The following is a 57,671-nucleotide window of genomic DNA, read 5'->3' on the forward strand; positions in this document are numbered from 1 at the left end:
TTCACGATATACTTTATCCTTATAATTCTCGCATAAACGCTCACCGTCCTTTAAAGGACGCCGAAGGCGTTTTAGCTTGCAGCATCCAGAGCAAGGAGGAATTACAATCAGAATATTAGCGATTAGCGACATTCACGGAAGCTATTCCGAATTCAACGCATTATTAAAAAAAATAAACTATCGGCCATCCGAGGACAAGCTCATTCTGATGGGGGATTATGTGGATAGAGGTCTCAATAGTAAAGGAATTGTGGACCAAGTTATGGCCCTAAAGCGGGAATGGGACGTCACAGTTCTAAAAGGCAATCATGATAAAATGGCCTATGATGCGCTCACCAGCGAGGATGATAAACTGGATACGCATTGGCTAAACAACGGTGGTTTGTATACATTGATGAGCTATTGTGAGGCGGATTCTGATTTTTTTAAAGCGGATTTTGGCTGGCATGATTATATGCTGCTGAAAGAAGAAATTAGACAGAAATACAAACATCATTTGGACTTTCTAAGTTCATTGCCACTTTATCATGAGACGGAAGACCATATCTTTGTCCATGCAGGCATTAATCCATTAATAGCGGATTGGAAGCAGCAGGATCCATATGATTTTATCTGGATCAGAAAGCCATTTTATACGAATCCTGTAGTTAGCACTGACAAAACGGTTATTTTCGGTCATACCTCGACGATGGATCTACATGATTCGGAAGACATCTGGTTTAGTCCGCTGGGCGATAAGATTGGTGTGGATGGTGGATGTGCCTATGGTCAACGTCTGAACTGTTTGGAGATTTCTGGAGGGGCATACAGCACACATTTTGTTCGGAATGGGGAGAAGCCTTGAGCTGTCTCTCTTTTTTTAAAATAATAGAAAGTATAAGTTTTTCACCTATCCTTTGTAGAATAGCACTGTATTTAACGCCAACTATGTATAAAATAAAGAATAGGGGGTGTAATAGATGAATGCAAACAACAAATATCATATCCTCATGCAAGGGACTATCAGCAACAATGTGAGCGAAACCTGCAAGGAGTTTGGCATATCCCGGACGATCTATTATCAGTGGTGTAAAGCTTACCAAGAGCAGGGGATGGATGGACTGGCAGAGAAGGAACGAAAGCCGGTAATGCCTAATAAAGTGGATAAGCGAACGGAAAGATTGATCTTACAATACGTTGCCAAATTCCCTGAAGATGGACCCAAGCGAATCTTTTACGAACTGCAGGATGAGGGTGTGAACATAGGGGAGTCAGGTATTTATAATGTGCTGCGTCGAAATGGACTTAGTAAGAGAATAGAACGGGAGGCTTACGCCAAAGAAGTTAAAGCAAAGAAGCGGGACGGCGCGCAAGCGGCTAACAGCAGAGGGTGTAAAGAGAAATCCAAACCTCTGGACTATAGGATGAAAAATCCGGAAAATGCTCATCCCGGGTATATGTGCCAACAGAGTATTAGCTATATGGGAGTGTTCCCGAGGGTAGGAAAGGTGTATCAATACGTGGTCTACGATGCCTATTCCAGATTAGGCTTAGTTAAGCTATATAATCGGAAGTCCGCCATTCATTTTATCGATTTTATGGATTTGAAAGTCATCCCATTGATGAAGACCTTAGAATTCCAAATTAATAATCTGGTTACGAACAAGAGTCGTGAATTTACTACGAACTGGGATAGAGGTAAACATAAATACAGCGATTTTTTACATAAGAACAACATAAATCAAGTAGCTATTACTGCAGATCAGACAGAAGTATTTCAGCCCTTACAGCAATTTGCAGCAGTGTTGACGAAAGAGTTCTATCAGCAGGCTTGGTTGGATGATACGATTGATTCCTTTGAGACTTTAGAAAAGCGCTTACACGAATATTTGAGGATCTATAACTTCAGCAGGGTGATCACAGACGGACCTAATCAAGGTAAAATACCATCGGATGTCGCACTTGAGTATGCAGGTCAGCGTGAGACCTTGCCATTATGGTTATTTACAAGGAGATAACGGATGATGACTAATATGAAGTATGAAGACAGGATAGGGATCATCGGTGCAGGGATTTCTGGGGTTACAGCTGCCTACCAACTAGCGAAAAAAGGATATACTCATATTACTCTCCTTGAGAAGTCGGACCGAGTAGGTGGCAAGTGCCACTCCATCGAATACAAAGGGAAAACTTATGAAATGGGAACTCTAATCGGCTTGCCAACTTATAAACATACGATAGAACTCATGAGGGAGTTTGATCTTATGGACAAGGGGCCACTCTTGGAACGGGGATTTTTTGATACAAATGGGCGAAAAACTACTCAGATTCCTATGGACCAAATTCAGATGTTTACCCAAGAATTCAAACGGTTGCCGGAAATTTTGAAACGTTATAAGTCACTACAAGAACCGGGTTTTCTACACTTACCGGCAGATCTATGTCAGCCCTTTTCAGATTGGTGTACGGAGAATGAGCTATCTGTAATTGGGCAGGTGTATATGCATTACTTCAATACCTTTGGTTTTGGGAGTATTCAGGATGTGCCGGCCGCCTATGTATTGAAATTTCTTACTTATGATAATTTATTATCCTTTATTGAGATCACTCACATGATAACCTGGCCTAAGGGAGTCACTGAACTCATTAGAAGAATGGCCGACCAAGTAGAGGATCTGCGTCTGACTTGTGAAGTGCTACATATGGAGCAAGAGGAAAATGGTCAAGTTCGGGTGGAAACAAACCAGGATATCTTTTATTTTGACAAGGTTATTTATACAGCTTCCTTAGAGCATCTGGGCGATATGATTCACTTATCTTCGGAAGATAGAGCATTGTTTGAGTGTATAATCTATGAACGGTTTCGGGTATATGCTTACAGAGTGAAGGGGTTGCCGGAGCTTTCTGGATATATCCCCTGCAATATGAATCCTGAACGCAAGGGACATATGATGGCATGGTATTACAGGTGGGCAGATATGGGAACAACGGATCTAGTTACGGTGTATGTAGCGGAGAATGATGAGATGACAGATCTCGAGATGAGGGAAAAGGTAGAAAATAAACTTCGCGAGCTTGGCGGCGAGAATATACGTCTGTATATGATGAAGCGCTGGAAGCAGTTTCCCCATGTAGATTCTAAAGCGATCCGTGAAGGCTTCTATGAACGGCTTGATCAGATGCAAGGAAGAGATAAGATCTATTATGCAGGAGAAATCATGAATTTTCCTACACTGGAGAACTGTATCGTATATTCGAAATACTTAGTTGAAAGATTTTTTTAAAAATGCGTGAGTAGTAAGCCTTGTCCACAAAGAAATTTGTCGGCAAGGTTTTTTTATATTGCATAAAGTATATATTTTGGGCCTCTCACAAAGTAACTGAGTAAGCATTAAAGCAAAACTTCACTTTGTGGGGGTTATTTTACGTTCGAGTTAGGTTTACAGTTTGTAGTTCTGTAGGCATGGTTTCTATTAGATTCCCTTACTTGGGGTAGGACCTTGGATGAATTCCAGTCCTATTGATGTGTAAACTCAACTCGAAATGAGACTATGAAAACCTTGATAAATCAACGTTTTGAGCGGTTTGATCGTTCGAAGGAGGATGGGATATATTGGACTCAAGACATAGCTTATATACAAAATATGCGAATGCTTACGAAGCTAGTTTTGCACGAAGACAATCAGTGATGTTTATGCTCACAAAACTTTTAGGAGGAATGCATTATGTTTTTATTCGAATCGATTCCTTGGTACTCTGCTCTAATGTGGTTAGTGGTACTTGCAGGATTAATGATTTTCAACGAAATAGCTCGAAGAAGCAAGTGGTTTTCAATCATTCTGTTTATCGTTGTCCCAATTGTTCTTACCATAGCGGTCTGGCCGAATACGGCAGGCGAAGGCTCCAGTACTGGAACATGGTTTCACTGGGTAAAAGTATATTCTGCCTTGGCAGGATGTATAGGGTTTATGGCTATCCGTTATGTTAAAGGATGGGACAAAAATAAATATATATTAATGTTCCCGGCTATTATCCTTGCAGTTAACATTCTTGAAGCAGTTATCCGTGATTTCCAAGTGTACAGCTTGCAAGGCATGGTGGATGGCGTAATGATGGTAGGTGGTCCTTGGAACATTATGAACGGGATCGCAGGTATTCTGAACATTATTACGATTTCTGGTTGGATGGGTATTGTTATTAGTAAAGACAAGAGTAAGGATATGTTGTGGCCGGACCAGCTGTGGTTCTGGATCATTGCTTATGACATTTGGAACTTTGCCTATGTATATAACGCAGTTTCTGACCATTCCTTCTATGCAGGTGCAGCTCTTCTGATCTCTTGTACAATTCCAGCATTCTTCTTCAAAAAAGGAGCATGGCTACAGCACCGTGCACAAACCTTGGCGATTTGGATGATGTTTACAATGTCGTTCCCGGCGTTTGTTGGCGATTCAAAGTTCTCCGTACAATCTTCTCACAGCGAAACGGCGCTTTGGGTTGTGAGTGCATTATCTTTAGCAGCTAATATTGCAGTGTTTGTCTATCACTTCTATAAAATTACCAAACATAAACGCAATCCGCTTAAGGTGGAAGTGTATACAGATTTAGCGGCTTATAAGACGATTGCCGAAAGTGCAAAATAATAGAAGGCTTAATAGCTTCTTTAAGAATCCGCGCCTAGCGCGGGTTTTTTTTATGGAATAGAATTTATAAAATTTCGAGATAGCTGAGAAATGTGAAAAGAATTTATAGGATGGCCTATATTCAACTGGTGGCCATGGGGAGCCCTGTTTTTAATTGAGCACACCCCTCTTTGGGATGTATAACGGGCCGAACGGACCTTATATCCTTCGAAATGCATGTTTTAGTCGAGCTTACGGACGAATGTATGCGAAAAATCGAATACAATGTGCCGACGGTAACGTAAGCGAGCCAAATGTATGCGAAAAACCAAATACAATGTGCCGACGGTAACGAAAACGAGCCAAATGTATGCGGAAAACCGAATACAATGTGCTAATGGTAACGTAAACGAGCCAAATGTATGCGAAAAATCGAATACAATGTGCCGACGGTAACGTAAACGAGCCGAATGTATGCGAAAAACCAAATACAATGTGCTGATGGTAACGTAAACGAGCCAAATGTATGCGAAAAACCAAATACAATGTGCTGATGGTAACGTAAACGAGCTAAATGTATGCGAAAAACCGAATACAATGTGCCGACGGTAACGTAAACGAGCCGAATGTATGTGAAAAACCGAATACAATGTGCCGACGGTAACGTAAGTGAGCCAAATGTATGCGAAAAACCGAATACAATGTGCTAATGGTAACGTAAACGAGCCAAATGTATGCGAAAAATCGAATACAATGTGCCGACGGTAACGTAAACGAGCCGAATGTATGCGAAAAACCGAATACAATGTGCCGCCAGTAACGTAAACGAGCCAGCACCGTTATCCGCCCCAAATCACCCGGGAATGGGCTTGTTTTAGAGAATAAGTGCAATATGGTCCGTCTCTCGGAACCTCACTACGAAGGTGTATATGGATACGATTATGGAATTACGGATGTACTCAGCTTGTAACTCTACTCTACCTCCAAGGAAGCCGTCAGGCGTTTTTCTTGCGTAAATGCAAAGATCGATCATAATCATCAAGCATAACGCAATCCGCTTAAAGACTTTTGCCAATACTTTTGATGAACGAATGATTCTATGGTCTGATGGTCTGAAGCTGTATAATTCTGATGAAGTTTATGTTCTCCAAATATCTGAAGGAGAGTTGCTGTTTTTTGACTCCTGATTAAAGACTTAAAAGTGTATCTATAGTAAACTGAATGTAAAGTGCCCACGGTATAATGGGTATAATTTGTTGAAAAGCTCTTCGGATGAAGAGTTTTTTCCATTTTACAGAAAAGAATGTGATATGTTATGCAGCTTCGCGCGAGTCTTCAGAAGAAAAGATTGCTGGAGAAATATCTTTCTGGGGAGGGGATGGATTATCGGCAAATTATAGCTTTATTTATTCCAATTCTGATTGACCAGGCCTTCATTATTGGACTTAATCTGGTAAATACCGCAATGATTAGCTCGTCCGGGATGGCGGCGGTCAGTGCAGTGAATATGGTGGATTCGCTGAATATTTTTCTGATCAATGTGTTCGTGGCGGTTGCAACCGGGGGGACAGTGGTAGTCGCGCAGTATAAAGGGAGCGGAAACGACCGGATGGTGTCCCAGGCTACGGCGGCTTCGGTCGCTTCGGTGTCGCTGATCGCTTTGGGAATCGGTCTGCTGCTGATGGGCTTACATACTCCTATATTGAACCTTTTGTTCGGAACCGCCTCACCCGAAGTGCTGGACAATGCCCGCATCTACCTGATCGGCAGTAGCATCTCATATCTGGGCATCGCGGTGGTTCAGGCGGTATGCGGAGCTCTGCGAGGAGTGGGCAAGACACGGGCTTCTTTGATGCTGTCGCTCATCATGAACCTGCTGTATGTTATCCTGAACGTGGTCTTCATTAACCTGTTGCACATGGGTGTGCTGGGGATGACGCTAGCGATTAATATCGCGCGGTATGCTGGTATGGTTTGTGCCCTGGTGTATCTGTTCAAGGTGGATACGGCCCTCCGGGTGCGTGTTCGTGACCTATTCCGAATCCCTCTGACCATGCTGCGGAGAATCATGTTCATCGGCGTGCCGTTCGCGGCAGAGCAGATGTTCTTCAACGGGGGGAAACTGCTCACTCAGGTGTTTATTGTCAGCCTAGGCACTTATGCCATTGCGACCAATGCCATTGCCGGCTCGCTGGCTCTGGTGTTTCAAATTCCAGCCAGCGCGCTGTCGCTAACTATTGTAACGGTGGTCGGCCAATGTATCGGGCGGGGGAATGTCTCTGAAGCCAGAAAGTTCATCAAGTCCTTTCTCTGGATCGGGTCTGGCTCTTTGGCGTTGATCGCCTTGATTCTGATGCCGCTATTCCACCCGCTGGTATCCATCTTTTCCCCACCTTCCGAGATCATTGATGATCTGTTTGTGGTGCTGTTGGTGAATTCCATTGCCCAAGTTCCGCTGTGGGCCGTCAGCTTTATTTTGCCGTCCGCACTGCGGGCAGCGGGAGATTCCCGCTTCACCTCAATTACCTCAATGCTGACGATGTGGCTGTTTCGGGTAATTTTTGGATACATCCTTGGGATCGTACTGGGCTACGGTGTCATGGGTGTCTGGCTGGCGATGAACTGCGAGTGGGCCGTTCGCGGGGGCATTTTTCTTTGGCGCTTCAGGGGCGAAAAGTGGTTTGCACACAAGCTGATTTAGAATTGTTATTAAGGAAACGTACTGCCTGCGCCAGCTGACGGAAACGTAGCTCTTTTATATTAAAAACGTAAAAATACAGCACAGGGCAGCGATTCTCATATTTACTTGAGAATTGCTGCCCTCCGTTTTGGTTATCGACTGCTTGCTTTAGGTGATTATGTTTACAATTGGGTCAGTCGCGATTCTAGAAAATTCTCCGATTCCATTTATTCAGCTTGGCACTGCCTCCTCTGATTTCTGCGCTCGGAATTCCTTCCTTTTGAAACAAATTAAAAGACAAGTCAGTAACAACACACAGATTAACGTTGCTGTATGAGTAAAACTACTATTCCAAAACATAATCTGAACATTCATTAAGGAATGGACGCCAATCACGAAAAATAGATTCTTGGTTAAGACATAGAGTAATGAGAATATGACCCCTAGAATTACTAGTACGATAAAATCATAAACAAAATCCATTCCGACTAATCCTGAATAGATCCGATTTGGGATATGTATAGCGGCAAAGATCGATTGTGAGAAAAGCATTGCATAACCAATGCGTGAAGTATTGTTATTGACTTTTTTTAATAAGAGATAGATTTGAACTAGCAGAAAGCCCCGAAACAAGACTTCTTCCAGTAAAGCATTTCCGAAAATCTGACCCAGGAATGCACCAAAGACGACGTTCGAATTCGTAAATATATCATTATTGAATGTTAAACTTGAGTGAGTCAGTAATGTCATACCTAAATCAACAATGTTAATTGCGAGCCAAAATAGAAAAGTGCCGATAAGTCCTGCTAATAATGTATTCCTTTTTAACCCCAAATCCCTCAGCGATAATTTAGCTATTATACATAAGAAAATAACCACTTCTAACACAAGACCGAACAGATTTGCAGCTAACGTTTCGTTGATCCATCCGTTTGTGCTTTTGGCAATAACGCTTAAAGTTCCATTTGCAAAAAGTACAAGGTTAACCGTTAGAGTGAAGAGAATATGAATAAAAATGAGACTGACGATAAAGCGTATTGATGTAGGCTGAACTTTAACAATCGATAGCTCCTCAGTTACTTTATTGCGCAGCATGATTTGTAATCCTCCTTTGGTTTTACCCGAGCATTGCGTATTCTAGAGCACTATTTATAATACATAATTTTCCAAATGTTATCTGAGATTTACTATATTCTTTAAGTGCCCGAGTTCACCATTACAAAAATCATATATTCTCACGTTATTCTTAACTCCTACTCAGATTGACAGATGAAGGGGCACTGGCTATACTTGAAATGTTAAAATGTAAATCGGATAAAACGTTGATGAAAATGAAGTACGCCGGAGGATGGCTTGATCAGAGAACAGGTTCCTTTACGAAAACATTTCGTAATGGCTGGGAGAACCTTGAAGACAGGCCGGTGGAAAGCTAATTTCGGAGTGTGAGATCACAAACTCACCGGGGGCACCCGTTATCAGCCGCGACAAGGCGATCGCCCTTTAACTTTCCCGTAAATTGGGTCAAGGCGATAACCAGGGTGGTACCGCGATATTAATCGTCCCTGAATTATTCAGGGGCGTTTTTTTGTTTTTATTTTTTAGAAAATTTGTACAATCTGGCGCATGAGCCGAATTAAAAAGATGAGACGGGAGCTGTAAACAATGAAAGCAAGTGAAATTCGTTCCAAATGGCTTAAGTTTTTTGAAAGTAAAGGTCACAAGATTGAACCTAGTGCATCTCTCGTACCGCATAACGATCCTTCGCTGTTGTGGATCAACGCAGGTATGGCACCGCTGAAAGCATACTTCGATGGCCGTGAGATTCCTGAGAATCCGCGCCTGACGAACTCGCAGAAATGTATTCGTACCAATGATATCGAGAATGTAGGGAAGACACGCCGTCACCATACATTCTTCGAAATGTTAGGTAACTTCTCTATCGGCGATTATTTCAAAGAAGAAGCTATCACATGGGCTTGGGAATTCTTGACTGGCAAGGAGTGGATCGGCTTCGATCCAGAACGTATTTCCGTAACTGTGTATGCTGAGGATGAAGAGGCATTCAAGCTGTGGAATGAAAAAGTGGGCTTGCCAGCAGAACGCATCATTAAGCTGGGAGATGAGAACTTCTGGGATATCGGCGAAGGCCCTTGTGGTCCTTGTTCGGAAATCTTTTATGACCGCGGCGAAGCTTATGGCAGCGACATGAGCGATCCAGAAATGTATCCAGGTGGAGAAAACGAACGTTGGCTCGAAGTATGGAACCTTGTGTTCTCACAATTCAACCATAACAAGGATGGCAGCTATACGCCGCTTCCGAACAAGAACATTGATACCGGTGCTGGACTGGAGCGTTTTGCATCCATTCTTCAAGATGTAGATTCCAACTTCGATACCGATTTGTTCCAACCGATTATTCAAAAAACAGCTGAGCTTGCTGGTGTAACTTATAAAGATAATGTTGAGCAGGATATCGCGCTTAAAGTTATCGCTGACCATGTGCGTACCGTTACTTTTGCCGTAGGGGATGGAGTACTTCCTTCTAATGAAGGTCGTGGTTATATTATCCGCCGTTTGCTGCGCCGTGCTGTTCGTTACGGAAAGACCCTGGGTCTGGATCGTCCGTTCCTGCATGAGTTGACGGAAACCGTTGGTGAGATTATGGGTGTGTATTATCCATCCGTTGTCGAGAATCGGGAATATATCGCCAAGATTATCCGTACAGAAGAAGAACGTTTCCATGAGACATTGTCTGATGGATTGGCTATCTTGGGTGAGATCAGCGCTAAAGCAAAAGCAGATGGGCACAGCACGATTGCTGGCGCTGATGCATTTAAGCTATATGACACTTACGGATTCCCATTTGACCTGACTGAAGATTTCGCAGCAGAGCAAGGATTAACTGTAGACCGTGAAGGCTTCGATGTCGCTATGCAAGAACAGCGTGATCGTGCAAGAGCTGCACGTCATGACGGTGGCAGCATGAAGATCCAAGGTGGCGCATTAGCGGATCTGACGGTTAAAAGTGAATTTGTTGGATATAATGACTCGGTAACAGAGTCGAAAATCATGGCTATTGTTGTGGGTGATGAATTGGTCGATACCGCTGGCGAAGGCGTAGAGTGCCAAGTAATTCTTGAGGCAACACCGTTCTATGCTGAAAGTGGTGGACAAGTGAGTGACACAGGTCTGCTTACTGGCGGTTCAGTTACAGCTAAGGTAAAAGGATTGTTCAAGGCCCCACATGGTCAACATGTACATTTGGTAACTGTCGAAGCTGGAGAATTGAAAGTAGGCGAATCGGTTCGCGCTGAAGTGGATCGTGCACAGCGTGAAGATATCGTGAAGAACCATACAGCTACTCATCTACTGCATAAAGCGCTCAAAGAGGTTCTTGGCGGTCATGTCAACCAAGCAGGATCTTTAGTAGAAGGTGCACGTTTACGGTTTGACTTCTCCCACTTCGGAGCGATTACACCGGAAGAACTAAGCGATATCGAGCATCGTGTGAATGCACAAATTTGGCGTGGCCTTGATGTGGTCATTGAGAATAAGCCAATTGACGAAGCTAAGGCTATGGGCGCCATGGCATTATTTGGTGAAAAATATGGCAATATTGTCCGTGTCGTTCAAGTCGGCGATTACAGCCTTGAGCTTTGTGGTGGATGCCATGTATCCAACACGTCTCAAATTGGAATTTTCAAGCTGCTTAGCGAAAGTGGTATTGGTTCCGGAGTGCGCCGTATCGAAGCAGTGACTGGACGTTACGCTTATCAGTTCACTGAGAGCCAACTGGATCTGCTCAAGCAATCTGCGGGTCTACTGAAGTCTTCTCTGAACGACGTTCCAAAACGGATTGAAGCATTGCATAACCAAGTGCGTGAGCTTTCGCGGGAGAATGAATCCTTGCAAGCTAAGCTTAGCGCAACATTTGCTGCTGAACTAACAAGCAGTGTGAAGACGGTTGGTGCAGGTACACAGCTTCTTGCTGTTGCTGTTCAAGCAGGAAATATGGACGCTCTGCGTTCTACTGCAGATGAATTGAAATCCAAGCTCCCGGATGCTGTACTTGTTCTGGGTGCTGCCATGGACGATAAGGTGAACTTTGTTGTAGCTGTACCACAGGATCTGGTGAAGAAGGGCTTCCACGCTGGTAAGATCGTTAAAGAAGTTGCAGCAGTATGCGGTGGCGGCGGTGGCGGACGTCCAGATATGGCACAAGCTGGTGGTAAAGATGCCTCCAAGCTTGGCGAGGCACTGGCTAAAGCAGAAGAATTAGTGGCTTCCCTAGCATAAATAAAAATTACGAAACTATTTCTTAATTTAAACGTATTACGAAAAAACATAGCGGTACTGAGAGTTTGACATCAGTACCGCTACTCTTTATTAACAGGTGGTTAGATTTTCATGAATAGTTGTGCTTGACAATAGCTTAAAAGCCAAAAATATCATTATTTTTGTAGAGGAAATGCCAAAAAAAGCGTTATTCCACGCGCAGGATTTCCTCGTTGGGCTATGAATATGTTATGATAAAGGAAGCAAGTGAGCTGCACAGTAGCAACTTTGCGAAGCCGCCCTTTTAGGGTGATTTTGCAGAAGGAGAGTGTCACAAATGGACTCCATGGACAAAACGGTCAAATTCAATGTGAAGGGCGACGAAAAGGAAGCTTCTCCCCAGGAAATATTGCTCGCTGTATACGATGCACTGGTGGAGAAAGAGTATCATCCGATCAATCAGATCGTAGGGTATCTACTTTCCGGAGACCCAGCTTACATTCCGCGTCATAACAATGCGAGAAGTTTGGTCCGGAGAAAAGAACGTGATGAGCTGATTGAAGAGCTGGTTAGATTCTACCTCGTCAATCACAAGGTGGATAATCCCAGATGATGAAGAAGTTAGGATTGGATTACGGCGACCGTAGAATCGGTGTAGCCACAAGCGATGTTTTTGGATGGACGGCACAAGCTCTTGAAACGATTGAGCGCCGCGGTACTGGTAATGAGTTCGAACGTATTCGTGAACTTGTTACGGAGCACGAAATTGGAGAGATTGTAGTTGGTCTACCGAAGAATATGAACGGCTCAGTAGGACCCCGGGGCGAAATCTGCATAGAGTTCGCTGACAAGCTACGGGAGCAATTTGCAATGCCCGTACACCTTTGGGATGAGCGTCTGACGACGGTATCCGCAGAGCGGGTGCTGATTGAAGGGGACGTCAGCCGGAAGAAACGCAAAGGGATTGTGGACAAAATGGCTGCAGCCCTGATTTTGCAAAATTTTTTGGATGCTAACAGTAAAAGGTGAGGGGTGCGAGGATATGACAAACGAACAGATTGGCCAAGAGGAAGAACCGGAAATTATCTATATTCCTGATGAGGAAGGTAATGAAGAGGAATTCGAGGTCATTATGAAGTTTGAGGTTGATGGCTCGGACGCTAAGTACATGATGGTGGTTCCGCTTGATTCCGAGGACGAGGAAACCGATGAGGTTTATGCGTTCCGTTATGTGGAAGAAGGCGACGATCTTCAATTGTTCATGATCGATAATGACGAGGAGTGGGCGATTGTCGAAGAGACTTTCAACACACTGGTTGACGAGTTGGACGGAGGATCTGAGAATGACTGATGTATCCGCTGATCAAGCGGTATGGACTTCGCGGCTTAAGGAAGCCTATGGAGAAACAGTAGAACTGGAAGATGAGCAGGGCAAGTCTTCCATTTACGATATTATCGCCGAATTTGAAGTCGGTGGTATTGGCTATGCGGTGCTGAAAGGCACCGGTAAAGACGTGGAATATGAAATTCTGCGTATCGTTGTCTCTCCTGACGGACTTCCGGAACTAGAGAACATCGTGGACGATGAAGAGTGGGAAGACATCTCTGAGCTATATGATGAGATGACTTTTCCAGTGGACGATGCAGAATAAACTTTAAACATGTACGTTACATTTATGATGAGTACGGAAGAGGGCGGAGAATTCCGCGCTCTTTTTGCTTGGAATACGATCAATATAATTAAAACAACAATCATGATCATGAAATATCTATTGAATTTTAAGTAGTACACTTTTATACTTTATAGTCGGAAAGTGAGGAACCTGACTTGAAATCCGCAATCCGTACTGTGCTTATTGTTATTCTTTTGCTGGTAGCAGCAGGAGGCGGAGGCGCTTGGTACATTTGGAACGGGATGCAACCGGTAGAACCTGCAGGACCCGCCGTAACATTTACGATAGAGAAGGGCATGGGCAGCGCTGAAATTGCTGATCTGCTCGAACAAAATGGCATTATTCGGAACAGTCTTTTTTTTAAGGGATATTTGAAATGGACCAAAGAAGGTTCCAGCTTCAAAGCTGGTACTTATGTTGCTAGTCCAGGAGACACCTATGACGAGCTCATCGAGAGGTTAAACGCGGGTGATGTTGTTAAGGAAGAGACCGTAACTTTTACGATTCCGGAAGGATATACTGCTGAGCAGATTGCCAAGAAGCTTGCTGAGGCATGGAATCAGGATGCTGCTATTTTTCTCGAAATAATGGATACCGGTACGGGCTTGAAGGGAATTGATGTTCTAGGTATCCCGCAGAATAAGAACCTTCGTCATCGGCTTGAAGGGTATTTGTTCCCTGAAACGTATGAACTAGCCAAGGATAGTACGCCGCAGGAAGTTGTAGAAGCATTATTGGATCAGTTCCAGAAGAAACTGGACACGATTCCGAATTGGAAGCAAAAGCTAGAAGCACGTGGAATGACACTTCATGAGCTGTTGACAGTGGCCTCGTTAGTCGAGCGTGAGGTTGTGGTAGATAGTGAACGACCATTAGTTGCTGGCGTGATATATAACCGCTTAAAGAAAGAGCAGAAGCTGGAGATTGATGCTACGGTTCAATATTTGCTCGACAAACAGAAGGAAAGACTGTTATATAAAGATTTGGAAGTTGACAGTCCTTATAATACGTATAGAAATATTGGGCTTCCTCCGGGACCTATTAGTAACCCAGGGCTGGCCTCCATTCAGGCGGCACTTGAACCTGAGGCATCTGAGTACTACTTCTATGTGACTAAGAAAGATGGTACACAGGGCCATTTGTTTGCTAAGACCTACAAGGAACATTTAGCCAATATCGAAAAAAGTAAGCAAGAATCGAAATAAAATATTAAAATGAAGAGTGGTGCGGTTGAAATAACTGTACAAGTAGGAGGTACAACATGATTAACAAACCGGAATTGCTGGCGACAGCAGCATCCTTAGAGGAAGCTGCTGCTTTGCTGGATGCCGGAGCAGATGCATTGCTCATCGGGGATGACCGTTTTGGCATGCGTCTTGCCGGACATTTTTCTCTGGAGGATACAGCTGCTGTTGTAGAAATGGCACATGCGCGTGGCTGCAAAGTATATGCTGGACTAGGTGGACTCATGTCCAACCTTCTTCTCGAAGAGCTCCCTGCCTATGTGAAGGCTATAGGTGAACTTGGTGTTGACGGTGTTGAGTTCGGTGATCCTGCTGTGTTAACCACAGTGAAGAAGGAAGCACCGGGCATGAATCTGCATTGGAATGCGGAAATGACCTCTACCAATTACGCAACCGCGAATTATTGGGGGCGTAAAGGTGCTACTCGCGTCGTTCTTGCCCGTGAGCTGAATATGGATGAAATGACGGAAATGGTTCCGCTTTTAGAGGTAGAGGCACAGGTTCAGGTTCACGGCATGACCAATATATACCATTCCAAGCGTAAGCTTGTAGAAAGCTATATGTCACATCAAGGACGTCCAAGCGAGGGCGGTAGTCTTGGTAAGGAACGTGGTCTATTTTTGATCGAGGCAGAACGAGATGACCAAAAGTTCCCAATCTATGAAGACGAGAACGGTACACATATTATGAGTTCGGAAGATATTTGTATTTTGGAGGATCTTCATATCCTTATGGCTGCAGGCGTACAGAGTTTTAAGATTGAAGGATTGTTGAAATCAACAGCGTATAATGTGGCGGTTGTTAAGACTTATCGCAGAGCTATTGATCTCTACGTAGTTGATCCAGAAGCATATTCTTTCCAAGAGGATTGGATGGAAGCTATCAGAACGTTGCAGGATCCAGAACGGGAGCTAAGCTTCGGATTTTTCTATAAAGAGCAAGTATATTAAGTTTAATTTAATGAGAGTTTTTTAGTTCCCCGCAAAGACTAGGTGCAGTAAGCATGCATAGACATCACTTTGTGGGGCGATGGAGGGGAGAACAGGAATGGGAACCATGACAAAGCCGCAATACAAGGGCAAACGTTACCGTCTGGACAAACCGGAGCTCCTAGCTCCGGCCGGTAATTTGGAAAAATTAAAATTCGCAGTACACTATGGTGCGGATGCTGTTTATATCGGAGGGCAGAAATACGGTTTGCGTTCAGGAGCAGACAATTTCAGCTTTGAGGAAATGCGTGAAGGTGTTGAATTCGCCAAGAAATACGGCGCTAAGGTATTTGTTGCAACGAACATTTATGCTCACAATGAAGATGTCGCAGGGATTGAAGAATATCTGCGTAACTTATATGAAGTTGGCATTGCGGCTATTATCGTTGCTGATCCGGTCATTGTAGATACAGCACGCCGTTTAGTACCTGGATTAGAGGTACATTTGAGTACTCAGCAGTCTACACTGAACTGGCAAGCGGTATCCTTCTGGAAAGAAGAGGGTCTGCCACGTGTAGTACTCGGACGTGAGACAAGCCTGGAAGAGATCGCTGAGATTAAGAAGCATGTTGACATTGAAATCGAGAGCTTTATCCATGGTGCGATGTGCTCTTCGTACTCCGGTCGATGCGTATTATCCAATCACTTTACAGACCGTGACTCCAATCGTGGAGGCTGCTGTCAGTCTTGCCGCTGGAAATATGATTTGTTCGAGGATGCGCGTCCTGAAGGCACTTGGGTATCTGAAGAAGATCAAGCTGAAGCACAATCTCCGGCCCCTTTGCTTCCGGGTGTAACTCAGATTCCACTGCATCAGCAAGGAGATAATCCTTTCTCCATGGGATCTAAGGATTTGTGCATGCTGGAAAGTATCCCTGAACTCATTGAAGTAGGCATTGACAGCTTCAAGATCGAGGGACGAATGAAGTCGATTCACTATGTAGCTACTGTAGTTAACGCTTATCGTAAAGCTATTGATGCTTACATGGCTGATCCGGAAGGATACGAGTTGAAGCAAGAGTGGCTGGATGAGCTGAATAAAGCGGCGAATCGTCCGCTTAACACAGGGTTCTTCTATGATACTCCGGATCATGAAGATCATATCTATGAGCCTGAAGAAAAAGCAGCTCCTTATGATTTTGCCGGACTTGTACTAGAATACGATGCTGAGAGTGGAATGGCGCTCATTCAGCAACGCAATCACTTCAAGCCAGGGCAGGAAGTTGAATTCTTCGGACCCAATGATACATTCTTTAAGCAGACTGTAGCGGAATTGTGGGATGAAGCAGGTAACCCGCTTGACGCAGCTCGTCATCCTCTGCAACGTGTACGCATGAAGGTAGATCAGCCGGTAGCATACTTTGATATGATGCGTAAGAGAAAATCTTAATAAGATACAGGGATGTTCTTTGCTATAAGAGCATCCCTGTTTTTCTTTTGACAAAGCTAACAATAAGATATATATATTAGTAACTAACAAATAAATCCAAAAGGAGGGTAGAACGAAGGGAGTTTTTTTGTTTCAGAATACATAGGTTAAAAGTTATAAAAAAAGTATAGTAAAGCTAAGAAAAAAGGCCTAATAAACCGATATATAGTATGGTTAGCGCTTTCATATGTCCTCTAATATTAGCGGGTAGATGATCATGATGGGGATCCTGATCAAGATAGTATTAGTGAAAAGCATAAAGAGAGAAGGTTAGAGAGATGAAGAAGAACAATAAAAAATCCGTAAATGTACAGAGCAATGAAGTAGGTACAGGAAAGACATCAAAGTTAGATGCTAAGAAAATGATGTTGGGTTGGGGAAGCCAGATCAAGAGAGTTAATCCTATCCAATCCGTCGGTGTGAAGTTATTTCTAATATTCCTATGTTCCACTGTAATCGTAGTTATGTCACTTGGACTTATATCTTATTCGAAGGCGAAAACAACGATAAAGAATAACGTATCAGAAGCCTATCGTCAGACTATTATTCAGACTGCTGAGAAGCTGGATATTACCTTGAAACAGTATGAGAACTTGGCATTACAGCTTTATTTTGATGCGCAGATGCAAACGGATCTGAAGGCTTTGTCTACTGCACAAACAGCTTACGAGAAATTTGAAGCAACAAGTGCAATAAGTAAGAAATTGTCCAGTCAGACAACAACAGATAATAATATTATCAGTGTCTCTTTGATTCCAGAGACACCTGAGCAGGATATCGTTACAAGTGGTAGTGCTGGCATTAGTCTTGACGGATTACGTGAACAAGAATGGTACAAGAAGTTAGTAGAAGACACCAAAGAATATAATTCATATTATTCGGACGGTGACAAAGGCGGCGCCAAGAATATTTGGTTCTCCACTTCTATTCAAGGAAATGGAGATAAGGAGATTGCTATGGTAAGATCCCTTAAAAATCTGGGATCAGAAAAAGGATACATAATCATGCTTGTGTTGAAAAACACACTGCTGGAGGAATCTTTTGCAAGTGTGAAGCTGGGAGATGGCTCCCGTATTCAACTAGTATCTCCTGAAGGTACAGTTGTAGCTTCTTCTAATTCGATAGACGATGGAAAGCCATCCGAGTTTTCTTTTATCAAAGAGAGTAAGAAAAATAATAATAGCCTAGAAGCTAAAGATCCAAACGGAAAAGAAATTCTGGCGGTATTTAATCCGATGATACGGGCGGATTGGAAGCTATCAGGCGTAGTGCCTACAGACGAGCTAGTGAAGGAAGCCCGTCCGATTCTGTTGACGACGTTTATTACAGCTGCTGGCGCAGCACTGCTTGCGATATTGATCGGGATTTGGATGGTTCGTATGATTGCTCGCCCTCTGGCACGATTGAAGGATCTTATGGTTCAAGGTGCAAGCGGAGATTTAAGTGTACGTACAGAATATGTGTCTAAGGATGAGATTGGACAACTATCAGCCTCCTTTAACTTGATGATGGAGCGTATCACTGAGCTTGTATCGCAAACTAGAGAAACTGCTCGAGATGTGCTAGAGACCGCTGGCGAGCTTGGAGAAGCTTCGCGTAAGACTGCTATTTCCGCGAAGGAAATAGCAGCCGCTACGGAAGAAATTGCTGGAGGAGCAGGCAGTCTGGCACTTGAAGCTGAACGTGGTAATGAGCTTACAGATGTGATAGCTACGCAAATGCAGACCGTGATTAGTGCCAATAGTGAGATGGATGAGGCAGCACGCGGGGTTGGAGAAGCTAGTGCTCAAGGTGCCAAGCAATTAACGGATTTACTGGATCAGACTAGCCGTACTGGGGAAAAGACAGGTGCGCTTGTAGAACGTGTTAACAATTTGAAAGAAACAGTATTCTCAGTGATTAAGGTGCTGGATGTGATGAAGAGTATCACACAGCAGACGAATATTTTATCATTGAATGCGACGATAGAAGCCGCACGTGCAGGCGAAGCTGGCAAGGGCTTTATGGTGGTAGCAGGTGAGGTAAGACAGCTTGCCGACCAATCGAAGCAGTCTATTGCTCTTGTTGCTGGAATCACCGACAAGATCATAACGGAAATGAACGAAACGGAAGCTGTATTATCTGAAGTGGCACCTCTCTTTAAAGAGCAAATAAGCGCAGTGAAGAGCACGAGCGATATCTTTGTATCCGTAAAAGGACAGATGGATGAGTTCATTACTAGTCTGGAATCGGTGACAACAGCGATCAGTAGCTTGAATCATTCACAGGTTGTGTTGTCGGAAGCAATGGGTAACGTAAGTGCTGTAGCTGAGCAATCATCAGCGACTTCCGAAGAAGTGGCTTCACTCAGTAATGAACAGCAAAGTGTAAGTGATCAACTCGTTTCATTGTCAGGTAAGCTGGAAAGTGCTTCAGGACAGTTAAAGGACAAACTGTCATTATTCACGATAAAATAAGTGGGTCCCTAACTAATTTTTTATGATTTACATAACAAAACCGCTTCTTCGTTATGAGGAAGCGGTTTTGTTATTGTGTAAAGAAGGACTTCCCCGTATAATAATTTTGTTAGGTAAATAATAATAACAAGTTAGGTAAAAAAGGGTTAAGGAGAAGGACCGTATGAAAGGTAAACGCATCTTTGGCTGGTGGTCCGTTATCGGGGACATGAGTATGGAACGCAAGCTGCTCCTCGTCTTTTTAATAATTATTACCCTTCCGCTTACCTTCATTAGTGTGTTTACTTATAAGAGTTATTCAGAATCTATTCAGGGCAATACCATTGCTTATTCTGAGAAGCTAATTGATCAAATGATGGATGGAGTAGATGATTATATCGAAGATATGAAGCGTATTTCATCTATGCCAGCCTATGTGAACGATATTAAACAAAATTTAATTCGTTCGAACCACTATCATGAGCAGAAAGAGATCATGGGTGGCGAATCAGGCAGTGCTACATTGTTACCCGGAGATTTTGATTTACTGTTGTCCATTCAGCGGGGCATAGAAGGCAACATTTCATTTATTAACAATATTAAGCGAGGCGCGAACACGGTTTATATTTTTGACGCGCATGGGAATGGTTATTATTCTGCCAAGGATGGTGGAGTACGGCTCGACCTCGATCAAAGCTATAAGTACTGGAGTCAGCAGACGAAGGATTCCAGCGGAGAGGCCCTTTTGTTTGGTACCCAATCATTTACGAGTAATTTGCAGAGCACTCGATATGCTTTTACCGTTGTTCGCAAAATCGTGGATGGTTTGTTAAATCCGATTGGGCTGATCGCGGTTGAAGCGAATATTAGCAATTTGGAGAATCGGGTTACGGAGCTGGATAAAGTAACACATGGCAAATCTTTGATCGTTGATGAGATGGGGATGGTCGTGTACGACAGTGACAAAAAACTTCTTGCCACGGATGTATCTGATTCAGAGCTATTCAAAAGGGTCGATGGGAAATCCGGGAGTTTCTATGATTCAGTCAACGGAAAAGATTTTCTAAATATTTACTCAAGCTCTAACAAGACCAATTGGAAGGCCATTATTTCGATTCCTGTAGATGTGTTAATGCGGGATGTGAAGGTAACCCGTAATACAACGCTCGCTGCTACATTAAGTATCATAGTACTTGCGTTAATTATCTCCATTATCCTTTCCTTTGCACTCACTAAATCACTATCGCAGATGATTCAACTGATGAAAAAGGTTCAGGGCGGCGATCTAGATGTGATGTTTAGGGTTAGACGGCGTGACGAGATTGGTCTGCTCGGGCATCAGTTTAATCGAATGCTGGCTCGGATCAGGCAGTTAATTCAGGATATCTACCGAATTGAAGAACAGAAGAAGGAAGCGGAGCTTCACGCACTGCAGAGTCAGATTAATCCTCATTTTATCTATAATACGCTGGAGTCGATCCGAATGACCGCTGAGCTCAATGATGATATTGAAGCTGCGGACATGATCTCAATTTTAGGTAAACTGCTACGGTATAGTACAAGTGATTTGAGCGGCAAAACGACAATGAAGCAAGAGCTTGGATATGTACGCAATTATGTTGAGCTGCTGAACTGTCGCTACCCTAATCGTTTCGTACTCGAGATCGACGTACCGAAGGAGTTAGATAATTACTCTATTATCAAGCTGGTCTTCCAGCCGATCATAGAGAATGCTGCTTATCATGGCTTGGATGATAATAAACCACAAATGCATTTAAGTATCCGTTGTGAGATGACTGAGCAAATGCTGTTCTTTCATATTAAGGACGATGGCTGTGGAATGGATAAGATCACTTTGGAGAGATTGAACGATGGGCTGCAGAAAGAAAGTCCTCCTAAGAAAAGTATCAATGGGGGCATTGGTATGAAAAATATACAGCAGCGAGTGCGCCTTCATTATGGAGCGGCTTTTGGAATTGAGGTATATAGTGAGCTTGGACAAGGGACGGATGTTATTTTGTCACTGCCGTTGCTGGAACCGGAAATGATTAGATTATCTGACTGAAATAAGAGGAGGCTGTCCGTTGATGGGGATGAGATTACACTGGACTACGCGTACCATACTGCTGCTTCTCATTTTGTTATCGATTAGTGGCTGTGAGAACAACACCAAGCAGACGGAATCTACAGTGCCTCCAGTTGGAAACGAGGTGAAGTCTGACTTATCCGGCACCATAGTCATGATGACCAATCGAATAGATCTGATTGAGAACGGAACCTTTCAAGGGTACGCAGACCAATTTAAGCAAAAGTACCCCGAAGCGAATGTTGAATTTGAAGGTTTATCCAATTACGCAACGGACATTCTGGTAAGACTGTCCACCAAGGACGCCGGAGATGTACTTTTGCTTCCTGTGAATCTACCATCAAAGGAACTGGATTATTTTTTCGAACCGTTGGATGAAGAAACTTCGGCTAGTGAGCGCTTCACTTCTTTTGCTACTTATGATGGTAAGCGATATGGGCTATCTACGGGAACTACCACGGTAGGGATTGTCTATAATAAAAGGTCCTTTGAAAAAGCAGGAATTACCGCAGTTCCACAGACACTGGATCAATTCTACGAAGCTTGCGCTAAATTAAAAGAGGCTGGAATTATCCCGCTGTATATGAATTATGGAGCCGTCTGGCCACTGCGTGAATGGGGAAATAGTCTGGTCAATTATATGACAGGCAACCCTGAGTATCTAAATAATATGGTAAATGAGGATAGTCCATGGCAGCTTGATAATGAGTGGGGGAAATCCATTTCCATTGCTCGAACCTTAATTGCTAAAGGTTATGTAGAGAATGAACTCTTCTCGAACAATTGGGAGATCTCTAAGACTAGACTCGCTAAAGGTCAAGCTGGCATGTATTTACTTGGAAATTGGGCGGTTGGTCAAGTGCTTGATGTGGGGGCTTCACCAGATGATATCGGATTCTTCCCATTTCCTTATGATAATAGCAGTACTCACTATGCACCGATCAATCCGGACTGGTTCGTGGGTGTTAGCAAATACAGTAAGAATAAAGAGCTTGCTATGGCTTGGTTGAATTTTTTTGTAAAAGAGACTTCGTATTCAGATGATTGGGGATTCCTTCCTGCTGATGGTAGTCTGAACCCTTTTTTGCCGCAGTACCGTGAATTTTTATCTTATGAACCTAAGCTGGTTTATGGCACGGTACAAAGTGATGCGTTCATCGATCTGGCAAATGGAGCTAAGCTGTCTTTTTGGTCCGGAGATTATATTCAAGAGTTACTTGCTGCGCCTGATTTACAAAAGTCTTTTGACGAATTAAATGCAAAATGGACGGAAGCGCGGGTAGCTACACAGGTAACTTCTCAGCCTTAACTTTAGTTTAACATTAATTTTATTACAATCTCTGGAGGTTTTAATATGGCTAAAAAGGTCACCATGCAAAAAATAGCTGATCATCTCGGTGTATCCAAATTTGTTGTCTCCAAGTCACTATCTGGTAAAGCTGGAGTTAATGAGACGACCAGAGAACGAGTGATTCAAGCGGCATCGCAGTTAGGCTATTTTACGCAAAAAAATGCTTTTGTCCAAGGTGTCAAACGGACTCCTCCGGTAGGGGGGAGTGATCGGAATAAGCAATCTGTGCTTGTATTAATGCCGAATATCCGCTCGCAAACTCAGGATTCCTTGTATTGGGGGAAAATTGTGGACGGTATTGCCCTTGCGCTGGATCAAGAAGGACTTGGAATGGTGATCATCTCTGAGAATCGTGCGGATAATTTCGTGAATATCTTGAACCCAAGCGGGATTCTTGGTTTGGTAGGTGTGGGTGAAATCTCCACTTCTTTACTACTTGAGGTACATCGCATCGGTCTGCCGATGGTGTTGATTGACCATGAAGATCCATTAATTCCAAGTGATACTGTATTCGCGAACAATGTGGATTCCATGGCTCGACTTACTAATCATTTGATGGGGACAGGCCATACACAAATGCATTTTATCGGAAATATTGGATTTTCACGCAGTTTTCGGGATCGGTGGATTGGCTTCCGGAGTGCGCTGGAGGAGAGTGGGATAAGACTGCCTTTGGAAGATGATGCGAATCTCTTTTTAGAAGGGGTGGAGGAAGATGTATTCCAAGAGGATTTTAAAAATTGGGTGATGAAGCGGAAAAAAGCTAAGACACTCCCAACCGCCTTGGTCTGCGCCAATGACAAAACAGCACTTACGGTCAGTGATATCCTGAAGGCAGAAGGTCTCAATATTCCAGGGGATATCTCGGTCACGGGCTTTGATAATATTGAGGATGCCTCAAGAGGCGTTCCGCCGCTTACTACTGTACATGTCCCTAAAGAAGCGATGGGCCGGGCGGCAGTGGAGAAACTGCTAAGTCGGATTGGGCATCCCTCTGCACCACTGGAGAAGATCCTGATTGCAGCAGACATAGTGCATCGTGATTCTGTGGATATACCGAGAGACTAGAAATCAGCCGATTAAAAATAATTGAAAGCCATGGAATTTTGGTTAGGGGGAATTCAGTTATGTCAGAAGCAGTTGCAATACCTAAGATCGAAGGCGAAAATATTCATCTGCGTGGTGTAGGAGAGTCCGATCTGGAGGCCTATTACGAATTTTTACTTGATGATGAGATGGGTCGTCTAACAGGGTCGCAAGGGGAAATCTCTCGCGAGCAAACTTCGGCATGGATTCGAAAGATTAGTGTTCCAGCTGAGGATCGTGTGGATCTTATGATTATCGTCAAGGAAACGGATGAGCTTATTGGAGAAGTGGTTTTGAACGAAATAGATCCGGACAACCGTAGCGCAAATATTCGAATTGGGATTCGTAGTCATGAACATAGAGGGAAGGGTTACGGTACTGAGGCTATGACTCAAATGCTGCGATATGGCTTTGAAGCCTTGAAGCTGCATCGTATCCATCTGGGTGTATATCCTTTTAATCCAAGAGCCATTCATGTCTATGAGAAGCTTGGTTTCAAGCACGATGGTGTAGAGAGGGATGCTCTTTATGTAGACGGAGAATTTCATAACATGATTCTGATGTCTATGCTGGAGGATGAATATCGGGCTTTGTACAATTAAAAAAAGTGAACCTATGGTGAGGAAGACGCTGCGTAAATTCCTCACCAGATTCACTTTAAATATTATTCGGTAATATTTCCAGCCATTTTGAGACGTTTGGCAATTTCTTTAAAGTCTTCGGGGGAGATTCCTGGGGCGAACTCCTCTTCGACAGCAGGAGCTACGGGGATCGGGAAGCCTTTAGGTGCTCCCTTAATGACTTCAAGCGGGAGGTTATCCTCTGGGTGGGTTCCCTTCCAAATCTGATCGATGGCGCCGAAGTCACTGTCACTCCAGGTGTACAGCTTTGTATGCACACCCTTCTCCTCATATTTCTTCGCTTCACTAAACGATTTGTTATTTAACGAAGGAACCGGCACGAGTTTCGTTACATTAACACCTGTTGCGATTTCGATGGCTTTGGCATAAGCGACCACATGGACACCACCGCGCACTAAGAGAAATCCGACTACAGCGCGTGCAGCTGGATGGTCCGTCATTTCGTAAACTTTCATTTTATGTGTTCTGGCTCCACATTCGAGGAAGAAGTTATGTAGCAGATCTTCCACTAGGTTGCCGCTATTAAATACATTTGCTCCGGTCCATGGATTCCCCGTTGAATCAAAAGGCATAGCACCTTGAGCCCCCGCCAGAAAGTGATAGGATAAACGCGCATCTTTTACGGACCCTAGAGGGGTGGAATCTGGCTCTTTATAACTAGTTGACCCTCGAAGGCATTTGTTGATGGCATGCGAAACTAGCTCCACATGGCCTAGCTCTTCCGCTGTTATACTCATCACCAAATCATAAAAGGGTTTCAGTTTGTCTTTTGAACGGAAATTAAAGGATTGATAGAGATAATTGTTAAGGGTCGACATTTCTCCGAACTTTCCGCCAAGCAGTTCTTGTATAGCGGCAGCAGCATTGGGATCTGGCTTCTCAACTTCAGGAATTTCGATCATGATCTCATCCATACGTTTGAACATTTATATCTCAGCCTCCTTGGAGTTAGGGGATTACTGAGCTATTTTGAGCTTAATCTATAGGAATTAATCATTAAACGGCTAAAAAGTATGGATATTTATCTACAATAAGGGAGTATCCATGAACAGATTTACAAGTCGAAAGAGCATTAGTAAACACTATCAAATACCCATAGTAACGTGCTAGGGGACACAGAATGATCAAAAACGCAGAGCAGCGACCCTCCATTAAGGAGAATCGCTGCTCTGTTGATTTTTAAGGACTCTGAACTCTTATTTACAGCGCTAAATTACGATCGATGAGGGCGATACGTTGCTCTACACAAGCATAAGAGCGGAGTGGATCTTCTGGTGTGTTCAGTACGTAATCTAACATTTGATCAACCGTAGTTGTTGCTACATGGATGCGGGTGTCGGAGGAAGCGTAGTAGATATAGATCTCACCGTTATCGCGTGCAATTACACCGTTACAGAATACAACGTTGGAGACATCACCGACACGTTCTTCACCGTCTGGTGCGATGAAATGACCACCTGGTGAATGTGTGACTTTGTTTGGCTCCTCCAGACCAGATAAAAAGGCATAGAGGACGTATCTAAGCCCAGCGGCAGTGTTTCGCACACCGTGTGCGATATGCAACCAGCCTTTTGGTGTTTTGATTGGAGCTGGACCTTGGCCATTCTTAACTTCCTTGATGGTATGGTAGTGGCGCTCATCCATGATTGTCTCACTTGTAATCACGGCATCCTCAATCGTATCCGAGAGTCCCCAGCCAATACCGCCACCGGAGCCTGCATCAATAAAGCCATCCTGTGGGCGAGTGTAGAAGGCGTATTTTCCATCCACAAATTCAGGGTGGAGCACGACATTGCGCTGTTGAGCAGAACCTGTCTTAAGATCGGCCAGACGTTCCCAGGTCTTCAGATCCTTTGTGCGAACTATACCACATTGTGCTACTGCACTGGAAAGGTCACCGTGTGGGGCGTCTGAATCTTTGCGTTCTGTACAAAAGAGGCCATAGATCCAGCCATCTTCATGACTTACTAAGCGCATGTCGTAAACGTTGATATCCGGAACTTCTGTCTCAGGCAACACGACTGGATGATCCCAGAAGCGGAAGCCGTCTACGCCATTGTCGCTTTCTGCTACAGCAAAAAAAGATTTGCGGTCATTGCCCTCAACACGAGCAACGAGATAGAATTTGTCGTTCAGTGCAATGGCACCCGGGTTGAAAACGCCGTTGACGCCGATTCTTTCAGCGAAGTAAGGATTGGTGTCAGGGTTGAAGTCGTAACGCCAGATTAGAGGAGCGTGCTCAGCGGTAAGCAGTGGATAAGCATAACGGTCATAAATACCGTTTCCATAAGGAAGCTTTTCATTTTTACGGGTGATCAGCGCTTCATAACGTTCTGTTAATTGTTGTTTGCGTTCATGAAATAACGATGACATTATACAGTCTCCTTTAGGGTTGAATTCAGTCGTGCGATCATTTCGAAGCAGGCTCTGCTGTTATGATAAGGGCATTTCCAGGCACTAACCTTGGTTGCGTGAGGGAGGGGCAGATGGTTCTCGTCCACGCCCCAGTACCATTCGCCTTGTTTGTGATCCACCATATATTTATCGATAAAAGTCCAGGAGGCTTGGGCAGCCTCGTTAAATTTGCTGTCACCGGTCAGCTGATAAGCATTATAGAATCCAACAACCGCCTCCGCTTGCGGCCACCAATCTTTATCTTTGCTTAGCAATCCGCTCGGATCAGCTTCATTCCATATCCCGCCATCGGTATCTATACCTTCTGCAAGAACAGCTTCTGCCATGGAGATAGCGACGGTTCGAACACGCTGTAGCAGCTTTTCTTCGCCAAGTATTTCTGCGGCTTCCACAAGCAGCCAGCTGCCTTCGATATCATGTCCATAGGAGATAATATCTGACTTTACATTCCATGCCTCATCTAAGAAAAGATGAAAATGCTTGCCTTCGTTATCAATGATATGGTCCAGCATCGTTTCGATTAGCTCAGCCAGCGTACTCGCCAACTCCTCTGACTTCCATACTCGATAGAGACCGGTATACGCTTCCAGAACATGCAGATGGGTATTCATAGATTTTTTTTCATTCAAGTCCTTGCTGCTAAGACTGAGGTTATCCGTGATTTGCCATTCCCGAGATAAAGCTTCAACATAACCTTTATAAGTTGAATCATAGCCATATTTCTCAACAAGCCGGAATATTTGAATGGCCTCATCTAACACCTCAGGCCGTCCAGTCACGTGGTAGAATTCAGCCAATGCGTAGATAGCAAAAGCTTGGCCGTAGATCTGTTTTTTCTCCTGAGAAGGTTTGCCTTCAGCATTCACCATCCAGTATAATCCGCCATACTCCTTATCGATGAAATGATCCATCAAATAGGCATAGGCACGCTCTGCCATGGCCAGATATTCTATCTTGCCGTAGTTCCGGTAAGCGCTGGCAAAGGACCAAAGAATACGGGCATTAAGCACAAGGCTTTTCTCCGCGTCAGGTGCAATGTTCAGCTGATTGTCGATTTCACCAACAAAACCGCCATTGATTTCGTCCTTCGTCTGTTTCATCCAAAAACTAAGAATATTACCCTGTAGCTCATCCTCAAGCTGGGTCAACCATAATTCTGGTGAAATAATCATTGGTAAGTAGTCACTCCTCACATTACTTATTGATTTTCGAGGTGAAGTATTCGTTGATGATCCCAGCGGCTTGTTTGCCATACATACAATAATCATCATTGTGTTCTGCTTCATGAATTGGATAAAGATGAGTAGGCCAATCCCAAAGCATAAAGCCCTGAACCCAATCTCTGCGCTCACAGCCTTGAAACATTGCCTGATAGAATTTGCTTTGTTCTGCTTGACTTGGTTCACCCTTCAAGGTCCAATCATTAGGGATCGCCGCACTCCCGCTTCGGCTTGGGCAACCCGCTTCCATGAAAAAGAATGGCTTATTCTGTGATCTCACCACATGCTCAATCCGGTCGAGCTGAGCTTCCCAATCGTTGGCTGGATAATATCCACTTGAAGAAATTACATCGAGCGCATCCCACCAGGTCACGTTATCCTCCTGATACTTATCGCAATTATAAGTAAGAATTCCTGAGTAAACCTTCCGAACCTCGGCAATAAGCGTACGCCATTCGGTTTCTCGTCTATCCGTTTGTACAAGCTCGCAGCCGATACAGAACATCTCACAGCCTGTTTCTTCAGCAATAGCAGCATAATGCAGAATAAATTTAGTATAAGAGCTGAACCACTCCGACCATTTAGGCTCGCAAGGAACATCCTTATCGAAAAAGTTAATGTGAGCACGCCAAGTTCCGTCCGCGCAATTAACGATCGGCTTCAGGCATACCTTTAGCTGCAGTGACTTCGCTTTACTGATGGACTGTTTCACTTCTTCGTCGGTAACGGTTGGCGCCTCCCAGTAGGGAATTTCCGTAGAATGAGCGGTAGCTTGAAGCGCACTAAAGGCAATGGCCGTCCAGTTCGCTCCAGTGACTGAAGACATGAGTTCCATCGAACGTTCCGCTTCTTCCGTTTTCCATGAACCGCGTGTACCCGAGAAGCCCCAGGTTATACCTGCAATGTATTCGTTGTTAAATACCATCGAGAATCCCCACCTTACATTGAAAATAGAAAAGAGAATAATTAGTAAAATAATTTTGTTATATAGTTATTATTAATTTGTTAGTTTATAATAACAACTTAATTTAGTTATATACTTTTTCTAAGATGATTTCAAGGACAATTTATAGTTGCAGCTGGGAAATTAGAATAACTTTCGTTATAGTAAATACAAGACTATAAAAGAGTGTAATCGTACATTGACGTAATACATAGGAAGAATTCTATTCGTGATGATGGAGCAATCATAATAACTGGCAGATACAACTGGAGGGAAGTGCTCAAATGATAAATGTTATGATTGCGGACGACGAGGAGGTCATTCGCAGGGGGCTCGAAAAAATCACATCCAGGATGGAGCTAGATGTACATGTAATTGGATCCTACGGTAACGGGGTGGAAGCCTGGGAGCATTTTGAAAAGTTATCCCGAGATGACATTGATCTGCTTATTACAGATATCAAAATGCCTAGAATGGATGGCTTTATGTTGATTGAACAGGTTAGAGGACATATGGAGGATATACCTATTGCCGTTCTTAGCGGTTTTAGTGAATTTGAATATGCCCGCCGAGCAATCCGCCATGGGGTGATGGATTATTTACTAAAACCTATTGATAAGACTCAGCTATATGAATTGCTCAAGAGAGTAGAGGATACAAAGAAAAAGAACGTCACAGAGCAGGAGGAGATGTTCTCTCAAGCGGCAGATGGTGGTGAGCATTACGTAGTTGAACAGACTAAAAGCATACTGGAGAGGGAGTATGATCAGAACTTCGAACTTGAGCGTTTGGCGGAGACCGTCGGTATGAATGCGAGCTACCTCAGCCGGTTGTTCAAAATAAAGACGGGGCAAACCATCACCGACTATCTAATTCGAATTCGTATTACTAAGGCGAAAGAATTGCTGATCGAGCATCCCGACTTAAAAAATTATGAAATTGCCGATAAGGTTGGCTATAGTGATCCGGTTTATTTTAATAAATTGTTCAAGAAAATGTGTGGTATGACACCTAAGGATTATAAAAGTGGCTGTAAATTACCGAAAATGGAACGTGAGTTTTAGTCCTATATAGGAAGCTATTATTTAGGAGAGCGATAAGCTCTCTTTTTTTGTGGTTATTTTCAATAAATTAGATAATAAAAACACCATAACAAAAACAAAAATAACAAATACAAGACCAGAAAAAGCAATTCAAACCATCGTTTTGCGTTAAAAATAGATCTATAATGAGTTTGTAAGCGATATCATCACTTTTTTTTAAGAGTATTTCAGTGATTTTGATAATAGTGATTACTCTATTAAATTGATGGTGATGATAAAAGTTATTATTTTTGTTATTAAACCAAATTAGAGTCGAATTGAAGAGAGGGGTCGTAAAAGCATGAAAAAAGGCAAAACAATGATGGGCTTGATGGCACTGACACTTATGGCAGGATTGTTTAGCGGTTGTTCCTCAAACAACAACACCAACAATGAAGGTGCTAAAAACACAGGAAGCAATGGATCCTCAACAGAGGCGACGGCAGCTCCGGCTGATGATGCAGCAGCCAAGGATATTAAAGGGGATATCACGGTCATTACGCAAAGAACGGATATTGTTGATACCGTATTCAAAGAGTATGCGGCTAAGTTCAATGAGAAATATCCTGATGTAAAGGTAAACTTTGAAGCGCTTGCTACTTACGAAGATCAAATTAAAATTCGCATGAGCACTAGTGACTATGGCGACGTTCTGTTGTTACCTACAAGCATAGCTATTAAAGATATTCCCGATTTCTTCGAACCACTGGGTACACTCGAAGATATGCAAAAACAATATACAGGTGTGGAAGAACGAGCAGTAGACGGAATGGCTTACGGAATTCCAATGACCATCAACTTTAACGGTATTATTTACAACAAACAAGTCTTTAAAGATGCTGGGATTACAGAGGTTCCAAGAACGCCTGAACAATTCTTAACTGCTCTGCAATCTGTTAAAGATAAAACGAAAGCTGTGCCTCTGTACACAAACTACGCAGCTGGCTGGACATTGACCCAATGGGAAGCGGATTTGGCTACAGTAGCTGGTAACCGTGATTATGTGAACATTGGTCAAGTGGCTAGCGACGATAACTATGTTCCAGGCCAACCTCACTATGAACTGTACAAAATCCTGTATGATGCAGCACAAAAAGGTTTGATTGAAGAAGATCCAACGACTACAGACTGGGAATCTTCCAAAGCGGATCTGGCTAACGGAAAAATCGGCACGATGGTTCTTGGATCTTGGGCAATCGGTCAAATCAAAGGTTTAGCAACGAATCCAGATGATGTCGGCTTTATGCCATTCCCTACGAATGCAGATAAAATCCTTGTACCACTTGCTGGTGACTACAATCTGGGTGTCAGCGTTCATAGTAAAAACAAAGAAGCTGCTAGAGCTTGGGTGGATTGGTTCATTAACGAATCTGGCTACCCAACGACTGAAGGTGGCGGTATGAGCCCGGCTATCGGTGCAGAGCTTCCAGAAATTCTGAAACAATATGAAGGCACTGAAGTAACCTTTGATACACTTGCAGCTGCTAAAGCCGGCGAAGAAGGCTGGTCTGATGAAATCGACAAACAAGCCGAAATCGGTGCTTGGCAACCAGATTTCAAGAAACGGATTATTGAAGCCGCAATTGGCAACAGAAAAGAATCCTATGATGACATCATGAAGGACCTCAACGACAAGTGGAAAGCCGCTCGCGCTAAAGTCACAGCACAGTAAACAACTATAAGCTTTCTTAAATGCTATAGGCGGTAGTGGATGTGGGAGGGGATATGCGAACGGGCATTTCCCCCTTCACATTTAAACGAGTCATAAATAAATGAGGATGCTTTTCTGGAGGTGTATCGGGTGTTCAAGTTTTCGAATTTGAGTTACAAAAATCAACGGATTGCCATCATATGCTTGTTCTCATTAGTGCCGATCGTATTACTACTCACATTTGCTTATTATCCAGTAATCAGTATGTTTCGGTACAGCTTCACCAGCTGGAATGGCCTAAGTAAAAACATGGAGTACGTTGGGTTAGAAAACTACAAAACCATTTTTACGAAACCGGAGTATTTTTCCGTATTTAAGGTCAGCTTGTATTATTTCTTCACTACCTTTATTCAGATGGCACTTGCTTTGTATTTTGCAACCATTCTGAGCTTTAGTGTTCGCATGAAAAATTTATTCAAAGGGATTTTGTTCTTCCCAACCTTGCTAAACGGTGTAGCGATCGGCTTTATCTTTCTGTTCTTTTTCAAACCAGATGGAACGCTAGATACGATTCTTAACCTGCTCGGACTCAGCGGTTTACAGCAGAAGTGGCTGCTCAATCCGAATTTGATTAACTTCTCGCTCGCAGGTGCGTCACTGTGGAGATACATGGGGATGAACTTTCTGATCTTCCTTGGGGCTATTTCCTCGATCGGTTCGGATATTTATGAAGCTGCTGAGATTGATGGTGCAAACAGATGGCATCAGTTTATGCATATTATTTTGCCAAGTATTAAACGTATTCTGCAATTGAACCTGATTCTTGCGGTCAGTGGCGCTATTGGTGTGTTTGAAATTCCATACGTCATGACAGGCGGATCTAACGGAAGTAGCACATTTGTCATTCAGACGGTCGATGTAGCGTTCAAATATAGCAAAGTTGGATTAGCGTCAGCGATGGCCGTAGTTTTGCTGGGTATCGTTATAGTAGTTACTATTTTGCAGCGCGTTCTGATCAAGGAGGAGAAATAAACTATGCATTCTGTAAAATATACCACTGCTAGTATATTCAAATATCTCACCTTGATTTTGGGAGCACTTGCAGCATTGATACCTATCGTAGTTGTATTTTTTGCCTCATTAAAAACAGGGCCGGAATACGCTTCAACCGGACCGTTAACGCTGCCAGAGAATTGGCTGAATTTCTCCAACTACACTAAGGCTTTTGTTGATGGCAAAATGCTTCTAGGATTTAAAAACACTGTCATTATCGTTGTGATCTCTATCCTGGGTGCAACGCTGACGGGTTCGATGATGGCATATATTTTATCCCGTTTCAAATTTAAAGGCAGTAAAGTTCTCATCAGTATGTTTCTGATTGCTACCCTGATTCCGGGTGTTACAACGCAAGTGGCAACCTTCCAAATCATCAATCACTTGGGCCTGTTTAATACTAGATGGGCACCCATCGTGATGTACCTCGGTACGGATATTATCGCTGTATATATTTTCATGCAGTTCCTGGATTCGATTTCCGAGTCACTGGATGAATCCGCGATGCTGGACGGGGCTTCGTATTGGACGATTTATTGGAGAATTATTTTGCCACTGCTGAAACCGGCGATTGTAACAGTAATTATTGTGAAGGGCGTAAATATTTATAACGATTTTTACACTCCTTTCCTATATATGCCGAAAACAGATCTCCAAACGATCTCCACAGCACTCTTTAAGTTTAAAGGTCCATATGGATCGCAGTGGGAAGTAATATGTGCGGCGATTATGATCGCGATTATTCCGACATTGGTTGTGTTTACCGCGTTGCAAAAGTATATCTACAATGGATTTTCACAAGGTTCCGTTAAGTAAGCTTAGTAGTAGATTTCATAGCAGTAATAGATAAAATAGCATACTGAAAAGTTGCATACATTTGGAGGGAATACTAATGAGTGAAGTGAAATTGGTTGGAGCAAGTGCGATTAACATCCCGAACATGCCTTGGCAGGATAAGCCTGCTGGCTATGAGAATCCGATTTGGAGACATAATGATAACCCGGTTATCAAAAGAAATCCTGCAAAAGGAGTAGCCCGTATTTTTAATAGTGCGGTTACTGCGTTTGAAGGTAGTTTTATCGGAGTATTTCGTGTAGAAGATAACACAACGCGTCCGCATTTGCGCATGGGACATAGTGTTGACGGTCTAGATTGGAAAATCGATGATGAGCCGATCCGATTTATAGATGAAGAAGGTAACTCTTATCAGCCGCGTTATGCTTACGATCCACGTCTGGTTAAGGTCGAAGATACATTTTATATTATCTGGTGTACAGATTTTTACGGCGCAGCTATCGGTGTTGCTAAAACGCAAGATTTCAAAACATTTATCAACTTGGAAAATCCATTCCTGCCCTTCAACCGGAACGGTGTTTTGTTCCCTAGAAAAATCAATAATAACTTCGTGATGTTGTCCCGTCCAAGTGACAGCGGACATACACCATTCGGTGATGTATTCCTTAGTGAAAGCCCTGACTTTGTATTTTGGGGTAAACACCGCCATGTCATGAGTAAAGGTGGCCAAGGCTGGTGGCAAAGTGTCAAGATTGGCGGCGGACCTGCACCGATTGAAACTACAGAAGGCTGGTTGATGTTCTACCATGGCGTTACAGGAACCTGCAACGGTCTTGTATATAGCATGGGTGCAGTTATTTTGGATATTAACGAGCCTTCGAAAGTAAAATATCGCTCGAAAAATTTTGTGCTAACTCCTGAAGAATGGTATGAGGAAAGAGGTTTTGTGAATAACGTTCTGTTCCCATGTGCCACTCTGCATGATGCAGAAACGGGCCGTATCGCCATCTATTATGGCGCTGCTGACACTTATGTAGGCGTTGCATATACAACTGTTGATGAAATCGTCAACTATGTCATCGACACCCATGAAGAGGTTGGCGATGATGCGGGTTTAGGTAAAATTTAATAGGGTGAACAACCTTTGAGGAACAAGCTTTAGGTAGAGTGAAGTTGGGTAGATATTTGGTGGCTGAGCAGCGTTCGAAAAAAGTGTGCGGCGTGTAGTGTGCTGTATTTTGTGTGCTGGGTTCTGCACGTTGCGTGCTTTGTGTTATGTGGTTTGGGCTTTTCATTGCATTCTCTGCAATAGAAACTCTCGATTTCGTCTGAAAATAGAATCTATTGCACTCTCTGCAATGGATTTCCGCAAAAATCACTTTTATGCTCGGTTTCGCTCGAACTGATTGCACAAAGTGCAATAGAACAAAGACGGACACTCATATGGAGAGATTCTATTGCACAAAGTGCAGCCAAAGAGCAACGAGTGAGTACTATGAGCTCATTCATGAGACGCCAGTATGTCTAGGCTAAAGCCGCTAGTTGCACAAAGTGCACTTAAACTAACCAGTTTGGTGGTGTTTAGTGTAAATAGTTGCACATTGTACACTTATTTCAGGCGATTTTGCCCCGGAAACCCCGCTGTGAGCAATTTTAGTTGTATAGAGTGCAATTAAATGAACAACACAACATATTTAGCTGTAATAGTTGCACAAAGTGCAACTATCGAGCTCTTGTTAATAGTAGAAACTAACGGAAAACCCACATAAGCGGGTTTTCCGTTTCCATTGTTTTTTAAGTGAAAAAACCTTAAGGAGGACCTTAATATGGGAAACGACATGACATTGTCACAATTAAAAAAATATAACGGAAGCAGCCCAAAACCAGTCGACTTTGACGCATTTTGGGAGCGGGCTTTGCATGATCTGGACGCCCAGTCACTAGATTATGAACTAGAGCCTGCGGAGTTCGTCAGCGAGCTGGCGGAATGTTTTCATCTGTATTTTACCGGCGTTGGCGGAGCAAGAATCCATTGTAAATATGTAAGACCGAAGAAAAGGGGTTCAGAAAAAGGTTCTGGTGTCGTGATGTTTCATGGATATTCCTGTGACAGCGGGGATTGGATGGAGAAGGTGACTTATGCGGCACATGGGATTAGTGTCCTTGCGATGGATTGCCGGGGACAAGGCGGACTTTCCGAGGATAATCTTACAGTAAAAGGCACAACCATTCGTGGACATATTATTCGCGGCATTGACGATCCTAATCCGCACAACCTTTACTATCGTAATGTGTTTCTGGATACAGCGCAGACTGCTCGAATATTGATGTCTATGGAGGAAGTTGATCCAGCACGAGTAGGTGCTTTTGGTTTATCTCAAGGCGGAGCGCTTACTGTAGCTTGTGCAGCATTAGAGCCGCGTGTGAGCATGGCCGTTCCTGTGTATCCGTTTCTTTCAGATTATAGACGGGCTTGGGAGCTTGATATCACTACGTCAGCTTATGAGGAAATTAACTATTATTTCCGCTTTTTTGATCCTCATCATTTACGTGAGGACGAGATTTTTAATAGACTGGGTTACATCGATATTCAGAATCTCGCGGAGCGAATTCAAGCCAAAATGTTATGGGTTACAGGGTTATCCGATGTGATTTGTCCACCTTCAACGCAGTTTGCCGCGTACAACAAAGTACTAGCGCCCAAAGAGCTTATGGTTTATTATGAGTACGGTCATGAGTATTTGCCATATCTTTCCGATCGGGTGTTACAAATGTTCATGACCTTGTAAACGATAAGCCAGTAGGCATAACAGACGACAACGGTGGTGAATGATTAGATGAAAGTACAAGTGAAAAAAGAAAAAAGACGATTCCAGCTGCATCCATCCAAATCCATTGGGGTGCGGCTTTTTCTCATCTTCTTTGTTTCGACGATGGTGCTCGTGCTCTCTCTCGGCTACACTTCCTATTCCGTAGCTGAGCATACGATCGAGACGAATGCGCTGTCAGCCAATCAACAGACAGTCGTTCAAACCGCTGAGAAGTTTGATGTGGAATTGTTACGTTATGAGGATGGTCTAGGAAGAATCTTGTACGACAATGAAATTCAAAATGCACTCAAACAAGGGAATAATCCCACTACAAGTAATGAGGAACGTAAGGTACTATCTAACCAGATTAGTGCGCAGCTAAATGATTGGCTCACGGCATCAAACGGTGTGGAGGCCGTATACCTTATTCCGATGAATGAAGATTTTCCGATTTCTTCGGCGGGTACAAAAGATAGCGCTTTTATTGAGAGTTTCAGAGAATCCTCATGGTTTAAGCAGCTAGAGGAGAAGCCACAGAGTGTATGGATTCCACGTGAATTACAGGGCCAGGAAGGAAATACGTCAGGTGTTTTCCATTTGGCCAAATCGATTGCCGGTGATTCTAAAAGCTCAGGATACATAGTCATTAACGATATTAGAATTAGCGAATTAGAAAATCAGCTTCGTAAAGTGGATCTTGGAACAAGCTCCTACATGCAATTGCTAACGAATAAGGATGAATTGATTGCCTCCTCCCAGCAAGTGGGGACGGATACATATTTGAATCTGGGAGGGACGCTTCTGGGTGGTCTGCAGAATACAGCAGGCTCATTGCCAACAAAGGATGAGAAGGGGAAATCTATATTAGCTGTATACGGAACACTAGAAACCTCGGGATGGAGGTTACTTGGTGTTGTACCGGCTGAGAACTTGACGAAAGACGCGCTGCGTATTCTCAAGACTACTTATATTATTGTTGCTGTAGCTGCTGTTATCGCCATTTTAATAGGGTATTGGATGTTCAGAATGGTATCTCGACCGCTGACCAGACTTAAGAATTTGATGTCAGAGGGAGCCGAAGGGAATCTAGGGGTGCGTACGAATATCACCTCACGTGATGAGATCGGTCAGTTATCCAGTTCTTTTAACATGATGATGGAACGAATAACAGAGCTGGTTATCCATACGAATGAAACCGCTCGGAAGGTACTGGAAACCGCCGATGAGCTTAGCGGTGTTTCGCGCAAGACAGCTGATGCAGCTATGGATATTGCCGCGGCCACGGAAGAAATTGCGGGTGGTGCTGGCAGTTTAGCCTTGGAAGCTGATCGTGGCAATGAGTTGACGGGGCAAATTTCGGTACAGATGGATTTAGTCAATTCAGCTACTCACGAGATGGATCACACCGCACATAGCATCGGCGAACTCAGTGAGGAAGGCTTCAACAGGTTGAAAGAATTACTTAATGAGACGAATAGGACGGGCCTGAAGACGAATCAGCTTGTGTTGAAGGTTAACGAGCTGACAGAAGCGGCATCTTCCGTTATGAAGGTTCTTAATGTGATGCAAAATATTACTCAGCAGACGAATATCTTGTCTCTGAATGCCACCATTGAAGCAGCAAGAGCAGGCGAGGCCGGGCGAGGATTCATGGTGGTAGCCGATGAAATACGCCAGCTTGCAGATCAATCGAAAGAGTCTATCGCTGTTGTGGCAGAAATAACAGATACCGTTATGAGAGATATGAACGAGACGGTTGTGGTCCTTTCAGAAGTTGCACCGCTCTTTAATCAGCAAATGACTTCCGTGCAGAGTACTAGCGATATCTTCGTATCTGTGCAGGATCAGATGCAGCATTTTATCGCCCGTCTGAATGCTGTAACTGTGTCGATGGACAGCCTGAGTCAATCGCAAATGGTTCTATCCGATTCGATGAGCAACGTAAGCTCAATAGCTGAGGAATCATCAGCTGCCTCTCAAGAAGTTGCCTCACTTAGTGGAGAGCAACAAAGTGTAAGTGATCATTTGGTAGAGCTTTCTTTGAAGCTGGAGGATGCATCCTTGCAGTTAAAGGAGAAATTATCGAAATTCAGCGTGTAGGGTAGCCTTAACAGAATACTAAATTAAAGAACCGCTTATTCCTTTAGGAGAAGCGGTTCTTTGTTTTGAGCGGCATGTAGCGAGTATAAAATAATCCAGATGCATCTGAAGATAGTCTAGATAAGCCATCCCAAACCTCAAGCTATAATATGTCTATCAAATAGGGGGTGAACTGAAGAGATCTTTTTGTTAGACGGTATTGTTAGCGTTTACATATTTTACTGAGGAGGATGGCATGTTGACAAAATATAAAAACAGTTCAAGCCTAAAAGTTAAGAAAATGCCCATAGCTAGAAAGCTGGCCAGTAGCTTAGCAGTCGCTGCGTTGTTATTCTCATCTGTGAATCCAGGGGCGTTTGCCGCTGAAATTACAAATGTTCAAACGGTTGCGAGTTTTAAGGACGTAAGCGGGCATTGGGCGCAATCACCAATAGGAAAATGGGCGTCAAGCGGAATTATAAATGGATATACGGATGGAAGCTTCCTACCAAACGGAAAAGTAACTAGAGCAGAATTCGTGGCAGTGCTCAACCGATTATTCGGTTTTTCACAGCAAACAAGCAATAGCTTTAACGATATACCGAGCGGGAAATGGTATGCAGCTGATGTGCTGATCGCACGTCAAGCAGGTTACTTTGAAGGTTTTGCAGGTAATCTTGCGAAACCAGATAATTACTTAACGAGACAGGACGCTGCAACCATGCTGGCTCGTGTGTTCGAATTGAAACAGGCAGGGACGGCTTCTCTATCCTTCTCGGACGCTGCTTCTATAAGTGCTTATGCTGCTTCAGCGGTTGGCATCCTTACTCAAAAAGGGGCTATCAACGGGTATACGGATGGTACATTCAAACCAACGGGGTCCATAACACGTGCTGAGGTCATTAAGATTATTGATGGTATGGCAAAAGGATATTACAATGCTGCAGGTACTTATGATGCCACGGCGATCACGGGCTCTGCGCTAATTACTGCTTCAGGAGCAATCCTATCTGGTAGCAAAGTGAGTGGAGATTTATATTTAACCGCAGGTATCGGTAACGGAGAGGCTACACTTGATCAAGTAACCGTATCTGGAACCACGTTTGTAAGCGGCGGAGGAATAGACAGTATTCACTTGAAGAGTAGTACTTTGTCGGGTGTAACCATTAATAAGCAAGGCGGAAAGGTTCGAGTTGTAGCCGAAGGGTCCACTGCAATCCAATCTATGGAAATTTTAGTTCCTACCGTTATTGTAATCAATGATGGGGCGAAGGTGGGAACGATCACTATCCGGCCAGGAGCAGAGGGAACAATCATAACTGGTGGGAAAAATGTGACCAGTATCGTGGTACAAACTTCAGGTGTGATCATTGATGGTAAAGAGGTTGGCCAAGGAACAATTACTAATGATGGTAAAGATACTGCGGCTAAGCCAACTAGCAGTCCTGCTACTGGCGGCGGAGGGTCCGGGTCAGGCTCAAATAATGGAGGCAGTAGCACGAAATGGAGCCAAAGCGTTGTTGGTACGATTGGTACAGTGACCAATCCTGGTGGAGAAACCTTAGGATACTCAACACAATCAGGGGTAACTCTGTTAACCGTAGATGGGTTAGCATTTAAAGATTTGAATAAAAACGGCAAGCTCGACAAATATGAGGATTGGCGTCTTAGCACAGAAGTAAGAGCTAAGGATCTTGCTTCGCAAATGTCTGTGGAGCAAATTGCCGGACTTATGCTGTACAGTGGTCATCAATCCATACCAGCAGCCTCAGCTTCGGGATTCCGTGGGGGAACTTATGGTGGAAAACCGCTGGCGGAAAGCGGTGCATTGGCATCCGATCTAACAGACCAACAGAAAGTATTCCTGACAGAAGATAACTTGCGGCATGTATTGATTACTACGGTTGAGAGCCCTGAGGTGGCTGCCCGTTGGAATAACAATGCCCAAGCCTTAGTGGAGAAGATTGGGCTTGGTATTCCAGCTAATAACAGCTCGGACCCTCGTCATAGCACTGTAGCTAACGCAGAGTATAACGAAGGATCAGGTGGAGCGATCTCGATGTGGCCGCAGGCACTAGGTCTTGCTGCTTCCTTCGATGCCAATCTGACGAAGCAGTTCGGCGAAATTGCTTCTAAAGAGTACAGGGCGCTTGGCATCGCAACAGCTTTATCCCCTCAGGTGGATATGTCTTCGGAACCGCGCTGGACTCGTTTCAGCGGAACATTTGGTGAGGACTCTAAACTGGCTGCTGATATGGCAAGAGCCTATGTGGATGGTTTTCAGACTACACCGGGCAGCAGCGATGGATGGGGCAATGAGAGTGTGAATGCTATGGTCAAACATTGGCCAGGTGGGGGTTCCGGCGAGAGTGGCCGAGATGCACACTATGGGTATGGAAAGTATGCTGTTTATCCGGGAAATAACTTCGATGAGCATCTGATTCCTTTTACAAAAGGAGCATTTGACCTGGAAGGACCGACTGGAAAAGCCGCTGCAGTTATGCCGTATTATACAATCTCATTTAATCAGGATAAGGCGAATGGAGAGAATGTAGGGAACTCGTATAGTCCTTATGTAATCACCGATCTTTTACGGAATACGTATCATTACGACGGTGTAATCACAACAGACTGGGGAATCACAGGCGATGAAGGACCTGTTGAGTTATTTGGTAACCGCCCATGGGGTGTAGAAGAAAATTACACAGTTGCGGAACGTCACTATCGAATCATCATGGCTGGCGTTGACCAATTCGGTGGAAACAACGACTCCAAACCTATCATTGCAGCGTATCAAATAGGAATTGAGAAACAAGGCGAGAAGGTGATACGGACACGATTTGAAGAGTCAGCAGTACGACTACTTACTAATATTTTTAATGCAGGGCTATTTGAGAATCCATATCTTGATGTAGAGGAAACAAAAGCTACTGTGGGTAACAAGGAGTTTATGACAGAGGGTTATATGGCCCAGTTAAAGTCAGTCATTATGCTGAAAAACAAAGATAACCATGTACTTCCACTTAAAAAAGATGAGAAAGTTTATGTTCCAAAAACTTATGATGCAGCTACCAAATCGTATTCGTATCCTGTCAACATTGATCAGCTGAAGAAATACTTTAATGTGACGGATGATCCGGCTCAAGCGGACAGCGCGATTGTCTTTATCAAGAATCCGCAAACTGGCGCAGGCTACAGCAAAGCTGACGTAGATGCCGGAGGTAATGGGTATATCCCGATCAGCCTGCAGTATCGTCCATATACAGCGGAGTATGCACGTGAGACGAGTTTGGCTGGTGATGCACGAGATGTATTGAACCGTTCTTACAAGGGAAAGAAGACTACGGCATCCAATGAGTCTGATCTTGATCTGGTGCTTGATACCAAAAAAGTAATGGGAGATAAACCGGTAGTCGTTTCCCTAACGATGTCTAATCCAACGATTGTTGCTGAATTCGAAGATCGTGCGGATGCGATTATTGCGAACTTTGGCATTCAGAATCAAGCGATCTTCGATATTCTGGTAGGTGCATATGAACCATCGGCCCTTCTGCCTATGCAAATGCCTAAAGACATGAAGACGGTAGAGGAGCAGTATGAGGATGTATCCCATGATATGAAAGTCTATGTAGATTCTGAAGGGAATGCTTATGACTTTGCCTTCGGGATGAACTGGAGCGGCGTAATTAACGATGCCCGGACAGCGAAATACAAAAAAGCTGTTGATCCCGGAACTGAACCTGAAGAAGGACTCGTTGCTGCTCCAACAGCTTCTATCCCGTCAGGAACTTATTATGGAGCTCAGACGGTAATGTTGACTGCTCTGAGTGGCGCAACCATCTTCTATACTACCGATGGATCTACACCTGCAGCATCAGTAATGAATACGACCAAGCAGTATAATTCACGGTCTGGAATCAGTATTACGGCCTCCTCAATAGTAAAGGCATTAACGGTTAAAGACGGCAAGACAAGTAAAGTTGCTGAATTCAATTATGTAATTGGAGCAGCATTGCCTACTGCTTTTCCAGAGCCTGGTGTATATAAGAGTGGCCCTAAGGTTACGCTCACCTCAACATCCGGCGCTACAATTTATTACACACTTGACGGCAGTACACCAACTGAAAACAGTACCGTATATCAAGGGCCCATTACAATTGTAGGTACCGATAAAGAGACGGCTACAATTAAAGCCTTGGCAGTTAAAGCTGGTATCCCATCTAGTCCTATAGCTGAATTAAAATACACTATCGACGCAAGTCTGGTTGTACTGACAGACGAAGCATCCATTGATGCCGTTATTGGTGAAATGACGCTTAAGGAAAAAGCTTCGCTGGTTGTCGGTGCTGGTTCAGGCACGAAGGTAGCTGGAGCTGCTGGTGGTTCTTATGAGTTGCCACGTCTTGGGATTCCCAAGTTAATCATGGCAGATGGACCAGCGGGAGTCCGCATCAACACGAAACAGGGTGAAGATACAACATTTGCTACAGGGTTCCCTATCGCCACTTCCATTGCCGCGACTTGGAATGAAGCCTTGGCTAACCAAGTAGGTAATGCGATGGGGAATGAGCTACTGGAGTATGGTGTGGATTTATATCTGGCTCCCGCGCTGAACATTCACCGCAATCCATTGGGAGGCAGAAACTTTGAGTATTATTCCGAAGATCCGCTCATCTCAGGAAAAATGACCGCGGCGATTACGAACGGGGTTCAAGCGAATGGAGTCGGAACGACGATTAAGCATTTTGCCGCGAATAATCAGGAAACGAACCGGATGTCCATTGACACGGTCGTTTCAGAAAGAGCACTGCGCGAAATCTACTTGAAAGGGTTCGAAATCGCAGTGGAAGAATCGCAGCCATGGTCTGTTATGAGCTCTTATAACAAAATCAATGGAACGTTTGCCTCCGAAAATAAAGATCTACTGAGCACAATTCTCCGCGATGAGTGGGGGTTCCAAGGTTTTGTAATGACGGACTGGGGTGGGGGCTCGAACCGGGCACAAAATATGATTGCAGGCAACGACCTCATCATGCCAGGAAATGCGGCAGCCATTTCAGCGATTACTAAAGCTGTGAACGATGGCGATCTGAGCGTAGAACAACTGGATGTTAACGTAAAAAGAATTTTGAAAGTCGTAGTGAAATCTCCATCCTTTAAGGGGATCGGACACAGCAACAAACCTGATCTTGCTGCAAATGCAGTGACCTCTCGTCAAGCCGCAACAGAAGGTATGGTGCTGCTGGAGAATAAAGCTGAGGCGTTGCCTATCGCAGCAGGTACGAATATTGCCCTCTTCGGAAATGCTCAGATTGAAACCGTCAAAGGCGGAACTGGCAGCGGCGATGTCAATGTGGAGCATACTGTATCCATTGTGGAAGGGTTAAGTGACGCAGGCTACAGCGTATATGAACCTTTAAATGTCAGCTATCAAGAATATATTACAGAGCTAAGAGAGAAGCCGGAATACGGTCCAGTGAGCAGCTTTGGCGGCTTGGCCTATCCACCACTTCCGGAAAAGGTATTATCAGCGGGTGAGATTAATTCAGCAGAAGCTTCTTCCGAGACGGGCATTATTGTAATCAGCAGAATATCTGGTGAAGGTGCAGACCGGAAAAATGCTGAGGGTGACTTTTTGTTGACAGCAACAGAGCTGGATATGATTGATAAGGTATCAACTGCTTACCATGAGCAAGGTAAGAAGGTCTCCGTGATTCTGAATATCGGCGGTCCGATTGAAATGATCTCCTGGAAAGATAAAGTGGATGCTATTCTCTTGGCTTGGCAGCCAGGACAGGAAGCAGGCCATGCAATTGCCGACGTATTATCCGGAGCTGTGAATCCATCGGGCAAGCTGCCAATGACTTTTCCTACAAGTTATGGTGTAGTTCCTTCCGCTAATAACTTTACAGGAAATAGTGTGGAAGTGAAGTACGAGGAAGATATTTATGTTGGTTACCGTTACTATGATACGTTTGGCAAAAGCAGTGCGGTTGCCTATCCATTCGGATATGGCCTCTCCTATACAACCTTTGGCTACCGCGATCTTAAGATCAGTTCAGATGCTTTTGATTCTGCAGCAGGAATTGTGACTGTAACCGTGGATGTATATAACAACGGTACAGTTGCAGGTAAAGAGGTAGTTCAGCTATATCTAAGCGCTCCGGGTGCCAATAAACCAGTTCAGGAATTGAAGGCTTTCCAAAAGACAGCGTTATTGAATGCAGGAGAGCATCAGACCCTTACGTTCACACTAAATAGTATGGATCTGGCTTCCTTCGATGAGAGCAGCCATGCTTGGGTAGCTGATCCAGGTACTTATGCGGTTCGAATCGGTTCCTCTTCCGCAGGAGAGAAACTGAATACGTACTTCCAGTTGGAATCGCTAATGACAGTGAAAACCACCAACAGTGTACTGATTCCAGTCAAACCACTAAATCTTTTGGTTCATCCGGTCATTGCCGATTACGCGCAAGAGGCTTTAACTGTTGCACCATAGTCTTTTCCCTTCGCAAGCAGGAATTACAAAGCTGCCTCAAGCTATAAGTAGCTTGGGGCAGTTTTTTTTGGAATCGGGAATTGACTATATTTACTATAGTATCTATTATTATTTTAATGTAAGCGCATTCTTATTAGCATAAACAATGCTAGAGGGGGAAGAACACCATAAATATACTTCGGCGACCTTTTTATATTTTCATGCTGCTCTTACTGTCCATTTCCCTATGTTTTACTGGCGTGTTTACTGGAAAAGTGTTGTATTACGATCATTTACTAGCCGAACGAAAGCCTGCGCAAAAGCCACTACTACATCTGGTCTTAATTTCGGAAGAATTGGATAATCCCTATTGGCGTGAAATTGAAAAAGGCGCTCAGAGAGCAGCAGCAGAGGAAGGGATTGCGCTGGAATATCTCGGACCCGTCCAAGCAGATAAGAGAGAGCAAATTCGAATCATAGATAAAGCTATTGCATCGAAGGTAGACGGAATATTGACACAAGGGCTTAACGATAAGGAATTTAATCCCATCATAGCTGAAGCTGTTAAACAAGGTATCCCTGTCATTACTATTGATTCGGATGCACCATCTAGCGGGCGGATTGCCTATGTTGGCACTGATAACTACGCGGCTGGATATTTAGCTGGAACGACACTTGTTCAGCAATCGAAGGGTGTAGGTCAAGTTGGGATTGTGACCGGGAGCTTTACCTCTACGAATCAACAGCAGCGGGTTAAAGGTTTTATGGATGCAATTGATGGAGAGTCTGGTATCCATGTCGTACAAATTGAAGAATCAAACATTAATCGGATTCAGTCAGAAGTCATAGCTTTTAAAATCATGAATCAGCATCCGGAGATAGACACTTTTTTGGGTACAAGTTCTTTGGATGGATTGGGGATTGCCCAAATGCTGAAAGGTAAAAATCAGCAGGCGCGGATCATTGCTTTTGATGACGTACCGGAAACGCTTGAATTCATTGAAGAGGGCATCATAGATGCCTCTATAGTGCAGCAACCGTACATGATGGGACGAAAGAGTGTGGAACTGATGGTGGATTATCTAGCAGGGAAAAAGATTGTTACCATCTTTAATACGGATGCCAATGTGGTCCGCAAAGAGGAAATTTCCCGCGGAAAGGGGGACTTCGGGCCATGATTCGTATTAAAAGCAAGCTGATGATCTTTTTTAGTGCTTTTATAGTACTACTTAGTAGTGTTTTCGTCTTTCTTTACATAGATAATATCAATATGGCAAGGACATACGATCAAGTTCTGCACCGATTTTTTCTGCTTAATGAGCTATACCAGGATGCCACTGATGTTAATGATGCTATGAACCGGTATGTGCTCCGGAATCGAAGCGGCGATGAGACCCTGAAGCAGTATGAAACTGCCATTATGAAGCTTAATAACAAACAGGATTTACTAGTAAATATTCTACAAAATGATCATAATCAACTGCTCGTTGATAACTATAGCAATATGATAGACAGCTACATGACAGAGAGCCGGCAAAGCCTTATAGCTTTTGATCTAGGCAACCAGGATGCTTACTACGCACACTTAAAACAATCGGGTGAGATTACCCGATATATTCAAGAGACCACATTGACGATTATTAATAGCGAACTGACGGATTACCGGAATGTGTTTGAGCTGATTAGTCGAAAGAATGAGAACTTTAGATATTTAGGTGTTTTTGTTTTTAGTTCGGTAGCCATTTTGTGTATGATTTTTGCATATTGGTTCTCCAATGGAATTACGAAGCCCATACAGCAATTGACGGCTGCGGCGAATCGGATATCTCGCGGGAATTTCGAGGGGGAGGTTACGGTGAATACGCGTGATGAAATGCGCTTTCTCGCAACAACCTTTAATAATATGCGCTCTAACATCCGCGATCTCGTGGTTGAAATCAAACAGAAATCGGAACTCGATCAATTGGTTAAGAAAATGGAGCTGAAAAGTCTGCAAAATCAGATCAATCCACATTTCCTATTTAATACACTGAACATGGTTTCTAAAATGGCTTATGTCGAGAGCGCAGAAAGAACAAGCGAGTTGGTGGATTCCGTTTCGACCTTGCTGCGTTACAATCTGAAGAAGATGAATTATATTGTTCAGCTGCGTGATGAAGTGAATATTGTTAAAGAGTATTTGTTTATTCAAAGGATGCGTTTTGATGATAGAGTTGCGTTTACGGATGACATTGAGGAGCGAGCCTTGGATTGCTTGTTACCACCACTGACTTTGCAGCCCTTTATTGAGAACGCTTTCACCCATGGTGTGGAATCCTATGAACAGGGTGGGAAACTGCATCTGGCCATTTACGAGAGTGGTAATGATGTCATCGTAGAGGTACAGGATAATGGCGTTGGAATAGACCCGGAAACGATTGCTCGCTTGAGCGGAGATATTCCTTTTTCCGAACATACGCCCATAGATTCAGAGAAAGAAAGGGAGCCTGTGGGGAGCGCTGATTCGAACTCCAATGGAATTGCAATTCGAAATGTACAACGACGGCTGCAGCTTTTCTATCAAAGGAACGATGTAATCGAGATTATGTCCGAGCAGGGAAAGGGAACGACCATCAAACTGAGGCTAACGCGTGTGAATAATAGCAAGGAGGAGATCCTGCATGCTTAAGCTCCTGATTGTGGATGATGAACGTATTGAACGTAGTGCTCTCCGGATGATCATCGAGCGGTTTCTACCAGAGATTCGAGTAGTTGGTGAAGCCGAAAATGGTAGGGTAGCTGTAGAGCTCGCCGAACAACTACGGCCTGATGTCATCACTATGGATATCAAAATGCCGGGAATTGATGGAACGGAAGCTGTGTCCTTGATCCATAATAGGTTTCCAGCGATTCGTTTTATTATGATGTCTGCGTTCGATACGTTTGAATATGCACGTAAAGTCATGCGTTATGGTGTGAGGGAGTATTTGCTCAAGCCATATCGGAAGGATCAGATCGTGGAGGTCATCCGCACGATGTCCCATGAGATTGCACGAGAAAAAGAGGATAAACAAAGAACTAATGAGCTGGAGTCCAAATTTAAAGAGACATTATCACTAGTAGAGTCCGAATGGGTTAGTGCTATTTTGATGGATCGAATACAGGAAGTGCAGGTTAGAGATTGGAGCCATACCCTTGGTGTACCAGAATCTTCAGGATTCGCTATCGTATTTGTGATGTCAACGAAGGAGAAGGCATGGAGTGTTCAGGAACGAAGGGAGATATATTCTTGGCTTAGGCATCAGTGTAAGATTAGTTGCTTTTCTCTTGTAGGTCCGATGACAGGAGCTCGTATCCCGGTCTTCATGTTTCCGGATGCGAAATCCCGTTTGCCAATACAGCATATTCATAATACTAAGGATTTTGTGTCCAATCTGGCTAAATTTGCTTCCCGGCGTTTCCGTTCATTGCAGCTGTCTGTTGGAATCGGAGGTTTAGCAGCTTCTACTGATCAGTTGATAGGCTCTTATCACGAAGCGCTGTTATCAGCCAGTGCTCTTAATGAGGGGGAAAGCTCACAAACACAAGAGGAATGGCTCTCAAATTCTGGTATGAGAGAGGCGGAACGAAGATTGCTTCGTTCTTTAGGTAGTGGACAGTTCCGAGAGATGGAGGAAGATTTCGAGTTTTGGGTAGCGGAACTTCGTCTCTTCTGTAGTGACGAGATCCAGGATATAAAGAGCGGACTACACCGATTATTTACTTTGGCTGATGAGACGCTTAGGGAGAGCGGGCTTGAGCCTTTGCCGCAGCTTAGCTTCGGAGAGGTGGAACAGGTAGAGCTGCTGGTAGAGCAAGCCCATTCAAGACTTTTTCTTCAGGCCCGAATGTTGAAGCATTGGTACGATAACAATTCGGCTAGCGCGATTCGTCGGGCTCAGACGTTTATTTCCGACCATTACAGGCGGGAGCTATCGCTTGAGGAGACGGCTGAACATGTAGGGCTGAACCCAAACTATTTTAGCAAAATATTTAGTGATCGCTGCGGCATAACCTTTATTGATTATTTAACTGGCCTGCGAATCAATAAAGCCAAGGAGCTTCTAGCCGATCCTGCGCAAGTGCTGAAAGAGATCAGTATAAGAATTGGATACCGTGATCCTAACTATTTCAGCAGAGTATTCAAAAAGACAACAGGAATGTCACCGACGGAATTTCGGCAATCCATTGGCAGACTGTAAGCAGAAAATAAACGAATACAGCGGGAACTATAGGAAGGAAGAATCTCAATGAAAAGGTCGCTGATTAGTCTGGTATCCAACACGCTCATTGTCAGCTTGCTTTTATCCTCATGTATGAACTTAAGAGAAAAAGATTTGTCTGCATTTTTTCCTGATGAGGAGGCCATGCGATCTAGTGAACCGGTTAACAACATTCAGGAGGCAATAACGAGAAGCGAGGCGGAGTCGGATCATCCGCAGTTGGAAATCTTTAGCTGGTGGACAGGGGCCGGGGAAGAAGCAGGGTTAAAAGCTTTGATCAAGGTATTCAAAGAAAAGTATCCCGGCATTTATGTCTTTAATGCTGCCGTTGAAGGTGGTGCAGGGGGAAATGCCAAGGAAGTACTTGAACGGCGAATGAAGGAGGGGGAACCGCCGGATACCTTTCAGGGAAGGAATATGCTCTGGGCAGCTGAAGGGCGGGTAGAGCCGTTAAATGATCTGTACGAAGAAGAAGGCTGGTATACAGTATTTCCTCCAGAGATCATCGATATGCTTAGTCTTGGGGATGACATTTATTATGTTCCACTTAACATTCACCGTCAAAATGTGCTCTGGTACAATAAATCCATCTTCGCTGATAACAACCTTCAGGTTCCATCGACATTCGATGAGTTTTTTAAGGTGGCTGATCAATTACAAAGAAAAGGCATCACACCGCTGGCTTTTGGAAACAAGGAACCGTGGATGGTTAGCGCTCTTTACACGAATGTCATGCTCGGAACACTGGGGGCCGAGGATTATAAAAAGCTAAGTAAAGGAGAAATCAATACTGACGATCCTCATGTAAAAGAAGGGATGGAGCGGTTCGCAAAGATGTTGACCTATGTGAATGCTGATCATGCTGAACGAAACTGGCAGGAAGCGGCTAAGCTCGTTGCTGAGGGAGAAGCGGCAATGAACATTATGGGTGATTGGGTGAATGGTTTTTTCACACATGATCTGAAGCTGAAGGACGGTGTGCAGTTTGGCTGGAACGCTTCACCAGGTACAGAAGGGATATTTAGATTCCAATTGGATGCTTTTGGATTGTCACGCGGTGCTGAGGATCGAGAGTCAGTTCGTGATTGGTTAAGGGTACTCGGATCTGCCGAAGGTCAGAATGCCTTTAATCCGCTTAAAGGTTCGATTCCAGCTAGGCAGGACGTTTCGATTTCGAATTATGACAGCTATAGCCGACAGGCCATGGAGGCATTCCGAAACAGTGCAAAGAACAAGGTGCTAGTATCTGATAGTAGGCTGCCCGCTTCTTTAGAAGCTGAAGCTTTTAAGAAAGCAAAGGAACTACAGTCTAATCCATAAACAATCCTTATATTTCCCGAGAAACGTTTCACACATACTTAATCCGAATATTTCTCCCACAAACACTTACCGTCCTTATAAGGATGGTAAGTGTTTGTGTTTGGAAAATAAATTATGGATTGTGATGTTGCAATGAACATTTTATGGCGATTCTAATGGATGTAGGTAGGACATAATAGGTGTGGAGTCTGCTCAGGAGGGAAGACATTGCGTAATAACAAACATCGGCGTGTATTCAGCGGTCTTCTTATTTTATCTGCGGCTGTAGCCGTGTTGATCCTTAGGCTGGCATGGGTTCAGCTAATTATGAAGGAACAGACGGTTCCTGGAACAAAATATACACTTGCGAAGATGGCGGAAATTCAAAGTGAACGGGAGACTGTACTGGACAGCGGTCGGGGACGTCTGTATGACCGCAAGAATCAGCCTCTTGCGGGGGAAACCATTTGGACGGCGGCTTTTTTTCCACAAGAGGAGATGGCTAAGAAATCTGTGACGAAGGTTGTTTACGAAGAAGCTAAACCCATGCACCGACTGGCGGAGATTCTGGGTGTCAGCTATGAACAACTGCTGAATAAGCGGTCGTCACTTAAAGAACCATTGCTATGGCCATCTTCAGTGGGAAAAGGACCACTCGCGTTGTCTCAGGCACAGGCAGAAGAAGTGAGTGCACTGGGGATCGACGGAGTAGGCGTGCTCCCTTTCGCACGCAGATATGATGGGATCTCTTCAGGTCGGCAATGGCTAGGCTATTTATCGGAAGCTACTATGCATGCTGGAGCTAAAGCTTCTCCTACGGGTCTTAGAGTTCCTATGACGGGAACGGACGGTTTAGAGAAGACATTAGAGCCTTTGCTTCAAGGGGTAGGACACACGGAAGCATATGTTCAAGTGGATGCGCGTGGGAATCGCCTTCCAGGCAGTCCCATTCAAGTTAAAGCTCCGGGCAATCCTTATTTCCCTCTGTCTTTATATACAACGATTGATAAGAAGCTTCAGGAGGGAATTGAGGAGCTTGCGCTCAAATCCGGAATGAAGGAAGGAGCCATAGTGGTGTTAGATACCGGGTCGGGAGATATTGAAGCCATGGTATCTTTACCCTTCTATAATCCAGAGAAGATATCTCCGCAAGGCGGGGAGTGGAACAATCGGGCACTCCAGGCTGCCGTTCCTGGATCGATCTTCAAAATCGTTACAGCCGCCGCGGCCTTAGAAGCGGGTGTAACCTCCGCTGATGAGCTTTTTTATTGTTCCGGGCAATTTGAGAAATATGGATTGTCTTGTCTGACAGGAAAAGGACACGGACCCCTTACGCTGGCGCAAGGATTCGCCGTGTCCTGTAATACTGTATTTGCTGCTCTGGCAGAGCGCTTAAGCGGTATCCAGCTTCAATCAACTGCACTGGCGCTAGGACTCGGTAGAGATATCAGCTGGCAAGCCGAGAAGACGCTTGGGTTTCCACTTCTAAAACCACTTTCCGGAGAGCAAAAGGGAACCATCTTTACTACCTTACTGCCGGATGACAAGGGAGCCAGAGTACAGACTGCAATTGGACAGCGGGATGTACAAGTCACACCCTTACAAGCAGCTAATCTTATTGTAACGCTACTGCATGGAGGTGAAGTAAGGGCACCAAGGATTCTGCAGCGAATCACATTTGCGAACGGGCAGAAGCTGGAGGAGCTGCCGGGACATCTGTCCCCTTCCTCAGCAGGGAGGATTTCTGAGTCTACAGCCCGCCAGTTACTGTCCATGATGCGCAAAGTTGTAACGGAAGGAACGGGAACCCGTCTACAAAGCACACACTGGCCTGTTGCAGGTAAATCTGGGACGGCACAGACGCTGGTTAAGGGCGTAGCACGCAACAATCAATGGTTTATCGGCTACGGTCCGGTGGATCACCCAAAATATGCTGTATCAGTTGCAGTAGAGAATGTCGCTCCGGATAGTCCGCATCTCGCCATTAAGCTATTCGGTCAGATATTTGATTTATTATCGTCTTCTACAGAAGCTTGAGGCTCCGGAGGAGTAGCAGTGGCCTTGCTCTTAGATGAAGGGCCATTTGCAGCAAAGGGCGAAACGATAAACTCTTCTTGAGGCAAATAGATCCAGCTCTGAAGATATCCTTGTTGAATTAGTTCTTTGATCAGAATAAGCAGAATCGGCGACAGGATCAGACCGGCCATACCGAAAGCGGATGTGGACAGAATGACGAAGGACAGCATCAGAAAAGCAGACGATACGCCAATCGAATTCCCGGTAATCTTCGGTTCAAGCAGCTGTCTTACAATCAATACAATCGCCAGGAGTACGATTAAACCGATTGCTAATGAGGTATTGCCAACAATGAACAGATAGATGATCCAAGGGACTAAAATCGTCGTTACACCAAGGAGCGGCAAGACATCAAATACAGCACAGATAAGCGCCATAGTGATTTCGTTACCGGTCCTTAGTATGAATAAGCCAACCAGTACGATAACAAAGGTAATGCTGATCAGAATAAGCTGGGCTTTTAAATAAGAGCCGATGGCTTTAAAGACGTTGCCCTGCAAAAAAGCGTAAGCAGTTTTAAATGTTTTTGGCATTTTGTCATGGGCAATCTTGCGCCAATCTTTAATCTCCATACTAAGGAAAAATGCTAAAATAATGGCGATCCCAAAATTGGCCATGAAGGAGGAGAAGGATCCGAGCACACCGACCATATATTTTAGAAAAGTAACAAGCCATCCAGTAAGAACATTCGTGGCATCTTTAAAGTAGCCATTTACTTTATCGGTAATATCCGGCGGCAAGCTTTCGATTTTTTGCTGAAGGTAGGTTGTGGACTCCACGAAATGTTGTTGCACCACATATGTATACTTAGGAAGATTATCTTGAAAGTGAAGCGCTTGGATGGTGACCAATAACCCAGCGCCAAATAACGTACCCAGAAGAACGATTAGGAACAGAAGCACTGAGATCGCTGAAGCGAATGGTTTGGCAAGCCCCCGTCGGTTCAAGAAACGGGCAAGCGGTTCAATAAGCAAAAATACAAAAAAAGATAGGAATACAGGGGCAGCTAACTGATACAATTTACTGAAGGCGAACATAACCAGATAGACCGTGAGGACAATTAATCCAATGTCGAAGAACGTGCGCCAATATTTTTTGTATAACGGCAGCATAGATATAAACAACTCCCTTTTTTAATAAGTTGATAGGTCAGCTTGAATACATTGTACATGATTTTACCTAAAAACCGTCTATTTCTTTGATACATGTGTTAAAATAGGGGGTAACGTATTTTTTATCTAACTTCACTTGGCCGTATCACAGGTTCTGCTTGCAGACGTAAGGCGAGCCAAAGTCAACTCTGGAAAAGCGAGGAATTCATATGCAGACTTTGCTGCTCTGGTTATTTTATATCTCATCTTTTTATGCTTTTATCCCGGGTATGATTAGCCGCATTTTTGGTTACCGTGTCTTTCGTAAAGGAACTGGGCGAAATGAGTTCGCGTTGACCTTTGATGATGGACCTGACCCTCGATTTACACCGTTACTTCTGGATTTATTGAAGAAGTATGATGCAAAAGCAACCTTTTTTGTAGTAGGATCTAACGCTGAACGTTATCCGGATCTTATTAGGCGGATACATGAAGAGGGACATCTTATTGGAATTCATAATTATGTTCACAAGACGAACTGGCTCATGCGGCCCGCAACCGTTCGTCGGCAGATTCAGCGCACGAATGATATTATCTACAACATAATAGGCGAGCGTAGTACTTATTACCGTCCACCTTGGGGGATTGTCAATTTGTTCGATATTTCCAAGCGTCGCCAAGTTGAAATTGTTCTATGGTCGGTAATGTTTGGAGATTGGCGTGAGAAGCTTGGTGCGCAGCGTCTCACTGAGAAGATGCTGGCGCGATTGAATCCCGGTGAAGTGATGCTGCTGCATGATAGTGGCACAACGTTAGGTGCCGATCCGGACGCACCCGAGAATATGCTTGTAGCCCTTGAACTGACGCTGCAGGAGGCCCAAAGAAGAGGACTGCGCAGTATTCGAGTGGATGACATGATCAAGATGGCGGAGAAATCACCGATTCGGCGTTTATCCTTTGGTAAACGAGTACTGGTCGGACTCTGGTTGGCTTGGGAGCAGGTATTCCAAGTATTATTCCAGCTCAAAACGATTAACCCGGCCGATCCATTCATGCATTATCGAATGCGTAAATATCAGGGAGAGCCTGTTGAACTTGGTGATGGAACCTTGCTGAGTAAAGGTGATAAAGTCATTGAGCTGCATATTGATAACAGGCAATTATTCGAGTTAGGTATTCATTCTCGTTCTTCTGCTCAACTTGCGATTCGCATGATCCGCAGAATGGAGAAGGGGTTGCCAATGCTGGCAGAAGTTATTGCCGAAGATGTAAACCTCGCGCAAGCCAAAGCACTTTATGGGGTTAGTATGATTAACCGTGGGCCAGAGAAATTCGGCTTTAGTGTACATGATTTGCCCGATGGCATATTCGCACGCTCCACCAAGTTTTACTTAAAGATCCTGTTAAGTGTGATTCATCCAGATGGTGGTGCTAGGCTCAAGGAGCGTAGTGAGGTCCTTGTACCGAAGCTAATTCTGATGCCTGTCTCAGAATTACTCAAGAAGATGAATAAGCAACTGCCTCATGATGAAAGGTCAGTAAGAAAACGTAAACCGCACCAAGAAGAAGCGTTGTCACTTAATGATTCACTCACAGAAGTGGAATTGCCAGGAGCAACAGTAACGAATTGATTCATGATATTATTTAGTCTTATATAATGAACCGTAATATAGATGCCTCACAAACCAGAAATGGATTGTGGGGCGTTTTTTCTTGTGCCCAATAAAAAAGAGCAGTCCGACCATAGATTATCTAAGGTGGACTGCTCTTGTATGCTAGGAACAAATAGAACTCGGGTTTGCTAATTAAATCTTCAGTACTGCACCGTTACTGGCGTTGGTAACCATTTTGGAATAGCGAGCCAGGTAACCAGTCTTAACTTTAGGCTCAAACTCTTTCCAGCCCGTACGGCGAACCGCCAATACTTCTTCGTCAACCAGGAGTTCAATCTTGCGATTGTTGAGGTCGAGTTCAATGATGTCTCCATCTTCAACAAAAGCGATCGGGCCGCCTTCAGCTGCCTCCGGAGAAATGTGCCCGATGCTAATTCCGCGGGAAGCCCCCGAGAAACGTCCGTCTGTAATCAGACCAACCTTAGCACCAAGACCCATCCCCACGATTTGCGATGTAGGAGCTAGCATTTCCGGCATTCCCGGTCCACCCTTTGGACCCTCATAACGGATAACGACTACATGGCCTTCTTTAACCTTACCGTTAGCGATGCCTTCGAGTGCGGATTCTTGGGAATCAAAGCAGATCGCAGGACCTTTGTGATATCCACCAACAGAAGCATCTACTGCACCTACTTTAATGATGGAACCTTCAGGAGCCAGGTTGCCGTATAGGACGGCGAGACCGCCTCTTTCGGAGTAAGGGTTATCGATCTTATGAATAACGGAAGTATCTTGGATCTCATGTCCGATTACGTTCTCGGCTAATGTTTTGCCGGTAACCGTCATACAGTCTCCGTACAGAGCACCTGGTTTCTTCAGCAATTCATTCAAGACGGCACTAACGCCGCCTGCGCGGTCCACATCTTCGATGAAAATATCGGATGCTGGAGCCAGCTTCGCCAAATAAGGAACACGGTTAGCCACTTCGTTAATGCGTTCAAGCGGATAATCGATACCAGCTTCTTGAGCCAGTGCAAGGGTGTGTAGCACCGTATTGGTGGAGCCACCCATTGCCATATCCAGTGCAAAAGCGTTATCGAGTGATTCTTTAGTTACGATATCTCTTGGTTTAAGGTCTAACTTAATCAGTTCCATCAGTTGAGTAGCAGATCTGCGTACAAATTCTCTGCGTTCATCAGCTACAGCTAGGATGGTACCATTACCTGGCAATGCCAGTCCAAGTGCCTCTGCCAAACAGTTCATGGAGTTGGCAGTGAACATTCCTGAACAAGATCCACAGGTAGGACAACCGAATTGTTCTAATTCAAGCAACTCAGCGTCATTGATTTTTCCGACTTGGTGAGCACCTACGCCCTCGAATACGGAGGTAAGGGAGAGCTTTTTACCTTTACTGTCTACGCCGGCTTTCATTGGACCACCACTTACGAACATGGTTGGAATGTTGACACGCAATGCGCCCATCATCATTCCCGGTGTGATTTTATCGCAGTTAGGGATGCAGACCATGCCATCGAACCAATGCGCGGAAACGACAGTTTCCAAGGCATCAGCGATGATCTCACGGCTTGGTAGTGAATAACGCATACCGATATGTCCCATTGCGATACCGTCATCAACGCCGATCGTATTGAATTCGAAAGGAACGCCGCCAGCTTCACGAATCGCTTCCTTAACGATCTTACCGAACTCTTGAAGATGCACATGACCTGGAACAATATCAATATAGGAATTGCAGACCGCAATAAACGGCTTTCCGAAATCTTCTTCTTTTACTCCGGCTGCACGCAGGAGACTACGGTGTGGAGCACGGTCAAAGCCTTTTTTAATCATGTCTGAACGCATTTTCTTAGCTGCCATATTGACATTTCCCCCCTAAATAAATTGCAATGAAATATAGTGTCGCATTAACGCAATGAACTCCAAAGACCTGCGTATATACGGTTTATAGAATGAACGGGGACGAGCTTCCTAGAGAAGAAGGGCGAAGCCGATTCTATAAAAAATGCCGCTGTTTTGGTATAAACGTTTCCCGCCTTTAATGAACGGAGAAGTCATTGTTATTAGTGAGTCTATCACAAAGAGCACGTTTTTTCTACCGGACAATGTGAAGTTTCTCATGAGGAGACCGGCCTTAAATAGTATAAAAAAACCTATCCGCAAGGGGATAGGCCACTTATAATGAGCGCCTTAAGGCAACACGCTGCAGGGTGATCATCCAACCAACGGGGGGCTCAACAATAGGATGCATCAGCCTTTTTACACTTGGTTGGGCTAAGAGAATGGTCAGTAAGATTGCAGAAAGCACCAATAACAT

The 57,671-nt window shown here is 44.1% G+C and carries 39 protein-coding genes and 3 pseudogenes (1 of these 42 only partly in view); 34 read left to right on the top strand and 8 right to left on the bottom strand.

Features of this window, described 5'->3' with window-relative positions; all coding sequences use genetic code 11:
- Positions 1 to 76 precede the first annotated feature (76 nt).
- From H70737_RS07570 to H70737_RS07590, 5 genes are all read left to right on the top strand, one after another.
- A complete protein-coding gene (locus H70737_RS07570; protein ID WP_231573401.1) occupies positions 77 to 844 on the top strand; it encodes a metallophosphoesterase family protein in 768 nt (255 codons plus the stop codon).
- A 115-nt stretch (positions 845 to 959) separates the two neighbouring features.
- Positions 960 to 1,997, top strand: a complete 1,038-nt coding sequence (locus H70737_RS07575; RefSeq protein WP_042186066.1) for a helix-turn-helix domain-containing protein — start codon at positions 960 to 962, stop codon at positions 1,995 to 1,997.
- Positions 1,998 to 2,000: 3 nt separating this feature from the next.
- Positions 2,001 to 3,263 carry an FAD-dependent oxidoreductase gene (locus tag H70737_RS07580; protein WP_081951060.1) on the top strand — a complete coding sequence of 421 codons (1,263 nt, stop codon included), beginning with the start codon at positions 2,001 to 2,003 and terminating at the stop codon, positions 3,261 to 3,263.
- A 441-nt stretch (positions 3,264 to 3,704) separates the two neighbouring features.
- A complete protein-coding gene (locus H70737_RS07585; protein WP_042186069.1) occupies positions 3,705 to 4,622 on the top strand; it encodes a DUF5692 family protein in 918 nt (305 codons plus the stop codon).
- Between the two features lie 1,294 nt (positions 4,623 to 5,916).
- The gene (locus H70737_RS07590; RefSeq protein WP_042186074.1) at positions 5,917 to 7,302 is read left to right on the top strand and encodes an MATE family efflux transporter; all 1,386 of its coding nucleotides are present in this window, start codon (positions 5,917 to 5,919) and stop codon (positions 7,300 to 7,302) included.
- A gap of 210 nt (positions 7,303 to 7,512) precedes the next feature.
- Here H70737_RS07590 and H70737_RS07595 read toward each other — a convergent pair whose 3' ends face one another.
- Entirely contained in the window at positions 7,513 to 8,376 is an 864-nt protein-coding gene (locus tag H70737_RS07595; protein ID WP_042186077.1) for a CPBP family intramembrane glutamic endopeptidase, read from the bottom strand.
- A 567-nt stretch (positions 8,377 to 8,943) separates the two neighbouring features.
- On the opposite strand from H70737_RS07595, the gene alaS reads away from it, so the two are divergent.
- The 13 genes from alaS (at position 8,944) to H70737_RS07660 (ending at position 24,451) form a co-directional block, all read left to right on the top strand.
- Positions 8,944 to 11,577 carry an alanine--tRNA ligase gene (alaS, locus tag H70737_RS07600; RefSeq protein WP_042186080.1) on the top strand — a complete coding sequence of 878 codons (2,634 nt, stop codon included), beginning with the start codon at positions 8,944 to 8,946 and terminating at the stop codon, positions 11,575 to 11,577.
- A gap of 316 nt (positions 11,578 to 11,893) precedes the next feature.
- Positions 11,894 to 12,169, top strand: coding sequence for an IreB family regulatory phosphoprotein (locus H70737_RS07605; protein ID WP_042125473.1), 276 nt, complete (start codon positions 11,894 to 11,896; stop codon positions 12,167 to 12,169).
- Positions 12,169 to 12,585 (top strand): Holliday junction resolvase RuvX, encoded by a 417-nt coding sequence (ruvX, locus tag H70737_RS07610; RefSeq protein WP_042193474.1) that lies wholly within the window; start codon positions 12,169 to 12,171, stop codon positions 12,583 to 12,585. Before H70737_RS07605 ends, ruvX begins: the two co-directional genes overlap by 1 nt.
- 13 nt (positions 12,586 to 12,598) lie before the next feature.
- Complete coding sequence (locus H70737_RS07615; protein ID WP_038569507.1) at positions 12,599 to 12,907, top strand: DUF1292 domain-containing protein; 309 nt, start codon at positions 12,599 to 12,601, stop codon at positions 12,905 to 12,907.
- Positions 12,900 to 13,208 carry a DUF1292 domain-containing protein gene (locus tag H70737_RS07620; RefSeq protein ID WP_042186082.1) on the top strand — a complete coding sequence of 103 codons (309 nt, stop codon included), beginning with the start codon at positions 12,900 to 12,902 and terminating at the stop codon, positions 13,206 to 13,208. Before H70737_RS07615 ends, H70737_RS07620 begins: the two co-directional genes overlap by 8 nt.
- Before the next feature lie 176 nt (positions 13,209 to 13,384).
- On the top strand, positions 13,385 to 14,434 hold the full coding sequence (gene mltG / locus H70737_RS07625) for an endolytic transglycosylase MltG (RefSeq protein WP_231573402.1): 1,050 nt from the start codon (positions 13,385 to 13,387) through the stop codon (positions 14,432 to 14,434).
- A 56-nt stretch (positions 14,435 to 14,490) separates the two neighbouring features.
- A complete protein-coding gene (locus H70737_RS07630) occupies positions 14,491 to 15,423 on the top strand; it encodes a peptidase U32 family protein (protein WP_042186084.1) in 933 nt (310 codons plus the stop codon).
- Between the two features lie 97 nt (positions 15,424 to 15,520).
- Positions 15,521 to 16,852 carry a peptidase U32 family protein gene (locus tag H70737_RS07635; protein WP_042186086.1) on the top strand — a complete coding sequence of 444 codons (1,332 nt, stop codon included), beginning with the start codon at positions 15,521 to 15,523 and terminating at the stop codon, positions 16,850 to 16,852.
- 317 nt (positions 16,853 to 17,169) lie between these two features.
- A complete protein-coding gene (locus tag H70737_RS07640) occupies positions 17,170 to 19,347 on the top strand; it encodes a methyl-accepting chemotaxis protein (protein ID WP_042186088.1) in 2,178 nt (725 codons plus the stop codon).
- 163 nt (positions 19,348 to 19,510) lie between these two features.
- Complete coding sequence (locus tag H70737_RS07645; RefSeq protein ID WP_042186090.1) at positions 19,511 to 21,391, top strand: cache domain-containing sensor histidine kinase; 1,881 nt, start codon at positions 19,511 to 19,513, stop codon at positions 21,389 to 21,391.
- A gap of 22 nt (positions 21,392 to 21,413) precedes the next feature.
- Positions 21,414 to 22,721: an ABC transporter substrate-binding protein gene (locus H70737_RS07650; RefSeq protein ID WP_052404197.1), complete on the top strand. Its 1,308-nt coding sequence runs from the start codon at positions 21,414 to 21,416 to the stop codon at positions 22,719 to 22,721.
- Between the two features lie 45 nt (positions 22,722 to 22,766).
- Complete coding sequence (locus H70737_RS07655) at positions 22,767 to 23,831, top strand: LacI family DNA-binding transcriptional regulator (RefSeq protein WP_042186092.1); 1,065 nt, start codon at positions 22,767 to 22,769, stop codon at positions 23,829 to 23,831.
- Positions 23,832 to 23,890: 59 nt separating this feature from the next.
- Complete coding sequence (locus H70737_RS07660) at positions 23,891 to 24,451, top strand: GNAT family N-acetyltransferase (protein WP_042186094.1); 561 nt, start codon at positions 23,891 to 23,893, stop codon at positions 24,449 to 24,451.
- Between the two features lie 62 nt (positions 24,452 to 24,513).
- Here the strand turns inward: H70737_RS07660 and H70737_RS07665 are convergent, their stop codons facing one another.
- The 4 genes from H70737_RS07665 to H70737_RS07680 all read right to left on the bottom strand — a co-directional run bounded on the left by H70737_RS07665 (position 24,514) and on the right by H70737_RS07680 (position 29,050).
- Entirely contained in the window at positions 24,514 to 25,416 is a 903-nt protein-coding gene (locus H70737_RS07665; protein ID WP_042186096.1) for a manganese catalase family protein, read from the bottom strand.
- A gap of 274 nt (positions 25,417 to 25,690) precedes the next feature.
- Positions 25,691 to 26,863, bottom strand: coding sequence for a glycoside hydrolase family 130 protein (locus H70737_RS07670; RefSeq protein ID WP_042186098.1), 1,173 nt, complete (start codon positions 26,861 to 26,863; stop codon positions 25,691 to 25,693).
- Positions 26,863 to 28,077, bottom strand: a complete 1,215-nt coding sequence (locus H70737_RS07675; RefSeq protein ID WP_042186100.1) for an AGE family epimerase/isomerase — start codon at positions 28,075 to 28,077, stop codon at positions 26,863 to 26,865. Before H70737_RS07675 ends, H70737_RS07670 begins: the two co-directional genes overlap by 1 nt.
- 22 nt (positions 28,078 to 28,099) lie before the next feature.
- Positions 28,100 to 29,050: a glycoside hydrolase family 113 gene (locus H70737_RS07680; protein ID WP_042186102.1), complete on the bottom strand. Its 951-nt coding sequence runs from the start codon at positions 29,048 to 29,050 to the stop codon at positions 28,100 to 28,102.
- Between the two features lie 302 nt (positions 29,051 to 29,352).
- Here H70737_RS07680 and H70737_RS07685 point away from each other — a divergent pair, with 302 nt between their 5' ends.
- The 15 genes and pseudogenes from H70737_RS07685 (at position 29,353) to H70737_RS07745 (ending at position 52,593) form a co-directional block, all read left to right on the top strand.
- Positions 29,353 to 30,132, top strand: a complete 780-nt coding sequence (locus tag H70737_RS07685) for a response regulator transcription factor (protein WP_042186104.1) — start codon at positions 29,353 to 29,355, stop codon at positions 30,130 to 30,132.
- A gap of 319 nt (positions 30,133 to 30,451) precedes the next feature.
- On the top strand, positions 30,452 to 31,822 hold the full coding sequence (locus tag H70737_RS07690; protein ID WP_042186107.1) for an ABC transporter substrate-binding protein: 1,371 nt from the start codon (positions 30,452 to 30,454) through the stop codon (positions 31,820 to 31,822).
- Between the two features lie 129 nt (positions 31,823 to 31,951).
- A complete protein-coding gene (locus tag H70737_RS07695) occupies positions 31,952 to 32,833 on the top strand; it encodes a carbohydrate ABC transporter permease (RefSeq protein WP_042186108.1) in 882 nt (293 codons plus the stop codon).
- A 3-nt stretch (positions 32,834 to 32,836) separates the two neighbouring features.
- Positions 32,837 to 33,670 (top strand): carbohydrate ABC transporter permease, encoded by an 834-nt coding sequence (locus H70737_RS07700; RefSeq protein WP_042186110.1) that lies wholly within the window; start codon positions 32,837 to 32,839, stop codon positions 33,668 to 33,670.
- Positions 33,671 to 33,746: 76 nt separating this feature from the next.
- Positions 33,747 to 34,778 carry a glycoside hydrolase family 130 protein gene (locus H70737_RS07705; protein ID WP_042186112.1) on the top strand — a complete coding sequence of 344 codons (1,032 nt, stop codon included), beginning with the start codon at positions 33,747 to 33,749 and terminating at the stop codon, positions 34,776 to 34,778.
- 697 nt (positions 34,779 to 35,475) lie between these two features.
- A complete protein-coding gene (locus tag H70737_RS07710) occupies positions 35,476 to 36,438 on the top strand; it encodes an acetylxylan esterase (RefSeq protein ID WP_042186114.1) in 963 nt (320 codons plus the stop codon).
- A gap of 48 nt (positions 36,439 to 36,486) precedes the next feature.
- On the top strand, positions 36,487 to 38,559 hold the full coding sequence (locus H70737_RS07715; RefSeq protein WP_052404198.1) for a methyl-accepting chemotaxis protein: 2,073 nt from the start codon (positions 36,487 to 36,489) through the stop codon (positions 38,557 to 38,559).
- 280 nt (positions 38,560 to 38,839) lie between these two features.
- A pseudogene (locus H70737_RS31175) lies at positions 38,840 to 39,427 on the top strand (S-layer homology domain-containing protein); the annotation flags it as partial.
- Between the two features lie 639 nt (positions 39,428 to 40,066).
- Positions 40,067 to 42,259 (top strand): annotated as a pseudogene (locus H70737_RS30995) (glycoside hydrolase family 3 N-terminal domain-containing protein); the annotation flags it as partial.
- Positions 42,260 to 42,328: 69 nt separating this feature from the next.
- Positions 42,329 to 45,037, top strand: a pseudogene (locus tag H70737_RS31005) (glycoside hydrolase family 3 C-terminal domain-containing protein); the annotation flags it as partial.
- A 239-nt stretch (positions 45,038 to 45,276) separates the two neighbouring features.
- On the top strand, positions 45,277 to 46,194 hold the full coding sequence (locus H70737_RS07725; RefSeq protein ID WP_231573403.1) for a sugar-binding protein: 918 nt from the start codon (positions 45,277 to 45,279) through the stop codon (positions 46,192 to 46,194).
- Positions 46,191 to 47,684, top strand: coding sequence for a sensor histidine kinase (locus tag H70737_RS07730; protein ID WP_052404200.1), 1,494 nt, complete (start codon positions 46,191 to 46,193; stop codon positions 47,682 to 47,684). The genes H70737_RS07725 and H70737_RS07730 overlap by 4 nt, the downstream gene beginning before the upstream one ends.
- Entirely contained in the window at positions 47,677 to 49,236 is a 1,560-nt protein-coding gene (locus tag H70737_RS07735; RefSeq protein ID WP_042186118.1) for a response regulator, read from the top strand. Before H70737_RS07730 ends, H70737_RS07735 begins: the two co-directional genes overlap by 8 nt.
- 48 nt (positions 49,237 to 49,284) lie before the next feature.
- Positions 49,285 to 50,577 (top strand): ABC transporter substrate-binding protein, encoded by a 1,293-nt coding sequence (locus H70737_RS07740; RefSeq protein WP_052404201.1) that lies wholly within the window; start codon positions 49,285 to 49,287, stop codon positions 50,575 to 50,577.
- A 207-nt stretch (positions 50,578 to 50,784) separates the two neighbouring features.
- Entirely contained in the window at positions 50,785 to 52,593 is a 1,809-nt protein-coding gene (locus H70737_RS07745; protein WP_042186120.1) for a peptidoglycan D,D-transpeptidase FtsI family protein, read from the top strand.
- Here H70737_RS07745 and H70737_RS07750 read toward each other — a convergent pair.
- Positions 52,554 to 53,744 carry an AI-2E family transporter gene (locus H70737_RS07750; RefSeq protein WP_042186122.1) on the bottom strand — a complete coding sequence of 397 codons (1,191 nt, stop codon included), beginning with the start codon at positions 53,742 to 53,744 and terminating at the stop codon, positions 52,554 to 52,556. The genes H70737_RS07745 and H70737_RS07750 overlap by 40 nt on opposite strands.
- A gap of 209 nt (positions 53,745 to 53,953) precedes the next feature.
- Between H70737_RS07750 and H70737_RS07755 the strand changes: the two genes are divergently transcribed.
- A complete protein-coding gene (locus tag H70737_RS07755) occupies positions 53,954 to 55,354 on the top strand; it encodes a polysaccharide deacetylase family protein (protein ID WP_042186124.1) in 1,401 nt (466 codons plus the stop codon).
- Positions 55,355 to 55,528: 174 nt separating this feature from the next.
- On the opposite strand, the gene ilvD is transcribed toward H70737_RS07755, so the two are convergent.
- Positions 55,529 to 57,214: a dihydroxy-acid dehydratase gene (gene ilvD, locus H70737_RS07760; RefSeq protein ID WP_042125516.1), complete on the bottom strand. Its 1,686-nt coding sequence runs from the start codon at positions 57,212 to 57,214 to the stop codon at positions 55,529 to 55,531.
- A gap of 316 nt (positions 57,215 to 57,530) precedes the next feature.
- On the bottom strand, positions 57,531 to 57,671 hold the end of the coding sequence (locus tag H70737_RS07765) for an acyltransferase family protein (protein ID WP_042186126.1). Its footprint extends 900 nt past the window's final position; 141 of the gene's 1,041 nt are visible here — the last part of the coding sequence; its start codon lies beyond the right edge, outside the window; it ends in the stop codon at positions 57,531 to 57,533.

The organism is Paenibacillus sp. FSL H7-0737 (genome assembly GCF_000758545.1).
Classification (GTDB): Bacteria; Bacillota; Bacilli; order Paenibacillales; family Paenibacillaceae; genus Paenibacillus_AQ.

Excerpts from the sequence above, each read along its gene's own strand:
- H70737_RS07665 (WP_042186096.1), bottom strand. The coding sequence starts at position 25,416 with ATGTTCAAACGTATGGATGAGATCATGATCGAAATTCCTGAAGTTGAG.
- H70737_RS07755 (WP_042186124.1), top strand. The coding sequence starts at position 53,954 with ATGCAGACTTTGCTGCTCTGGTTATTTTATATCTCATCTTTTTATGCT.
- ruvX (WP_042193474.1), top strand. The coding sequence starts at position 12,169 with ATGAAGAAGTTAGGATTGGATTACGGCGACCGTAGAATCGGTGTAGCC.
- H70737_RS07660 (WP_042186094.1), top strand. The coding sequence starts at position 23,891 with ATGTCAGAAGCAGTTGCAATACCTAAGATCGAAGGCGAAAATATTCAT.
- H70737_RS07690 (WP_042186107.1), top strand. The coding sequence starts at position 30,452 with ATGAAAAAAGGCAAAACAATGATGGGCTTGATGGCACTGACACTTATG.
- H70737_RS07605 (WP_042125473.1), top strand. The coding sequence starts at position 11,894 with ATGGACTCCATGGACAAAACGGTCAAATTCAATGTGAAGGGCGACGAA.
- H70737_RS07615 (WP_038569507.1), top strand. The coding sequence starts at position 12,599 with ATGACAAACGAACAGATTGGCCAAGAGGAAGAACCGGAAATTATCTAT.
- H70737_RS07590 (WP_042186074.1), top strand. The coding sequence starts at position 5,917 with ATGCAGCTTCGCGCGAGTCTTCAGAAGAAAAGATTGCTGGAGAAATAT.
- H70737_RS07630 (WP_042186084.1), top strand. The coding sequence starts at position 14,491 with ATGATTAACAAACCGGAATTGCTGGCGACAGCAGCATCCTTAGAGGAA.
- H70737_RS07735 (WP_042186118.1), top strand. The coding sequence starts at position 47,677 with ATGCTTAAGCTCCTGATTGTGGATGATGAACGTATTGAACGTAGTGCT.
- H70737_RS07740 (WP_052404201.1), top strand. The coding sequence starts at position 49,285 with ATGAAAAGGTCGCTGATTAGTCTGGTATCCAACACGCTCATTGTCAGC.
- H70737_RS07730 (WP_052404200.1), top strand. The coding sequence starts at position 46,191 with ATGATTCGTATTAAAAGCAAGCTGATGATCTTTTTTAGTGCTTTTATA.
- H70737_RS07685 (WP_042186104.1), top strand. The coding sequence starts at position 29,353 with ATGATAAATGTTATGATTGCGGACGACGAGGAGGTCATTCGCAGGGGG.
- alaS (WP_042186080.1), top strand. The coding sequence starts at position 8,944 with ATGAAAGCAAGTGAAATTCGTTCCAAATGGCTTAAGTTTTTTGAAAGT.
- H70737_RS07675 (WP_042186100.1), bottom strand. The coding sequence starts at position 28,077 with ATGATTATTTCACCAGAATTATGGTTGACCCAGCTTGAGGATGAGCTA.
- H70737_RS07680 (WP_042186102.1), bottom strand. The coding sequence starts at position 29,050 with ATGGTATTTAACAACGAATACATTGCAGGTATAACCTGGGGCTTCTCG.
- H70737_RS07715 (WP_052404198.1), top strand. The coding sequence starts at position 36,487 with ATGAAAGTACAAGTGAAAAAAGAAAAAAGACGATTCCAGCTGCATCCA.
- H70737_RS07640 (WP_042186088.1), top strand. The coding sequence starts at position 17,170 with ATGAAGAAGAACAATAAAAAATCCGTAAATGTACAGAGCAATGAAGTA.
- ilvD (WP_042125516.1), bottom strand. The coding sequence starts at position 57,214 with ATGGCAGCTAAGAAAATGCGTTCAGACATGATTAAAAAAGGCTTTGAC.
- H70737_RS07650 (WP_052404197.1), top strand. The coding sequence starts at position 21,414 with ATGGGGATGAGATTACACTGGACTACGCGTACCATACTGCTGCTTCTC.
- H70737_RS07645 (WP_042186090.1), top strand. The coding sequence starts at position 19,511 with ATGAAAGGTAAACGCATCTTTGGCTGGTGGTCCGTTATCGGGGACATG.
- H70737_RS07620 (WP_042186082.1), top strand. The coding sequence starts at position 12,900 with ATGACTGATGTATCCGCTGATCAAGCGGTATGGACTTCGCGGCTTAAG.
- H70737_RS07710 (WP_042186114.1), top strand. The coding sequence starts at position 35,476 with ATGGGAAACGACATGACATTGTCACAATTAAAAAAATATAACGGAAGC.
- H70737_RS07635 (WP_042186086.1), top strand. The coding sequence starts at position 15,521 with ATGGGAACCATGACAAAGCCGCAATACAAGGGCAAACGTTACCGTCTG.
- H70737_RS07750 (WP_042186122.1), bottom strand. The coding sequence starts at position 53,744 with ATGCTGCCGTTATACAAAAAATATTGGCGCACGTTCTTCGACATTGGA.
- H70737_RS07655 (WP_042186092.1), top strand. The coding sequence starts at position 22,767 with ATGGCTAAAAAGGTCACCATGCAAAAAATAGCTGATCATCTCGGTGTA.
- H70737_RS07705 (WP_042186112.1), top strand. The coding sequence starts at position 33,747 with ATGAGTGAAGTGAAATTGGTTGGAGCAAGTGCGATTAACATCCCGAAC.
- H70737_RS07575 (WP_042186066.1), top strand. The coding sequence starts at position 960 with ATGAATGCAAACAACAAATATCATATCCTCATGCAAGGGACTATCAGC.
- H70737_RS07670 (WP_042186098.1), bottom strand. The coding sequence starts at position 26,863 with ATGTCATCGTTATTTCATGAACGCAAACAACAATTAACAGAACGTTAT.
- H70737_RS07700 (WP_042186110.1), top strand. The coding sequence starts at position 32,837 with ATGCATTCTGTAAAATATACCACTGCTAGTATATTCAAATATCTCACC.
- H70737_RS07580 (WP_081951060.1), top strand. The coding sequence starts at position 2,001 with ATGATGACTAATATGAAGTATGAAGACAGGATAGGGATCATCGGTGCA.
- H70737_RS07585 (WP_042186069.1), top strand. The coding sequence starts at position 3,705 with ATGTTTTTATTCGAATCGATTCCTTGGTACTCTGCTCTAATGTGGTTA.
- H70737_RS07595 (WP_042186077.1), bottom strand. The coding sequence starts at position 8,376 with ATGCTGCGCAATAAAGTAACTGAGGAGCTATCGATTGTTAAAGTTCAG.